Annotated in this window: 32 protein-coding genes and 2 pseudogenes; 14 read left to right on the top strand and 20 right to left on the bottom strand. The window is 38.0% G+C overall.

Translation table 11 applies throughout. The features are described 5' to 3' along the window. Positions 1-248 precede the first annotated feature (248 nt). The 12 genes from ACFIM1_RS05670 to ACFIM1_RS05615 form a co-directional block, all read right to left on the bottom strand. A complete protein-coding gene (locus tag ACFIM1_RS05670; RefSeq protein WP_375608582.1) occupies positions 249-1007 on the bottom strand; it encodes a type IV secretion system protein in 759 nt (252 codons plus the stop codon). Further along, a complete protein-coding gene (locus ACFIM1_RS05665; protein WP_375609440.1) occupies positions 1004-3475 on the bottom strand; it encodes a VirB4 family type IV secretion/conjugal transfer ATPase in 2472 nt (823 codons plus the stop codon). The genes ACFIM1_RS05670 and ACFIM1_RS05665 overlap by 4 nt, the downstream gene beginning before the upstream one ends. A gap of 2 nt (positions 3476-3477) precedes the next feature. Further along, a complete protein-coding gene (locus tag ACFIM1_RS05660; protein ID WP_375608584.1) occupies positions 3478-3786 on the bottom strand; it encodes a type IV secretion system protein VirB3 in 309 nt (102 codons plus the stop codon). 12 nt (positions 3787-3798) lie between these two features. Continuing rightward, a complete protein-coding gene (locus tag ACFIM1_RS05655; protein ID WP_375608585.1) occupies positions 3799-4110 on the bottom strand; it encodes a conjugal transfer protein in 312 nt (103 codons plus the stop codon). 137 nt (positions 4111-4247) lie between these two features. Continuing rightward, positions 4248-4559, bottom strand: coding sequence for a VirB2 family type IV secretion system major pilin TrwL (trwL, locus tag ACFIM1_RS05650; RefSeq protein WP_375608586.1), 312 nt, complete (start codon positions 4557-4559; stop codon positions 4248-4250). Positions 4560-4693: 134 nt separating this feature from the next. Then, the gene (gene trwL, locus ACFIM1_RS05645) at positions 4694-5002 is read right to left on the bottom strand and encodes a VirB2 family type IV secretion system major pilin TrwL (protein ID WP_375608587.1); all 309 of its coding nucleotides are present in this window, start codon (positions 5000-5002) and stop codon (positions 4694-4696) included. Between the two features lie 137 nt (positions 5003-5139). Then, complete coding sequence (gene trwL, locus ACFIM1_RS05640) at positions 5140-5457, bottom strand: VirB2 family type IV secretion system major pilin TrwL (RefSeq protein ID WP_375608588.1); 318 nt, start codon at positions 5455-5457, stop codon at positions 5140-5142. A gap of 136 nt (positions 5458-5593) precedes the next feature. Continuing rightward, entirely contained in the window at positions 5594-5914 is a 321-nt protein-coding gene (trwL, locus tag ACFIM1_RS05635) for a VirB2 family type IV secretion system major pilin TrwL (protein ID WP_375608589.1), read from the bottom strand. Positions 5915-6031: 117 nt separating this feature from the next. Continuing rightward, positions 6032-6343, bottom strand: a complete 312-nt coding sequence (gene trwL, locus ACFIM1_RS05630) for a VirB2 family type IV secretion system major pilin TrwL (RefSeq protein ID WP_375609439.1) — start codon at positions 6341-6343, stop codon at positions 6032-6034. A gap of 117 nt (positions 6344-6460) precedes the next feature. Then, complete coding sequence (gene trwL / locus ACFIM1_RS05625; protein WP_375609438.1) at positions 6461-6778, bottom strand: VirB2 family type IV secretion system major pilin TrwL; 318 nt, start codon at positions 6776-6778, stop codon at positions 6461-6463. Continuing rightward, the gene (korA, locus tag ACFIM1_RS05620; RefSeq protein ID WP_375609437.1) at positions 6741-7040 is read right to left on the bottom strand and encodes a KorA family transcriptional regulator; all 300 of its coding nucleotides are present in this window, start codon (positions 7038-7040) and stop codon (positions 6741-6743) included. The genes trwL (ACFIM1_RS05625) and korA overlap by 38 nt, the downstream gene beginning before the upstream one ends. A 125-nt stretch (positions 7041-7165) precedes the next feature. Beyond that, complete coding sequence (locus ACFIM1_RS05615) at positions 7166-7792, bottom strand: hypothetical protein (protein ID WP_375609436.1); 627 nt, start codon at positions 7790-7792, stop codon at positions 7166-7168. A gap of 742 nt (positions 7793-8534) precedes the next feature. Between ACFIM1_RS05615 and ACFIM1_RS05610 the strand changes: the two genes are divergently transcribed. Next, positions 8535-8822, top strand: coding sequence for an H-NS family nucleoid-associated regulatory protein (locus ACFIM1_RS05610; protein ID WP_375608594.1), 288 nt, complete (start codon positions 8535-8537; stop codon positions 8820-8822). 1993 nt (positions 8823-10815) lie between these two features. On the opposite strand, the gene ACFIM1_RS05605 is transcribed toward ACFIM1_RS05610, so the two are convergent. Continuing rightward, positions 10816-12093, bottom strand: a complete 1278-nt coding sequence (locus tag ACFIM1_RS05605; protein WP_375609435.1) for a ubiquinone biosynthesis hydroxylase — start codon at positions 12091-12093, stop codon at positions 10816-10818. A 744-nt stretch (positions 12094-12837) separates the two neighbouring features. Here ACFIM1_RS05605 and ACFIM1_RS05600 point away from each other — a divergent pair. The 8 genes and pseudogenes from ACFIM1_RS05600 to ACFIM1_RS05565 form a co-directional block, all read left to right on the top strand. Next, positions 12838-15279: a DNA translocase FtsK 4TM domain-containing protein gene (locus ACFIM1_RS05600; protein WP_375608596.1), complete on the top strand. Its 2442-nt coding sequence runs from the start codon at positions 12838-12840 to the stop codon at positions 15277-15279. Positions 15280-16132: 853 nt separating this feature from the next. Beyond that, entirely contained in the window at positions 16133-16255 is a 123-nt protein-coding gene (locus tag ACFIM1_RS05595; protein ID WP_375608597.1) for a hypothetical protein, read from the top strand. A 112-nt stretch (positions 16256-16367) separates the two neighbouring features. Further along, positions 16368-16976: an outer membrane lipoprotein carrier protein LolA gene (locus tag ACFIM1_RS05590; RefSeq protein WP_375608598.1), complete on the top strand. Its 609-nt coding sequence runs from the start codon at positions 16368-16370 to the stop codon at positions 16974-16976. Positions 16977-17009: 33 nt separating this feature from the next. Further along, positions 17010-17819 carry an exodeoxyribonuclease III gene (locus tag ACFIM1_RS05585; protein ID WP_375608599.1) on the top strand — a complete coding sequence of 270 codons (810 nt, stop codon included), beginning with the start codon at positions 17010-17012 and terminating at the stop codon, positions 17817-17819. Between the two features lie 66 nt (positions 17820-17885). Then, complete coding sequence (locus tag ACFIM1_RS05580; protein ID WP_375609434.1) at positions 17886-19364, top strand: efflux transporter outer membrane subunit; 1479 nt, start codon at positions 17886-17888, stop codon at positions 19362-19364. Beyond that, a complete protein-coding gene (locus ACFIM1_RS05575; RefSeq protein ID WP_375609433.1) occupies positions 19361-20584 on the top strand; it encodes an efflux RND transporter periplasmic adaptor subunit in 1224 nt (407 codons plus the stop codon). Before ACFIM1_RS05580 ends, ACFIM1_RS05575 begins: the two co-directional genes overlap by 4 nt. 3 nt (positions 20585-20587) lie before the next feature. Next, complete coding sequence (locus tag ACFIM1_RS05570; RefSeq protein WP_375609432.1) at positions 20588-22567, top strand: MacB family efflux pump subunit; 1980 nt, start codon at positions 20588-20590, stop codon at positions 22565-22567. A 1781-nt stretch (positions 22568-24348) separates the two neighbouring features. Then, a pseudogene (locus ACFIM1_RS05565) lies at positions 24349-24996 on the top strand (integrase arm-type DNA-binding domain-containing protein); the annotation flags it as partial. A gap of 171 nt (positions 24997-25167) precedes the next feature. Here the strand turns inward: ACFIM1_RS05565 and ACFIM1_RS05560 are convergent. The 6 genes from ACFIM1_RS05560 to ACFIM1_RS05535 form a co-directional block, all read right to left on the bottom strand. Next, positions 25168-25836 carry a YdcF family protein gene (locus ACFIM1_RS05560; protein WP_375606594.1) on the bottom strand — a complete coding sequence of 223 codons (669 nt, stop codon included), beginning with the start codon at positions 25834-25836 and terminating at the stop codon, positions 25168-25170. 3 nt (positions 25837-25839) lie between these two features. Next, positions 25840-26793, bottom strand: a complete 954-nt coding sequence (locus ACFIM1_RS05555) for a cell division protein FtsX (RefSeq protein WP_375606593.1) — start codon at positions 26791-26793, stop codon at positions 25840-25842. Continuing rightward, entirely contained in the window at positions 26786-27445 is a 660-nt protein-coding gene (gene ftsE / locus ACFIM1_RS05550; RefSeq protein ID WP_273723097.1) for a cell division ATP-binding protein FtsE, read from the bottom strand. The genes ACFIM1_RS05555 and ftsE overlap by 8 nt, the downstream gene beginning before the upstream one ends. Before the next feature lie 532 nt (positions 27446-27977). After that, positions 27978-29921: an acetate--CoA ligase gene (gene acs, locus ACFIM1_RS05545; protein WP_375606592.1), complete on the bottom strand. Its 1944-nt coding sequence runs from the start codon at positions 29919-29921 to the stop codon at positions 27978-27980. A 912-nt stretch (positions 29922-30833) separates the two neighbouring features. After that, positions 30834-31127 carry a hypothetical protein gene (locus tag ACFIM1_RS05540; protein WP_375609431.1) on the bottom strand — a complete coding sequence of 98 codons (294 nt, stop codon included), beginning with the start codon at positions 31125-31127 and terminating at the stop codon, positions 30834-30836. A 1098-nt stretch (positions 31128-32225) separates the two neighbouring features. Then, complete coding sequence (locus ACFIM1_RS05535; protein ID WP_375606590.1) at positions 32226-32915, bottom strand: YggS family pyridoxal phosphate-dependent enzyme; 690 nt, start codon at positions 32913-32915, stop codon at positions 32226-32228. Positions 32916-33080: 165 nt separating this feature from the next. On the opposite strand from ACFIM1_RS05535, the gene leuS reads away from it, so the two are divergent. Beyond that, a complete protein-coding gene (gene leuS, locus ACFIM1_RS05530; RefSeq protein ID WP_375609430.1) occupies positions 33081-35723 on the top strand; it encodes a leucine--tRNA ligase in 2643 nt (880 codons plus the stop codon). Next, positions 35710-36306 carry a hypothetical protein gene (locus tag ACFIM1_RS05525; RefSeq protein ID WP_375609429.1) on the top strand — a complete coding sequence of 199 codons (597 nt, stop codon included), beginning with the start codon at positions 35710-35712 and terminating at the stop codon, positions 36304-36306. Before leuS ends, ACFIM1_RS05525 begins: the two co-directional genes overlap by 14 nt. On the opposite strand, the gene fsa is transcribed toward ACFIM1_RS05525, so the two are convergent. After that, a complete protein-coding gene (gene fsa, locus ACFIM1_RS05520; protein WP_375609428.1) occupies positions 36303-36956 on the bottom strand; it encodes a fructose-6-phosphate aldolase in 654 nt (217 codons plus the stop codon). The genes ACFIM1_RS05525 and fsa overlap by 4 nt on opposite strands. A gap of 466 nt (positions 36957-37422) precedes the next feature. Here fsa and ACFIM1_RS05515 point away from each other — a divergent pair, with 466 nt between their 5' ends. The 3 genes and pseudogenes from ACFIM1_RS05515 to ACFIM1_RS05505 form a co-directional block, all read left to right on the top strand. Further along, complete coding sequence (locus ACFIM1_RS05515; RefSeq protein ID WP_375606586.1) at positions 37423-37758, top strand: hypothetical protein; 336 nt, start codon at positions 37423-37425, stop codon at positions 37756-37758. 1202 nt (positions 37759-38960) lie between these two features. Beyond that, positions 38961-41168, top strand: coding sequence for a primosomal protein N' (locus ACFIM1_RS05510; protein WP_375606617.1), 2208 nt, complete (start codon positions 38961-38963; stop codon positions 41166-41168). Between the two features lie 129 nt (positions 41169-41297). Next, a pseudogene (locus ACFIM1_RS05505) lies at positions 41298-41481 on the top strand (hypothetical protein); the annotation flags it as partial. Between the last annotated feature and the right edge of the window lie 935 nt (positions 41482-42416).

The following is a 42416-nucleotide window of genomic DNA, read 5'->3' as shown; positions in this document are numbered from 1 at the left end:
AGTTTTTGTTATTTTGTCAATTTCAGTGAAAAGTTGCGTGAACAGCGTGAAGTTCATGGCATTCCTCTTTAATGAATCTCATTTCTTATATGATTTTCTAAGTATTTTTCGTTGAAATTTTTTTTAGAATGGTCTTAAATCTTATAAGGCCCTTTCAGTCTATGAGAGAGAGGTAAATATATGCATTAACTTTTCTTTTTACGAGCAGAAAGGAAAAATAATATACAAAATATTGGTAATAAAACGCTTTATCTAATAAATCTTATGGTAGGCATTTTTGTATTTTTACTGTTCAAAATTCTTGCGTTATGCTTGCCTTTTTGTTGTTTGATAAGTGATTGTTCAGAGTTGCGTAAATGTGTGACCATATATAATTTTGTTGTTTCGTTTTGAATCATTGCTAGCGTTCCAATAATGTGTGATTGCAATTCAGCAATACCTTTTAAGTCTTTTGTTTTTTCGATTTCGTTTAATAGTTTTTCAATTTGTGTAAAACGATTTTTTGTTTCTTGAAAAGTTTGCAAACTTACAGCTTTATCCACGAGAGATGCATATTCAATACGTTTAGCGATAGCATCACGAGATTCTTGGAGAGAGGTAAGAATTTCTTCTTCTTTTAAGATATTTGCAAGTGATGCGGATATAGTTGAATAAGTGTTTTTATTGTAGAGTGTTTCTGGATCTTTTAGAAAAAAACTGGTATTATCCGTTTGCTCCGTTTTGAGTTTTTTTATGCCAAATTGTCGATTTTCTGTTATTGATTGGTGTGTTTTTCTTGCTTGCTCAAGCTGTTGTTTTATAAGTTGTATAATTTCTATATAATGCTGAGGCATAGAAGGCTTTTTAGATGAATGCTTTTTAGTTGCTTTTCTTGGATTTCCCCAAGACAAAGAATTCGAAATTTCTTCTGCCAAAGTTGCGGTTCCAAGGCCAAAACTCCAAGCCATCGCTAAGCTTGGTGTTCCTAACATTATTGCTAATGCTATTGAAATGACTTGTTTCTTCATGTTTCCCTCCTGTCATTTTTTATGTGCTGTAAGAAAATTGGTAACCATATTGCGGGATCATCACCAACTTCCGTGATAATGCTTTCGACCAACTCTGCGTTATCAGGCGTACCTGATAACACCAAGAGTTCGTCACTAAAGTCATGTTCGATGGTTTCTCCATCGCTTGTTACATGGAATTTACCGAGATTTAGCTCTGCAAGTGCGGATTGGTCTCCCTGCTTAATGAGGAATTGACGACTAAATTCACCAAGCCCTTTAACGAGTTCAAACTCAGTATCTGTTAATTTAAAGCCTTTTGTGTAATCTTCATAATTTGCTTTGGGATTGGCTAGAAAAATGTAAGTTGCACATTGTTGAATGAGTGTTTTGGCAATATTACTTTCCAAAGCATCGCTAGGCTCTTGTGTTGCGTAAACAAAAATACCATTTTGCTTACGGATAGTCTTTTGTTTATTTTTTGCCAAATCTTCAAAGTATGGGTCTTGCAACGGCTTCCAAAATTCATCAAAGATATACATAAACCGTTGTCCGGTAATCATGCCTTCTGTACGATAAAGTAAATACATCATCACTGGAGTACGAGTCTCTAGATTATCTAAGAATTCCGTGATATCAAAGCCATAAATTTGATGTGTTGAAAGATCAAGAGCATCATGAGGATTATCAAACAACCATCCATAATCACCACCTTCACACCATTTTAGTAAGCGAGCGTGAACAGACGGGTGTGCGTTATAATCACTCAAATGTGGATTTGGTAAAAATTGCACCAGAAAAGACAAACGACGCAGCGATTGGTCAATGTTACTACTCATAACAGACATAACGGCTTTGTTAATTTCCTCCTCATCGTGATGTGTGATTTCGCCACCAGCTTCTGCTAATTTTTTAACAAATTGTTTTAAGAAAATCAGATTCTCTTGTGTGGGAGGAAGTTGAAATGGATTAAAGCCACTTGGCTTACCTGGCTTGAATGTCAAATATTTTCCATTCATCGCTCGAATGGCAATTTCCATACCACGATCTTTATCGAAAACAACAGTTGTTGGCTTAAACTTTTGCGCTTGTGCTAATAAAAAGCCGAGCAGCACAGTTTTACCAGATCCAGATTGTCCGATAAGTGCGGTGTTACCGAGTAATCGTTTATCGGTTGAATCCTCTTCAAGTCTGGAGGCATGAAAATTGAAATAAAGCGGCGTTTTACTGGTCGTTTTAAGAATTGTGACGGCTGGTCCCCACGGGTTACCTGTGGGTTTTCCTGACATAAAATTATGAAAAGATGAAAATGATAAAAAGTTCAGTGATGTAATTGGAGCAGGACGGGGCCTCCATTTCCAATTGCCAGGAAGTTGTGCCCAATAGCCAGCCTCTATCGCTAAATCTACAGGTTTAGGTAATACCGCAACGTCTAAGAGTGCTGCACTTGCTTTGGCCATATGGTCACGAACTTGTTGAATTGTATCACCATATATGGTTAATGTACAGTGATGCTCGCCCATAACAAAATGCCCACTGACAAGCTGATTGAGTGCTTCGTCAATTTGTTCAATTTGGCTCGTTGCTACATCTCGTGCATCAATAAGATTACGCTGATGTCGTTGTAAATAGTCTTTAGCAGCATGTCGGGAGAGCACCGAAAAACTCTGCGTCAATACAAACTCGAAATCACTTTCCAGCAAAACATTCAATTGTCCTGGTTTGGTTGTTGCGTCGTATTCTTTAATTTCCAGCATTCCAAATCGACGCATTCCACTGATTGTTCGCAGTTCACCAAGAGCACCCCATTTTGAGAAAAAAGGTCGATTGATAGACATATAGTCAGAAAAACGGTCATGGCAAATTGGCATAGGGCGACATTCGCCATTGACAAGCATTCCGAGGAATTCAAGTGCAGAAGAATAAGCATGGCCATTTTTTTCATAAGTACCAAGAAGTTCTGCACCATAATGCTTTAATGATTGGCCTAAAGTACGATTAATGTCATTGAGTTCTTTGATACATAAGTCTTGTCGCATCTTTTTTTGATCAAGCGTTTCGCGCTCATGTTGAGAAAAGAACGACATAATTTTATCTGCTATTGGTTGGAAAACGATAGTCAGATACAGATCGTTAACCATCAGATTATAACCAGTAAAGCTTTGTCGATATTTTTCATCAAGCTGATAGCAAAACATTTGATCAAATGTTGAATCAGGATACTCATAAACACGACGGCGTACAATATGCGTCCAAAATGATAAATTAGCCGATGCAATACCCCGTAGAGTATTATTAAACTCTTTTGTCCATTGAAAAATATCTTCTTCTGAAGCACTTTGATGCGAGCGTCCGTCAATTTTCCAAATTGACAAATATTCCGCATTCTTCGTAGAGATAATCGTATCTGTAATATGATGTGAATAGGGAAGGAACAGGCTTACAGGTGTCTCTGATGCGAGACGTTTGCTGCTTTCAACAGCTGTCATGCTTATCTCCTTTTACTATAATTAGAGGGACTATAACTCGATGCACCCCAAAAGCTTTTATTGCGATTGCGAAACTTGGTATCGATCCATAACCACCAGATACGGAATGCTTTGTCATCGTTTTTTGTAATTTGCGCCATAACGAACCATAATGGCGGGGCTATAATCCACAAAAAGATATTTATTGTCATAGCAATAACAGCGACCCCCATAACCATAACAATAAGCGGCATCATAGGGACACCCCACATTGTTGGAACACGTGTCGCTCCCTTGAATAATGGGAATGATTTCTGTTCTTGTGATTTCATGGAATGTCCTTGTTATTGGATGTTAAATAATATGTGGCTAATATAGAAGGCTGCACCAGCAATAATGACACTGAATGCCCACCGTATGAATGTAGATCTTGCAATGATGCGAAGTATATAAATAAGCAAAAGAAATAAAAGAATGATGGCAGCAGCAATAGGAATAACCATACTTAACCCATATTGCATCCCTATAAAAATATCTAAGCTTTTTGTTTCCGTTTGAGCATATGCAGATTGAGTTATTAAGCACACAATTAAAACGATAACAATAATACTAATATTGTTGCACGTTTTTGCTTGAAGAATATTTGATTGCTTCATATCTTTTATTCCTATTTAAACTGAAGGTGTTATGAATAACATTTCCTTTTTTGCAATATGTTTATATTATTGTTGGTGCAAACCTACAATCGATAGATATGCTTAAACATTCTGTGTTTTATTAATTATGGTTGATTTCAATTAGGTTTGAATAACATTGCAACAAGTTGGGTTGCTGAGCCAGCAATGATAACGCCGATTGCCCACCGTATAAATGTATCTTTTTCGATGTAACGCCCTGCATAGCCAATTGCTAAGCACAAAAGGATGACGGCTGCAGCAACAGGAATAATGTTATTAATAAGATCGTCTCTTAGAGTCTCTAAAGCTGTTTTAGCCTTGCCTAGGTTTGCATATGCAGGATGCGTTATAAGAAAGGTACTTGTAGCTACAGAAACTGCAGCGATTCTTTTTTTACTTTTTAATTGGAAATTAATGAAGTTTTTCATGTTTTACTCTTAAATTAACGCCTTTATGAATATTTTGCATTTCTCATTACAAGAAGAATGGTATACTGTTATGTTGACAATCACTAGATATAAGTTCTTACTTTAAAAATACTTTGTATTATAACAACTTATCCTTAGCCTTTGAATAGCATTGTAACAAGTTGGGTTGCTGAACCTGCGATAACGACCCCGATTGCCCACCGTATAAATGTATCTTTTTCGATGTAACGTCCAGCATAGCCAATTGCTAAGCACAAAAGGATGACGGCAGCAGCAACAGGAATAATGTTGTCAATAAGATCTGTTTTGAGATTTGTTAAAGCATCTTTAGCATTTTTTAGTTCTGCATATGCAGGACGTGTTATAAAAAAGGCACTTGTAGCTACAGAAATTGTAGCGATTCTATTTTTGCTTTTTAAGTGAAGATTACTTATTTGTTTCATATTTTTTACTTTATCTCGAGTAAAGACGCCATGAGCACACTTTATTCTTTTCAACATGTACTATCTTAATTTCTAAGACATATATAAATTGACAAATATTTAAGAATATTATGTGTTATACTGGCACGTAGTTATTTTCATTTACCTGCGAATAAAAGCGAAGCAAGTTGCGTTGCTGAGCCAGCGATGATAACGCCAATTGCCCACCGTATAAATGTATCTTTTTCGATGTAGCGTCCCGCATAACCAATTGCTAGGCATAAAAGTATAACGGCAGCAGCGAGAGGGATAATGTTAGTTGTAAGGTCTGTTTGGAGACCTTCTAAAGCTTTTTTAGCAGTATCTAGTTTGGCTTGTGCATATACAGGATGCATTATAATAAAGGCACTTATAGCTGAAAAAAGTATGGTAATTTTATTGTTACTTTTTGATTGGAGATTAATGAATTTTTGCATGTTTTCCTCTTATTAATACTTCAAATCATATTTCACATATCCAATATAAATGAAACTGCTATTAGTTTATTTACAATTGATGAATAATTTTACTTTTCATATAAACATTTTGTATTATATATTGTTATAGTTAAATTTAACCGGCTGCACCTGTGAATAACAGTTTAGCAAGTTGGGTTGCTGAGCCGGCAATGATAACGCCGATTGCCCATCGTATAAATGTATCCTTTTCGATGTAGCGTCCTGCATAACCAATTGCTAAGCACAAAAGGATAACGGCAGCAGCAACAGGAATAATGTTTGCAATGAGGTCATCCCGTAAAGCTTCTAGCGCTGTTTTAGCTTTTCCTAAAGTTTGTTGGGCATACACAGGAGAACCCATAACGAATACAGCTATGAATGCAGAAATCGCGATAACTTTATTATTATTTTTCTGAAAGCTAATTAATCTCTTCATGTTATTTTGTCTCATTAAATTGTGGTTAGCATAAATATCTTTTTGCGGGACAAAAAATAATTTATTGCATAATAAAAATACTGAAATTTAAGTTTTTTCTTTTATAAAAGAAACATTTCATGGTTTAAATAATAAAGCGACAAGCTCACCTGCTGAACCTGCGATGATGACACCGATTGCCCACCGTACAAATGTATCTTTTTCAATATAACGCCCTGCATAACCAATTGCTAAGCCCAAAAGTATAACAGCAGCAGCGATTGGAATAATTCCAATCAATTCTGTCTTGAATTTATCTAAAGCATTTTTGGCATTTTCTAACTTTTGTGCTTGAGCACACACGGGATGTGCTAGAAAAAAAGCAACCATTATTGTCGCATTTGAGATGCTTTTATTAACTGCTCTTTGAAAGATATTTGATTGTTTCATATTTTTTACCCCAATTTAGATCACAGTTGATATGAATAGTTTATTTTTCTGATATGGTTTTTATTGATATAGATAAAATCTTTGGAATTCAGGTTTCTCTTTGAATAAAAAGATGTTTTATGGTTTTGTGAATAACATACCCACAAGCTCAACTGCTGAACCTGCGATAACGACACCGATTGCCCATCGTACAAATGTGTCTTTTTCGATGTAGCGTCCTGCATAACCAATTGCTAAGCATAATAGTATAACGGCAGCTGCGATAGGGATAATCGTTGTTAATTCTTTTTGAAATTCGCCTAAAGCCTTTTTTGCATTTCCTAAACCTTGTGCTTGGGCCCATACAGGATGAGTCATAAAGAATGCAATTAAAGTTACAGAGATCTGAGTTGTTTTATTACGAACTATTGTTTGAAGAATATTTAATTGTTTCATGTTTTTCATCCTGATTAAGATTAAAACTCCCATAAATAACCCCTCGTTCATTAAGAAACTTAAAGAGATATTTTGGATCAGCCCAAGTTCTTAGTTTTCCTCTTTGTGTAAGAAGCGTATATTTATTTGGCTTTCCGGTGATTGGATCATCGGCAACAAACGTAAAATACCATTCCTTTTCCGAGCGCATCACAATTGTAATTTCTCGTGCTGCTTTCTGATTAAATGCTATATCAACGCTGTTCTGTTCTATCATTTTCATTTTTTGCCCTCAATTAGAAGAGATTTTATCTAATCTTACTAATTAGAGCTTTAATATTTCTTTATCTACTTTTCATTGTAATATCCTATCAAAATTTTAGTTTTAATTTGTGATAACATCAATCATCACTCTAGTTGCTTTCTTAATGAAGAAGAATTCTCCGTTGCAAAAGCATCATGAGCGCTACTTGCTTTATGTGTAAATACATCTTCTAGTTCTTCTTTGGAAAGAGCTTCTGTCTTCGTTGTTTGTCTTTGTTCTCTTTCATGAATTTCTATATATTCTTGTGACGTTTGATCATCTACAAGATGAGAAGTTTTTACTTCAAAAAATGAAGAAATCTTCTGCATATAAAGGTTATTTAAATTTCCTATATTGTAGAAATTTAGCGCGGACTGTAATGTATCCTCTTTAGAGTTATATACAAATGCTGTTGGTTCATAGTGGTAGGTTAAAGCGGTTTGTTTAGCTTTAAGATTTTTGCAAAAACTAAATGTGTCAAAAAGAAAAAATGATTCCACATCTACGACACCACTTTGTTCCAAGTTTACGTCAAAATTATGTTTACTTTGTTTAAATTGTCTACTTGTTGCACTTCCTTTTTTAAATGAAAATGATTGACGGAATAATTTATTATTATCTGTTATATAAACATTATCCCGCGCTCCTTGTTCGATGAGGGCTAAAAATACTGGGCAGGGGGTATTGGATATGTATGCAGCAGCAAACATTGTGAAGTCTGAGACAATCATCAGCAATACACCTTATTATGAAAAATTTTATGGATACAAATGCCAATTCTGTGTGGTGCTTTTTGTTGCCGTCTTTTGATTTTATAAATTTGCAGAATGGGATTGTTTAACTTAGAATATTCTTTGTGATTATTGAACTGTTCTTTTCTAAGAAGATGTCTAATATATGCCAATATCCAACCAATAAGGTCAATGTGAGGGATAAAATAGGACACATTACGCCAACCAATATTATTGGACTTATGGAAAAAAGCGCTGCTTTTAAGCAAGAATGATCGTTGAGATTTTAATGAAGGGACTTGTTTTATACAATTTTTTAGGTGCAAAAATCTTTTCAAAAAACATTTATACGAAGTAAAAAGCCATTGTACTTGAGGGGGTCTCTTATTCTCATAATAAATTACACCACCATTATAGGAAGAGGGCTTGTTCTTTGTCGCATATTGCCATAGTTTATAGAATAGCGATTTATATTTACCTTTGACTACTGACTCATGAGAGTCAGAGAGGTGTGATGGTGTTTGTGCACTGTACTTACCAGTTCTCATGATTGAACTGAAAAAATATACAGTGCTGGTAATTGATATACCAATAAACAGCTTTTTGTAGTCCAAAGCACATCTCCGTCAAAGTGATATATTTATCGTAATTTTAATTTCGATAACAAATAGACGAAAATCGTCTATAATTATGTTTAAAATATGGCAAAGAGTAGTTCTTTTTTGCAAGGGGAGTAATTAAGGTGAATGATCTCAAAAATATGAATTTTGATGAACTACAAGAGATGCGTACACAAATCGATGTGGAATTGAAAAAACGGCAAGCAAAGGAAAAGCAAAATGCGCGGCGAAAAATTCTTGAAATTGCTAATGCTCATGGAATTGATATCGCTGATCTTGTAAATAAAGAGCGTCATTATCGAAATCCTAATAACCAATGGGAGTTATGGAATGGGCGGGGACGTAGACCTAAGTGGATTAAAGAGTGGTTGGAAAATGGGTATACACTTGATGAACTAGAAGTAACATAACACATGTGTAATATTACAAGATAAGGGAATACTAAAAATATGAATGCAAGAAGTATGCTCTTTTTGATCATTTGATATACAAAGATAATAAACGGATGTAGAGTATTGAGTGATCGAATAAGACGATAGGGAGCATGAACCAATGTATTTAAATGAAAAAGGTATTGTTGTAATAAATTGGCATCATCATTAAGCTTGCCAGCTTAAAATGCTGTAATTTTACTCTTAACATTTAATGGAATCACGTCCCTCATATAAAATAGAACGCTATTGTGCTGCACATGTGCGTGCTTTTTTAAGAGATATGTCTTAAAGCTCGTTACACCTATTTCATGATGGAGCTCGTGTGGGATATAAGGATAAAGCGCTACCAGGAAGGATATAAAATTTAATAGAGCATTCTCATCTTTACACTTAATAAAAGAAAAAGCTGGCAGCATCTATACTGCGTCAGCTCTTGGATATTATGACATTTTTTGGTGTTGTGAGAACTCTGTGTGCGAGAGCTCTTAGCACTTAGGAGAGTGAGGTTTTTTACGCTTTTTTTCGTGTTTTCACTCCCACGTTATTCCTGCTTATGACGTGTCAGAGTGTGATTTTGGTTACTTCAATATATCGAGATTTGAAATGAGAGGGGTTAACAATATTTGGGGTTTCTTATTCAAGTTGAAAACGATAAATGATCCTTATAAATCAATGCATTGATTTTAAGAGGAGCATTTTACCTCCTTTTTTATAGTTTTACTGACGTTGCTTTTTTTAGTCTGTGCACATAAATGGGTTTTATTGATTCCTTACAAAAAGGATTGAAATAAGAAAATTGATTGCGTCAGGATTCTAATCCAATACGTAAAATGATAATTTTATCAATCAATATGTTGTTAAATTAATATCCTTATATTTTTGAAATAGGTTTTGTAGAACAAGAGCTTTATGTTTTTCATAGATTTTGTTTAGTCTTTTTTTGTAAGACTATATATGTGAGACATTCACTTTATTTATTATTCGTATAGTAGATGTGAGTAAGTGTGTTGAAAATGGAAATTTTCTATGGCTAGTATGGGTTTTAATAGAATTTTATGACATATTTCTAAGTGTTTGTGATTAAAATTCATTGATATGCATGTATGTATCAGGAATAAAGAGTGCATTGAAAATGAAAAGATTGAGCATTTTTTATTTCTATCTGTTTTCTTTTATGGTGCAAAAATAGGGGTAATATGCAAGTTTACAATTATATGTGATGATATAGAGTGCGGAATACTTGGTTGTATATCAGAGTTTTTGAAATTGTGGCATTTCCATATAAATTGAAGGATTTGTCGTAAAATAGAACGAAACGGGATGCATTTGTGTTGCCAATTTACATGCTTTTTAAAAGAAATATTTTCAATGTAACTAAGCTCATTTTATGACACTGCTCGTGAATAATATAACGTATAAGTTCTCCTATGATCATATAAAATCTATCGTGCACCACCATCTTTATTTTAGTAATAGGATGTAAGGTGGTACCGTTACACACTTTGCCAATTTCCATGTTACGGATAGCTTTTTGCACTTGAGAGTGTTCATGAAAGGCGTTTTATTGCTTTCTTTAAATTGTTTTATCTATACGCCAATTCCGCTTGTGATATGCAAAAGACATAATTTTGATTATTTCAATATATACAGATTTGAAATTAAGAGTATTTTACAATCTTCAGAGTTTTCATTCAATATGAGAACAATGAGTTATTATTATAAATAATAAATGTTATGTGCTAAAAAGCTTTGTTTATTTTGTTATGCTGTGAAAGAGCGTCCTTTGAGGTGTGATGATACAACCTCCTTGAAATATTAAATGTTTTTTTCAGTGTGTTATGAATATTCTTAAAGGATGACTTGTTTGTCGAGTCTTAATGTTTAAATAAAATGCGTGAGGGAGAGGTCAAGGGAAACATTCGATAAAAACCCGTACTGTAAACAGATCAAGTCGAGAGGGAATTTTTTCTTAAAGTGGGAAGCCGTGTAGAAGACGTGGGGCATTTGGAGTGAGTCCGGCAGCTTCTTGAATGAAGTATTTTTTTATTTTTGGCGCTTGATTAATGATTCCAAGGCCGGTATCGCGGAGTATCCGTAAAAGAAGGCTATCATTAGAAAAGAGTTTATTAAGCCAATCATTGCTTAAAGCCATACGGACAATTTCAAAACGTCTCCAGCTTTGATAGCGTTCTAAAGCTGTGAGAGAGCCAATGTCAAGACCTAGTCGTGCTGTTTCAATAATCACTTCAGCCAGCGCAGCGCTATCGCGTAATCCTAAATTGAGTCCTTGTCCTGCAATGGGGTGGATGGTATGGGCGGCATCGCCAACGAGAGCAAAACGTGGTTTAACGCATTGACGTGTTAAAGAAAGGCTCAAAGCAAAAGCTTGACGTTCGCCATTCCAAGATAGTTTTCCTAATCGATGGCCGATGCGTCTTTCGAGTTCTGTTTCAAAAATAAGTGCATCCGCTTTGAGATAATATTGCGCAGTTTTATGGTCTTCATTCCACACAATAGCGGATCGGTTGCCTTTGAGAGGGAGAAGAGCGAAAGGGCCAGCAGGTAAAAAATGTTGAATTGCTTGACCATAATGGGGTTTTTCATGTTCAATTGTGCAGATAATTGCTGTTTGTTTGTAGGGATGAGAAAAGTTTCTAAGACCTGCTTTTTTGCGTAATTTCGAATGGGCTCCGTCGGCTGCAATAAGCAATTTTGTTTGCCAAACCTCTTCATTATTTAGAGTGACGGTTATGTGTTGGTCTTCTTGATGAAAATCAATGACACGCGTGTTTGCAATAACAGGGATATTGAGATCTTTAGCACGTTTTTTTAAAGTGTTGATGAGTTCTCTATGTTCTACCATAGCAGCAAAGGGTTCATTGGGGGTGATATCGCCTTCAAAGGTTAAAAGAGTGGGTTTGACAGGGTCATTTGTCCCTGTATCTGTGATGATCATTGAACGAATGGGTTGCGCATAGGGCTCTATAGGTTCCCAACATTGTAATTGTTTTAACATACGAATAGAAGCAGCAGCAAGGGCAATGGTTCGTATGTTAGAAGCAGGGGTATCTCCTTGAGGAGCAGCATCAACGATTTTTATTTTCAGATTAGGGGCTGTTTGCTTGAGTGCTATCGCTAGGGCTAAACCGACAGCCGCCCCTCCTGCAATGAGCAGATCACATTGTTTAGTTTTATGAGATTTAATTTTTTTATTGGGTTGTACATCTTTATTGCGATTAGAACACACAATTCTTCTTCCATTGTTTATAGTTTGCTTTCTTTTAAAAAGAATATCTTTTTACATTGCCTAAAATATCTTAACTTTTACTTTTCTCTCTGCTTTACAAAAACGAGATTTCTTTTTAGCGCCAATCTGATGACAGATTGGTTTTTCAGAGTTTTTCTGCTTAATTATTTATGTGATTCATCTTACAGATTTATCGGATAAGCTTTTTTAAATATCTTCTTCAATTCTTTTTACACTTGGTTGATAAAAAAGAAAACTAAAAATAAACAAAGATGGTCGTGTATTTTTTTAAGTTGTGTGAGTTACTTCAGTATGCTTGTCCTGAAGGGGGACATTTCGTTAGTATGATAGATAAAAATAGATAAAAAATTGTGGTCATTCGTGATGGTTAAAACAGTATTCATATTTCGCCGTTATCATGATGTAGCGTAAAAAATATTATTTGTTTAAGAAGGTGCCTATAGCACCCATGTAACACTTTACACATGAGGTGTTTTTGGGTTGATCGTGTGATAAATATTCAGGGAGAGCTTTTTTTGCGCCTTATGAAGGATTATCTCTTAGGGTGGTGGTATATGAATGATATGAAGTGGTTAGAAGGTAGAACGCACTAGATAAGAAGTCGGATTGTTTACAGGCTATTTGTTTACAAATTGGTACAGAGTTTAAGCTTCATCCTTTTTTAAGAGAGAGAGGGAGTTATAACTCTTTAAAATATAAAAGTTTTGTATTTGGAATTGATAGATGCACCGAAGTTCTTCTCCTTATGATTCATTAGAAGTGCGAAATTCTCAAGGTTCGCGTCTTATTGAGATGTTTTTACGTCAGATAGGAGTATTTATTGGGCTCGGGCTTTTGGGCTTTATTATTTTTTGTGTGTTTGCTTTGGCGACGTGGAATGTTGCGGACCCATCTTTAACTCATGCAAGTACAAATGAGGTTACAAACCTTATGGGGTGGATGGGGGCAATTTTTTCAGATTTTATTATGCAGTTTTTTGGCTTGGCAAGTCTTTCTGTTTTGTTGCCACCGTTATTTTGGTCTTTTCTCTTGTTGGCGCAAAAGAATATCTACAATTTGACTTTGCGCTTTTTTTTATGGGTGCTATCAACGATTTGTTTTTTAATTGCTTTTGCTCTTATGTCACCTATTACTTCTTTTACTTATTGGCCATTGCCAATGGGATTGGGAGGGGTTTTAGGAGATAAAGTTTTAAGTGTTGCTTCTTCAGTCTTTCCTCTTTTTCTTTCTCCTCCTTACACGGTGTTTTTCAGTGTTGTTTTTATTCTTTTAGGTTTTTTCACCGCTGCTTTTGCTGGTAATGTAATATGGCGGCGTCGAACAAAGAAAAGAAAAGAAAAAAACATTCCAAAAGACGAAATCATTAATCCAGTCTTTGAGTTGGAAGAAGATACGGAATATGCCACAGAGGAGGATCGTGAAAATCATGGTTTTTTTGCGACAACTTGTGGCGCTCTTTTGCATCTTTTTTATTTTTTACAAGCGCGTTTTTTTCGTTTATTCTGTTTCAAAAGGCGTTTTCAGAGTAAAGGGCAAGGAAAGCCATTTGATCGGATTGAGCCAACTTTTTTAGGTGAAAAAGTAAAGCGTGAGGAAAATCAAAATAAAGCTTATGTTTCTCCTGTTAAAAATCGAAAGTCTTTAACAGGTTCTTCAAATGGTGGCTTTGTTCTTCCACTTGTAGATTATCTTTCGGTTCCACCACCGTCTGTTAGGGATGCAAAACTTTCACCTGCTTCTTTAAAAGCAAATTCTCAGGAACTTGAAGGGGTTTTGTTAGATTTTGGGGTCAAAGGGAAAATTATAGATGCCTGTCCTGGACCGGTGGTTACTTTATATGAATTTGAACCGGCTGCTGGCATTAAGTCTTCTCGTATCATCAGTCTAGCAGATGATATTGCGCGCTCGATGCGCGCGATTTCTGCTCGTGTTGCTGTAGTTCCAGGGCGCAATGTGATTGGAATAGAATTGCCCAATGCAAAGCGTGAGATGGTTTATTTAAGAGAAATTGTGCAAGCGCAGGAGTTTATTGAAAGCAAAGCAAAATTGGGGCTTGCTTTGGGTAAGACAATTGGGGGAGAAGCTGTTATTGCGGATTTAGCAAAAATGCCTCATCTTTTGGTTGCTGGTACAACAGGATCAGGAAAGTCTGTTGCTATCAATACAATGATTTTATCTCTGCTTTATCGGATGACACCTGAGCAATGTCGTCTCATTATGGTGGATCCAAAAATGCTTGAACTTTCGGTTTATGATGGCATTCCTCATTTATTAACACCGGTGGTGACAGATCCTAAAAAAGCCGTCATTGCTTTAAAGTGGGCTGTTCGTGAAATGGAAGAGCGCTATAGTAAAATGTCAAAACTTGGCGTTCGCAATATCGATGGGTTTAATGCACGTCTCAAGGAGTCAGAAGGTCAAGGAGAGACAATGGTGCGTACAATTCAAGTTGGATTTGATCATGAAACTGGTGAGCCTCTTTATGAAACGGAAACGCTTGATTTTAGTCCTATGCCCTATATTGTTGTCATTATTGATGAAATGGCTGATTTGATGATGGTTGCTGGTAAAGATATTGAAGGAGCGGTTCAACGCTTAGCACAAATGGCGCGCGCTGCTGGTATCCATGTGATTATGGCAACACAGCGTCCTTCTGTTGATGTTATTACTGGGACGATTAAAGCCAATTTTCCTACACGCATTTCTTTTTCAGTGAGTTCAAAAATTGATAGCCGAACAATTCTAGGCGAACAGGGGGCCGAACAACTCTTGGGGCAGGGAGATATGCTCTTCATGATGGGAGGAGGACGTATTCAGCGTGTGCATGGACCTTTTGTTGCGGATGATGAAGTGGAGCAGGTTGTTGCACATCTCAAAGCGCAAGCACGACCTGATTATTTGGAAACAATTACGCAAGAAGTTGAAGAGGATGGTGCTGATGTTTCTTTGGCTTCTCCTTCAGAAGATGATCCCTATAGTCAAGCTGTTGCTATTGTTCTTCGTGACCGTAAGGCTTCTATTTCTTATATTCAACGCCGTTTAGGCATTGGTTATAACCGTGCTGCAACATTGATTGAGAGAATGGAAGAAGAAGGGATTATTAGTCCAGCAAATCATGCAGGGAAACGAGAAATTTTAGTCCCTGCTGAAGAAGAACGCTTTTGAAAAATCTTGATAATTGTTTTTTAATAATATCTTATAAAAATAGGTAGCTATCCTACTCTGCCGTAAAAAGTTGATATCATCATACATTGTTCCAGTCCTTGGTATTTGAGGCAATTCATAAGAAGTATTTTTATTCTTTAGCTTATATAATTTTTATCCATATGTCGGCCTTGCTTGTGATATGTAAGCCAATGATTCAATATGAGATAAGTATATGGTGAGAAAATCTTACGGTATTTGACATTATGATTCACGGTGAAAAATGATAATTTACCATTATAAATCAAGGTATAGATGTGAAATAATGTCATGTGAGGTGCTGTAGTATAAAAGTATGCAAGGCTTGATATATTAAGTGTTTTTTTAAGGCTGTATTGAATATTTAAGGTAGGGGTTATCAGCTTTATGTAAGGTGAAGCATATGGGGTGAGAAGCCAAGGGGAACCTACTAAAATCCAAACTGTTTATAGATCTGATCGGGTGGGGACTTTTATTCTTTTTGGTGAAGTCAAACAACCTTTTTGTTTCTGAAAAGAGTTTTCAGATTCGCAAAGTACTATGTTTAGTTTTTCATCGGTTCGTGTATTGACTATAATCTATGTTGTTTCAAAGATTATGGGTGGGGAAAATATATTATGCGTTTAGCAAATTAGCAGAAACGTAGGAATGTGAGTACTTGTGGGAGCTTCAAAGGCAGATTGTTTCTTTGGAAACAATACCGCAAACGGTTAAAGAATATAAGACGGATGTTTTGGGGGGGCTTCTTCTTGAGCAGATGATTATTGTCAAGCTGTTGCTGTTGTTCTTTGTGATGATTAGGCTTCAAATGCTTATATTCAACACTGTTTAGGCATTGCTTATAATTCGTGCGGCGACATTGATTGAGAAAATGGAAGAAGAAGGCGTCATTGGTTCAGCAAATTATGCGGGAAAACGGGAATTTTGTGGGGGGACTTTTGGAGAAGAATACTTTTAAAAATCTTTTGATAGTTTTTTCAAATAATATCTTTATCTTATAAAGCAGGGTATTTATTCATCATTTGTTGTTTATGATAAAGCCAATTAAGTATTGCTTGGGAGCATTTTTTATGAAAACGTCTTTTTTGTCGCAAAGAAGAGTCTTTGGGTTTGTGGGGATTATTGTCTTTTGGTGTTTAACTTTTCCTGCTTTTTCGCAAGCCTCTAATAAAGTGGCAAAGGCGCAGAATGTTGTGAACCATTTTGCGGCAATCAAAACAATGACAGGTGATTTTATTCAATTTAGTCCAAAGGGAAAGATGTCTCAAGGAACGTTTTATCTAGAGCGTCCAGGGAAAATTCGTTTTATTTACAAGAAAATGCCTTTACAGATTATTGCAGATGGTCAATTTGTGGGCATTAACAATCGGGCTTTGAATACTTGGAACTTTTCACAACTTTCGCAAACGCCAATGAAATTTCTGTTGGATGATAAAATTGACGTATCTTCTGGGCGTTTGTTGGCCTTTCGCGAAGATCCTGGGGCCGTGACGATTGTTTTGCGTGATCAAACGATTGGGGTAGGGCAAATAAGGATGGTTTTTGATTCTCAAGGTTCTGCTTTGCGGCAGTGGACAATTGTTGACCAACAAAATTTGGAAACTACTGTGCAGATTATGAATGTGCAGACAGGCGTTCGATTCGCTAATGGAATGTTTAAACTTCCTTCGCAGAAATGAAGAAATAGTGTCACGTTATTGAGATTAAAACAGATGTTTTTTCGTATTGCGACTTGGAATATTAACTCTATTCGTTTGCGTCTTGCACAGGTTTTTCAGTATTTGGAACTCTTTCCTGCAGATGTATTGTGTCTACAGGAAACAAAATGTCCAGATGCTTTATTTCCAGTGAGAGACTTTGAGGCAGCAGGATATAAGCATATCGCACTGAGTGGACAAAAATCTTATAACGGGGTGGCTATTGTTTCTCGTTTACCTTTTAAAAAGGTAGAAAAGCGTTTTTTTTGTCAAAATCAAGATTGCCGCTATATTTCAGTAATTGTGGAAGTCCATGGGAGAATCTTGCGGATTCATAATTTTTATGTTCCTGCTGGGGGAGATATTCCTGACGCTGATGTGAATGAAAAATTTCGTCATAAGCTTGATTTTTTAAAGGAAATGTCTCTTATCCGCGCAGATCAGGAAAAGGGGATATCTTCTCTTTTGCTGGGCGATTTGAATATTGCTCCTTTGGCAGAGGATGTTTGGTCTCATCAACAATTGTTGAAGGTTGTAAGCCATACCCCCATTGAAACCGAGCGTTTACAGGATTTGTGTTGTCAAGGTGGGTGGGTTGATCTTATGCGGTTGCATATTCCTGTTCCTACTAAACTTTACACATGGTGGAGTTATCGTGCACGCGATTGGGCGCTTACGGATCACGGGCGGCGGCTTGATCATATTTGGTCCTCTCCAGATTTAGCGCCTTTTGTGGTGGATCTTGCGACTTTTCGTGATGCACGCGGATGGGAACGTCCTTCAGATCATATTCCTGTGCAAACTGTATTTGATTTTACAAGTTAATTTTGAAATAAGAGGTAAATAAAGTATTAATATAAATAATGATTCTGAAAAAATGCGGGAGACTAGATGCATATCAGAAATCTCAAATGGGGCGCTTCTTGGGGATTGCTTTTTTGTGTCTTGCTTTGTTTTCTTTTGCCAGGATGTATGGTTGGTCCAAATTATCATAAGACATCTTTTCGTGTTCCAGCTCAATGGGGACAGAAATTTGCCCAGATATCTGGGCATTCAATTGCCCTTGCTGGATGGTGGCGACGGTTAAATGATCCAGTTTTAAATGCGTTAATGGATGAGGCTATTTCTGGGAATAATGATGTTGCAGTTGCTAAAGCCCGAGTTCGTGAGGCACGGGCGAGTTTAGGGCAAGCATTGGGATCTTTGTTGCCAAGTGCGTCAAATACAATTTCAGGAACCCGTAGCGGATCTGAACAATCTGGTGCATTGAGCCAATATCGTAGTGGATTTGATGCGAGTTGGGAGCTGGATTTTTTTGGTGGGCATAAGCGAGGCGTTGAAGCAGCACGATATGGTCTTGAAGCGGTGGTGGAAGATATGCGCGCTACCATGGTCATATTGTTAGGAGAGGTGGCAACAAATTATGTTCAAATACGCGGTTGGCAACAAAAGTTGTTGATTGTGCGGCAAATTGCTGCAACACAGCGCAAAACATATGAATTGATGTGTGCTAAATTAGCAGCAGGTGATATTTCTGAACTTGATGTTTCAAATGCAAAAGCGCAAATGGCCAATACAGAAGCCGATATATCTCAGATGGAAGCCAATGTGGCAATGAGTATGCATCGCCTTTCCGTTTTGACTGGTCATGTCCCTACGGCTTTGAAGGGACTTTTGCAAAACAATGCCAAACAAGTGAAAATTCCACAACCACAATGGCCAATATCAGCAGGAATTCCAGCAGATATTTTATTGTCGCGTCCAGATTTACGACGGGCAGAGCGCCAATATGCGCAAGCAACAGCCCGCATTGGTCAGCGTGAGGCAGAACGTTATCCATCCCTCACTTTAACGGGGAATATTTCAACAGCAGCAACAGCAATGGACCAATTATGGAAAAGTTCAACCATTGGCTGGTCTTTTGGACCTGGTCTTCGTTTCCCTTTCTTTAATGGAGGACAGATTGTTGCCTCTATTGCGATGGCGCGGGCACAGCGTGATCAGGCTTTTATTACTTATCGGGCGGCTGTATTGAGTGCTTTAGAAGATGTGGAAAACGCGCTTGTGAGATTAACAAAAGAACATCAGCGCCTTGAAAAGCTTGTCATTGCAAATAAAGCTTTTTTGCATTCTTTACAACTTTCACGAAGCCTTTTTGAAAATGGAAATATCAGCTTCCTTGAATTGTTAAATGCTGATCGTTCCTATTATTCTGCGCAAATGGCACTTAAAGATAGCCGTATTGCTTTAGCTACCCAATATATTGCTCTGATGAAAGCATTGGGGGGGGGATGGGATGGAGTCGTTGATGTGTCACGTCCGGAAGTTGTTGATGGTACATCCCATTCGCTTGTAAAGGTAGGGCAATGAAAAAAAATTTCATCAAAGATTTCATTAGAAAACACAAAAAACTTTCGTTATTTCTTATTTCTCTCTTCATTATCATCATTTTATTGTGGCTACGCTCTGTTTTTTTTGGAACATCCACACCAATATATATGACAGCTGTGGTGAAGCGTGGTGATATCGAGGAAAGTGTTTTGGCTTCTGGACTTGTGCGTCCTTATCGGTTGGTGGCGGTTGGGGCACGTGCTACGGGGAGGGTGGTTTCCATGCGCGTTCTTCCAGGCAGTGTTGTCAAAGAAGGAGATCTGTTGGCAGAAATTGATCCTACAGATCAAGAAAATGATCTGAAAAGAAAAAAAGCAGCTTTATCTCATTACTATGCGAATTTAGTGGAACAAGAAGCTTATCTTGCTCTTGCTCAGAAAAATTTAGCGCGGCAGAAAAAAATGATAGAATCGCGTGCAATTTCAAAAGCTAATCTTGATGATGCAGCAACACAAGTGAAAATACGCGAAGCGCAAATTGCTCAACTGCAACAGCAGATTGTACAAGCCAAAATTGATGTGGAGAGTGCAGAGGTTAATCTCGGTTATACGCGAATAACTGCTCCTTCGGCGGGAACCGTTTTGGCAACGGTTGTTGAAGAAGGACAGAATGTTAATGCTGTTCAGTCTGCGCCTACAATTGTTATTCTAGGCGATTTATCAAAGATGACAGTCAAAGCGCAAATTTCGGAAGCTGATATTCTTAAAGTTCATGCCGGACAACCTCTTTATTTTACGGTATTGGGCAATTCACACCGTCGTTATGAGGGCACTTTGGAAAGAGTCGAGCCGGCTCCTGAATCCATTCGTGCTGATGTGAGTATTAATCCTGGCGCAGGAGGATCTAGCTCTCTTGTGTCATCGGCAATTTATTATAATGGGGTTGTGCATGTTGATAATAAAGACAATTTTTTGCGAACCTATATGACCGCTCAAGTTCATATTATTCTAGGACGTGCTCAGAATGTTTTGTTGGTTCCAAGTGATGCTTTGCGTGATGAAACAAAAGAACACAAAGCATGGGTTTCACTTTTGGTGGGAAAAAATAAAGTGGTGGCAAAACAAGTGACTGTGGGGCTTAATAACAAAGTGATGGCAGAAATTGTTTCAGGGCTTCAGGAGGGGGATGTGGTTATTACCGGTTCACGCGATGGTGTGATGCCAGAAATCCCTTATGAACAGAACGAAGATGAGAATTAAGCTATGAAAGCAGAAAAAGCAGATGCTGTTTTCGTTTTAGAAAATATTGTGCGCAAATTCCCTGCGGGTGAAACATTTGTTACTGTTTTGAAAGAGATTAATCTAACCATTAAACGTGGTGAAATGGTGGCGATTGTAGGGGCTTCCGGTTCTGGAAAGTCCACATTGATGAATATTTTAGGCTGTCTTGATCGACCAAGTTCTGGTCGTTATTGGATTTCAGGAAAAGAAATAGCTTCTCTTTCTGCTGATGAATTATCAGCTTTGCGGCGCAATCATTTTGGATTTATTTTTCAACGCTATCATTTGTTGAATGAACTCACCGCTCTTGGAAATGTTGAAATTCCAGCTATTTATGCGGGCTGTGCTCCAGATGTGAGAAAAAAACGTGCTCAGGACTTGTTAACACGCTTAGGCATGGGAGAGCGAGTTAATCATCGTCCTAATCAGCTTTCAGGAGGACAGCAACAGCGGGTGTCTATTGCGCGAGCATTGATGAATAATGCGGAGGTTATTCTCGCTGATGAGCCAACAGGTGCTTTAGATAAACATAGTGGTCAAGAGGTGTTGCGTATTTTGGATGAGCTTCATCAAGAAGGGCGCACCATTATTATTGTAACGCATGATATGCAGGTGGCTGAAAAAGCAGATCGTATTATCGAAATCAGTGATGGGGAAATTATTTCAGATACTGTATCAAAGGGTAAAAAAACAAAGGTTGCGTCTTATATTCAGGAAAAACAAAATTTGAAAGATCAAAAAACATTAGGTTTTTTTCGTTCTTTTGTTGAACGTTTTCGTGAAACATTTGTTATGGCTTTGTTAGCTATGAATGCCCATCGTATGCGGACTTTTTTAACAATGCTCGGGGTGATTATCGGTATTGGAGCAATTATTGCCATGGTGGCTTTGGGGACTGGCACGCGGGAAAAAATACTGGAAAATTTTAAAAGTTTGGGCTCCAATACCTTGACTATCTTTCCTGGGAAAAGTTTTTCTGATCCACAATCAGAGAAGATAACCAGTCTTGTTGAAGCGGATGCAGAAGCTCTTTCTGGCTTGCCCTATGTTTCTGGTGTAACGCCTCAGATTTCAGCAAGTTCTACGATTCGTTTTGGTTCCGTTGAAGCTAATGCTGTAATTGCTGGGGTGGGAGAACAATTTTTTCAAACACAAGGGCTTAGAGCTGTTGAAGGACAATTGTTTGATCAAAAAAGTGTGAGTGAAAGGGCTGTTGATCTCGTTATTGAAAAGGAAGCCGTTTCTGTTCTTTTTCCTCATAGCCATGAGAGTCCACTTGGAAAAGTGGTGCATGTGGGAAAGGTTCCTGCACGTATTGTGGGGGTGGTCGATCCGCAAAATAATGGAGGTAACTCAAATACGTTGCAGATCTATTTGCCCTATACAACCGTGCAAACTCGTTTTCTTGGGACCACGCAGGTTCGTGCCATTATGGTTAAGATTACTGATGAGATTGATTCACATTTAGCAGAGACTATGGTGCGACGTTTTCTCATTATGCGCCATGGAGGGGAAGATTTTTTTATTAGAAATTCCGAATTTTTTCGTGAACGTATCATGGAGAGTACGCATATTTTAACGCTTTTAGTGTCTTCAATTGCAGCAATTTCATTGATTGTAGGGGGGATTGGCGTGATGAATATTATGTTGGTCACGGTTTCTGAGCGGATCAATGAAATTGGGGTGCGTATGGCTGTTGGTGCACGGCAGAGTGATATTTTGCAACAATTTCTCATTGAAGCAATTTTAGTGTGTATGATTGGAGGCGGTTTAGGAATCCTCTTTGGATTTTCTATTGGAGGCTTATTTTGGCTCTTTAAGGCACCTATCCACTTGGTTTATACAATTGATTCAATTATTGTATCTCTTACTTTTTCGACACTTATTGGGATATGTTTTGGCTTTTCGCCAGCGCGACAAGCTTCACGGCTTGATCCTGTTGTTGCACTCTCGCGTGATTAAGCGGTTATCAATTTAAGATATATTGGTTGTTATATCAACTTGAACGAAACATTTATGAAGCAAAATATGGATGGGAAAAGTTTAGCATTATTTGCTGCTTTCTCCTAAAAAATGCTGTATTTGTTAAGTGGAATCCTACTAGACCATGAAGTTTATAGCACAACGCATCATGTGAGATGTGGTGGTATAGGGTGTGTAAGCTTCCTTGAGGTATTAAATGTTTTGGGAATACTTTGTGAATATTCTTCAACTTTTCTTATCGCACCTTTGCAAGTGAATCCCATTAAGCAGAAAGCTAAGCGGAATCCGCTAGAATTGAGACTGTTTACAGACTGGATTTCTTTAAGAATCCCTGTCTTTTCAGATGTGTAAAGGAAGCTAAATGAAATATAATGCGCGCTGACTTTTAAGATTTAATCTAAAGAAGCGGGGGGAAGTGAAGTGTATATCTTTTAACAAACAAAAGAACAAAAAAGCAAGTCAAGACAAAAACAGCTTAAAATCCACCCCTCCAAAAAAACAACTGGTATACGAGGCGTGTTAATCTATAGAGTTTCCCTTTTGTTTATTCGTAGACTGGTTCTTTTTTTCACACATTGTATGGCAATAGAAGGAACGTTCGTATGAGTAACCTTTGGTTTGGGATTCTTTATAGCTTTATGCGATGGAGATATAGGTTCCTGCGAAGCTTTAGATTTGTATGGAGTATGCGATAAACACACCTATGGGTTTATGTTGCTGGGAAGCTAAAACTATATTGCTTATTATGTGTATTGGCATAGCTTATTATTGGTTTTATGATAGATTTTAATTGCGTTTAGCTTCAGGCGACAAGCTTTTAACTTTTTAAATAGAGAAACATCAAAAAGCAGTTCAAAAAAATAAAAATAATGAAACAAACCTCCACATTCTCGTGAATGGTACGCATTGCCTTATGTTTTTGTTCTTCACGTTCTTTAAAGGGGGTGTGTTTTCTTATGGTAAAAAGAATGCTGCAAACAGAATATACTTTATGTTGCACATTTATGCACTTATGTTAAAGAAACATCTCTTGGTGCGTTCAAAGTTCATTTCATGGTGCGCGTGTATTAAAAAGAGAGTTTTCGTTGAGAGGAAGTTCCCTAGACTGCTATAAGGTCTATTTATCCCCTCCCTCTTTAGGCTTCATGAAGTAATAAGCCAGCACCGTTACACTATTTGCCAGACTCCAATGGTAATACTGCTTAGCACTTGGGATAATTGATAAGAGGTATATTTTACATTCTTAAGTGATAAGGGCTGTTGCGATATTTCGGATATGGGTAAAGTGTATGGCTTCTTGTATTTTTTATGAAACATAAAGATGGTGGTATAAATAGATCTTATAGTGGTCTGGGGAGGATTCATTTACGAGGGCTTTTATCCTATTGGGATATCATATACAAATCAGAGCTGCGAGATAAGTTTTGGATGTGAGAGATGTTTCTTTAAAACAAGTACGTGAATGTGCCAGTATATTGAGGCATTCTACTTTGCTTTTATATTCTCAAGCTAAGGATAGTCCATATATCCCCATCAACCTGATCTTTATGGATATGACACAAAGGATATGTACAAACCACTTAAGACAAAGCATTAATTTATAATGATAATTTAGCGTTATTCAATTTGAATTAGAAAACCTAATACCGTAAAATTCTCTCATTTCAAACCTGCTTATCTTGAATCAATCAAAATTACTTGCTTGCACGTCACAAGCGGGTAGGCTATGTGGGTAAAAAATGTATAAGAAAAAATTAAAAATGGCTCTTATGAACTGTCTTAAGTGCCAAGAGTTGTTGCAACACCTACGGGCTGGCAAAGTGGTGATGGTGCCGGCTTGCTTCTTCACAAATGTACAGATGGAGGTGCACAATGGATTTACCGTTATACCATCCATGGTTGCTGTCGTGAAATGAACTTGGGGGCGTTAAGAATGTCTCTTTAAACAAGCCCGTGCAACTGTAACTGGGTGGCGCTCTGTTCTTCGCGAAGGTCGTAACCCAATTAAAGAACGTGACAAACAAAAACGTGAGGCAATAAGCAATCTCCATTATTTAAAAGATATTGCTTTAGATACTTTTAAAAATTGTAAAGCTGAATTAAAAGGAGATGGTAAAGATGGAAACTGGTTTTCACTTTGAAATTTCACATTTTACCCAAATTAGGCTGTTTGTCTTTTTCAGGAGATTATACAAACAGAGATACGCAATACCCTTGCTCCTATTTGGCATACAAAAGTTGATACAGTGCGTAACGCACTGAAACGTCTTAATATTTGTCTCAAACATGCTGCTGCCTTGGGGTTGGATGTCGATTTAAAAACAACAGAAAAAGCACGTGCTCTCTTAGGTAAACAACGCCATAAAACCTTCAATAGATCGGCTATGGATTGGAGAGATGTGCCGGCTATAAGATATTTTGCGAAGTATCAATCCTAACACAATAGGCTTTGCGCTTGCTTTGCCTTGAGGGGCAGGGCTTTTCTATAATCTTATGGAGGAAACCCGTGTGGAAGTGAAAAGACAAAACGCTATGAAGCGGCCAGAAGGTGACAAGGTTTAAAGTCACAAGAATAAAGGTCAGAAGGCGGTTCTGATATAGACTTGCAGTGTTTTAATATATTGGAATATGAGAATGCGGGCTTGCCTGATCTGTTGTATTGTGCTTTCAGCTTTGCTCTTCTTCACAGGATAAGCAATGAAATGGATATCAGGCATGAGATATTTAAGTTCACGCATCGAGCGCCACACATGGTAATCATGGGTGACGATATAAAGGGTTTTATAGTGATGCTTTTTGATCCAAGCGGCGCTTTCTTCGGCGTTTCCTCTGGTGTTAATCGCTTGATGCCCAATGTCAATACAACAGGAGATAAGCCGTGGGGTAATATGCATGTTATGCATGAAACTCTTCAGGTTGGTTGTGGTGTTTACACCACTGATGAGGAGTCGTGAACCAAGCCCCTTTTGTAAGAGATGAAGTCCTGTCTCTATTCGGTTTTCTCCGCCTGTAAGCACGATAATGGCATCCGCTTTGGGGAGAGGCGTTGGGGGGACAAGTCGTTCGGTTTTTTCAGAAAAAATAATAAAACCGCCCCAGAAAATGAAAACAGTGATTGCAAGAGTAAGGGTTGTTGGTGGAAAATAGCGAAATAAAAGCCATGGAGACCAACTATTATAGTGGGGCCGTTTTGGAAGAGGACGTTCTAAATTGTTTTGCGTCAATGAGTTGAAAGTGTTGTGAGTCATAAATTAAAATAAACCGTTTTCACATTGATCGATTTTTTTCAGTTGCGCTAAAATAGTCATGCGATTTGTAAGGGTGGTGAGAAAAGAAACGAAAATAATAAGCAGAGTGATTTTGCCATAAGGAACGGAACTTATGGAAATATGTCCTAATAAAGCCGTTATTTGGCTGGCTTCTGCTCTTCCCAAGTTATAATTTGTCCAGAGACAAAAGGCTGAAAACAGAAAGATGCTTGTGAAACCACCATATAAAGCACCGCGCAGTGCCGTTTTAAAAAAATGCCAATCAAATTGACGCGCAATGAAAAGGGTTTCAGTGCCAAGAAAATATAGCACATTAATAATATGGGTATTTTCTGCCAATGCATTGCGGGTGGCAAAAATGATGGTGAGGATTAGAGAGCCTAGAACCAATGCTAAAATTGAAAAACCGATAAAAACCGTGGTGTATGCCATGGTCGCAAAACGATGGACCCAAACACGGTGATCATCAAATTGACCGCCTGGAATTTGAGTTTTAATGGCATGATTGATGGCAGCAAAATTGATTTTTTCATCTCTTTTCAGAGTCACAATGATGAGGCGGGGAAGGGGAAGTTCATTGATATTGAAGCCTGTTCCAAGCCATGGCTCTAGTAATTTTTCTGTAGCTTTTTGGTCAACAATTTTTGCATCTTGTACACCAGAAAATGTTTTAACCAATTGTACGGCATCACGGAGTGCTTTGTTGATATCAACATTGTCAACGGGGCGTATTTGTATTGTTGCTTCATAGCTAATCTGATTACTCCAATTTTGGGCGGCATGTTGGACTAAATCAACACCGATTAAGGTGAGACTTGAGAGAAATGTCATAATTGCAATCACTGCAACCAGCGCTTTTCCAGAAATATTGCTACTGGGAATAATCGCTGTTGTGTTTTTTTTATTACTTGTAAAAATGGGGAAAGACTTATTCATGAATCGTCATCCGTCCATTATGGAGAAGCATACGCCGTGCTGCAACTTGTTCCATTAAGGCAATATCATGGGTGGCAATGATAACAGCTGTTCCAAAACGATTTAATTCAATAAACAAACGGAGTAGGCGTTTTGCCAAGGGGGGATCGACATTTCCTGTTGGTTCATCCGCAAGGAGGATTTCAGGCTGGTCAATGAGCGCGCGTGCAATGGCTACCCTTTGTTTTTCTCCGCCGGAAAGAACCGGTGGTAAAACATGAATGTGATCTCCCAGACCTACCCAACAGAGAAGATCTTCCACTTCACTGCGATAGGTTGCTTCTTCTTGTCCTTTTATGCGTAAAGGCAAGGAAACATTTTCATAAGTGGTCATGTGATCAAGGAGACGAAAATCTTGAAAAACTACACCGATACGTTGTCGTAGCGCAGGGAGCTCTTGTCGTTTGAGCAATGCTGTGTCTGTTCCAAAGAGATCAATATGACCGCGGGTGGGTTTGAGTGCCAAAAACATAAGACGCATCAGCGACGTTTTCCCTGCTCCAGAGGCACCTGTGAGAAATTGAAATGATCCAGGAGGAATATGAAAGCTAATATCACGAAGGACCTCAGGGCCCATTCCATAGCGTAGGCCGACATTTTCAAAATGAATCACTTTTTATTATTACTCCTGATTTTATATTGCATCATTTATTCTAAGAACTCTTACTTTCATTGCTTTAGATTTTTGTTGTAAGCTTGCTTATTTTAGATTTCATGGTTTTCAATATTTTTTATACACCCTCGTTATAGATAAATATTTTTGCTCAAGAATATTATCACTTATACTTTCTTTTTTTAGCTTTGTTTATGATTTTAGCAGGAATTTCAAAGTGATTCTAGCATAAACATCAGAACTATTTTTCCTTCTTACTCAGAGGCTTTTTTGCACTGAGTGGACATTGGGTGATTTTAAAAAGCTATATTGCTCTTTTTATCTTACTTTCTTATTCTTGTTCGTATCCCAATCCTCAGGTTTTGGCTTAAATTATTTCTTACCTCTCATGAAGAAAAGCGTTTGTTGTTAGAATGATTGAGCTTTTCATGAATTGTTTTGTTTTTTATTATCCTCGGTGGTTTTCGTAATAATGCTGAGATAATTTTAGCAAAAAACAAAAACCACCGTATGTTGTATTTCGTCGTGTTTTTTAGTTTTGTCGGTTGGCAATCAGATCTTCAACAACTTGTGGTTCGGCAAGGGTTGAAATATCTCCGAGAGTATCAAAATCGTTTTCAGCGATTTTTCGTAAAATACGTCTCATAATTTTCCCTGATCGTGTTTTGGGAAGCTGCGGAGCAAACTGAATTTTATCCAATATGGCAATAGAACCTATTTCTTGTCTCACATGCTTGATAAGGTCTTTTTGCAATTCTTCACTTGGCGCTGTTCCTTCCATGAGGGTCACAAAACTATAAATTCCTTGTCCTTTAATGGGATGCGGGTAACCCACAATAGCTGCTTCTGATACAGAGGGATGAGAAACAAGGGCTGATTCAATTTCAGCGGTTCCTAACCTGTGCCCCGAGACATTGAGTATGTCATCAACCCGTCCTGTGATCCAATAATAGCCGTCACTATCGCGCTTACAGCTATCGCCTGAAAAATATTTTCCTTTATAGGAGGAAAAATAAGTTTGAATAAAGCGTTCATGATTCTTATAAAGTGTGCGCATTTGTCCGGGCCATGAATCACTGATACAAAGATTGCCTTCTGCTTCACCTTCTAAAACATTGCCTTGGGCATCAACAATTTGGGGTTGAACACCAAAGAAAGGACGTGTGGCCGATCCTGCTTTGAGGGGGGTTGCACCGGGCAGGGGCGTGATCATATGCCCCCCTGTTTCTGTTTGCCACCATGTATCGAGAATCGGACAACGGTCATTTCCAATTATATGATAAAACCATTCCCATGCTTCTGGGTTAATAGGTTCTCCTACTGTGCCTAAAAGACGCAACGATGTTCTGTCTGAGTGTTCAACAAACGAATTTCCTGCTCCCATTAAGGCGCGGATAGCTGTTGGTGCGGTATAGAGTGTATTGACTTGATGCTTGTCGACAATTTCCCAGAATCTGCCTTTGTCAGGAAAGGTTGGTGTGCCTTCAAACATTAAAGTGGTCGCACCATTGCATAAAGGTCCATAAACCAAATAAGAATGACCGGTTATCCAACCAATATCAGCTGTGCACCAGTAAACTTCATCGGGGTGGTAATCAAAAACATATTGGTGAGTTATCGAGGCAAAAATAAGATAGCCTGCTGTGGTATGCAAAACACCTTTGGGTTTGCCGGTTGAGCCTGAAGTATAAAGAATAAAAAGTGGATCTTCAGCATTCATGGGTTCTGCTGGACAGTCTCTTTGGGTATGAGCTATCTCTTCGTGGTACCAAAAATCACGCCCCTCTACCCATTGAATGGGGCCACAAGTTCGCCGTATAACCATGACTTGGTCCACATGCACATTTTGGCGCGCGGCTATCTCAATGGCATGGTCAACGTTGTCTTTTAAGTTAATCCGTTTGCCGCCACGCAAGCCGTGATCAGCGGTAATCATAAAGGTTGATTCACAGTCAACAAGGCGTCCTGCTATTGCTTCAGCAGAAAAGCCTGCAAAAATAACCGAATGAATGGCTCCAATGCGGGCGCAGGCAAGCATGGCATAGGCTGCTTCGGGTATCATGGGGAGATAAATGGTTACTTTATCGCCTTTCTTAATGCCACGACTTTTCAAAAGATTAGCAAAACGACAAACGTGTTCATAAAGTTCGTTATAGGTTATTTTTTTATCATGATAAGGATTATCCCCTTCCCAAATGAGCGCGATTTTGTCTCCATGGGTTTTCAGGTGGCGATCAATGCAATTATAAGCTACATTTGTTATCCCATCTTCATACCATTGAATCGATACATCTCCGTTAAAAGAAGTGTTTTTTACTTTTGTAAAAGCTTTAAACCATTCAATGCGTTGACCATGTTTTGCCCAGAAGCTTTCTGGATCATCGATGCTTTCTCGATACCATTGTTGATAAGTTTCCTCATCGAGTAAAGTATTTTTTTTGATCTCTTCTGATATTGGATAAATTTTTTCGGTCATGTTTCCCTCATTTTATTGTTTAGAAAAATCTGCCTCTGTATTTTTGTATGGTTATATTTTGGCAGAGTTTTCCCAAAAGCTTTTCATTATGAGGTTAGACTAAATGACAAAGATTAGAATAGTCAATTTTTAAATCTGATACGTTTGTCTTTAAGAGAGTATTTTATGCTTTTAGGATATTCAAATATGGCAAAGGCTATTGCGGTATAGAGCTTTTTATAAAAGCATAAAGATATTAAAAACATACCCCTATAAAGGAGAGGGAATGAGAATGCTTTTTAAAAGAATAAATTTACTAAATATTAATATAAACCAAAATATCTACGCAAAAAATTAGAAATAAAGAACATAATAAATGACGATAATGCCATTATAATAGACAATCTCCAACCTACGCCATTGAATATTTTAAAAGAAATGGCAATTATAGGAGTAATTATAATTAACATGCAAAACATTCTTATAATTTCATAGTGAATATCCATTATAACAAAATCCTAGTTATAGTATGTGATATCAATAGATACCTCTGAAAATTATTTTTTCAGTGTACTTGGAACTCATCCAATAAATATTAATATAAACCGAAATATCTACACAAACTATCAAGAATAAAAAATACAATAACTGACAATGAGGCTATTTTTATAGATAGTTTCCAACTGTAGCCACCAATTTTTTTTAAACCAATAGCATATATAGGGATAACGACAATGAGAATGCAAAACAGTCTTATGATTTCATAAAGAATATTCATTATAACAAAATCCTGATTATAAGAGGTGATCCGCAATAGATATCCCTGAAAAATATTTTATCCATAGATGTAGATATTTAACTTTGGTATATTCTTTCAAGTATACTTACAAAACTATTAATTTCAGAGATATCTTTGTCGCTATTCTCTATAAATTAGAACCAACACTCACGACCTTTTTCTATAAAGCCCCAAGCAGCACCTCCTATGTATCTCAATGACAAAGCTCCCATTCCACCTGTAAATGCACCTACTGGTCCCCCAGTTATACCACCTTGAATTGCACCAACTACTCCTGCCGGAAATCCTACTTCGCTGCCACGTGCATTCATGTGAGACATAAAAGCACCAGGACTACATGCATTTCCATGAGTAGGTCTTGAATTGTGCGAATGACCAAAAGAAGGCTTTGTCGCCATATGACCGAATGTGTTGAATGAACCAAACATATTAATTCTCCTTAATTATCTAGGTCTAAAACAGTATCAAAATGATACATTTCAAATGGCTATCACACACTTTAGATTAGTATCAAATATAAATTTTAAAAATGTAAATAAAAATAATGTATAAATAATATCTATAATATGTATACATGAAATCTTCTTCTTAAGAAGATAATAATATTATTTACAATATTTTAAAATATAAGAAATATTCCCTGTTTTTCCTTAATTAAAGTTTAAAATCAGAAAAATTGCGCATATAAAAAGTTGAAGTTTTTCTATTTGTTTACGAGAAATATAAAGAGATATCGTTATTGAAATCTGCTTTGTTGCTATTGTTTTTCTTGCATGTATTATGCGCACATGCGTGGGATTCGTTCTTTTATTTTTCAGGCGGATATTGACTGTATTTTACGCTTTGTAGAGCATAGAAAGTCTCTATGCTATCGTTGACCTTATAGATTGCTATCATGTTGTTTAGCGCGGTTCTTGGTGCTCTATTGGGTATTTGAGATGTTTATTTTGCTCAAGTGGCTTACATGAAAGAGTTGTGTTACTGTATTATGCAGCCATAAGCTTTTTTTATCTACTTTACACCATTGGCATATGGGGAAATTGTGTGCGCGTGTTGGGGAAGTTAAGAGAATTCGTGGTTTTTAATGGAGATCATTGCGATGATCTTATTAAATATTCTTTTGTAATTATTTATTTCGCGACAGTTTTTTCATTCATGCGCAACGCCCCTCTTATCATTTTGCCTTTATATAAGGATTTATTTTTTACGTTGCTTTTGCTGGAGAGGCGGTCAGAGGGGAGTAAAGTAGAGCTAATGTGCGAGAATATGAGAGCCAAATTGTAACGCTATCTTGAAGCTATTGTATGTGTTGTGGATGTGCCGGTAAGAAATTTGAGAAGACCAGCTTTTTTGCTTATTTTGCTAACAGGATGAAAGAGGGACTGGAATCTTTTTTGCTAGAATTGCTCTTTTATTGATATTGAAGGAAATATTTTTTCTCATTTCTGCTGTTTTGGGCTTGTTCGTAGAATTTTCAATGGGAATTTATATGAAGGGGGAATGAATTTATATGAGAGGGAATTGCTTTACACAGGGCGTTTTCCAAATAAAGCAGAGCCAATGCGAAGGACGTTAGAGTCAAACTGTAGAGCGGTTTTGAAGTCACTGGACATACCCATGGAAAGCTTTGGAAGACCTGCTTGTTTTGCTAATTTTGCTAAGAGCGCGAAATAGGGGCCGGGGTTTTCATCGACAGGGGGAATGCCCATAAGTCCGATGATATCAAGTCCATAGTTGTTTTTGCATTGGTTGACAAAAGATATAGCTTCTTGTGGTGCGATACCACTTTTTTGCGGTTCTAAGCCAATGTTAACCTGAACATAGCAGGGAAGATGCCTTTTTTGCTTTTGCATTTCCTCCATCAAAACTTTGGCTATTTTTGCACGATCAACCGTTTGAATGACATCAAAAATCTTTACAGCTTCAGCAGCTTTATTGGACTGTAGGGGGCCGATGAGATGAAGTTTAATATTTTCAAATTGTTGACGTAAAGCAGGCCATTTTTGTGCTGCTTCTTGTACACGGTTTTCTGCAAACAAAGATTGTCCTGCTTGCAAAAGGGGTCGTATATCAATAGCAGAAACAGTTTTTGAAACAGCGATAAGTTCAATTTCTTCTACAGGGCGTTGTAACTCTTGGCATATTGCTGCAATATCTTTTTGAAGGTTTTGCCATGATTCAATGGAAGGGGCATCAAGGGGAGTTTGTATCTTCATATGTTTGTGCTTTATCGTTGTTGTTCAAGAGTTGGTCGTTTTTTTTAAAGTTTTATAAAATACTTAGGGAAATATTTCACGAAAATGTTGACGATGAGGTTAATCCATGATCAAGCATAATAAAACAAGTTTTTGGTTCTGTTTTATTAAAAGAGTATAATGGGAATGACGATTGAGCATTATAAGATAGGTGAACGCTATAATCCACGTGCGAGAGAAAAAAAATGGCAAGAAATTTGGGATGAAAAGAAAATTTTTCAGACTGTCCAAGAAGATGCTCGTGAAAAATATTATGTTTTAGAGATGTTTCCTTACCCTTCTGGCCGTATTCACATGGGGCATGTGCGCAATTATGCCATGGGAGATGTGGTTGCACGCTATAAACGCGCAAAGGGGTTTAATGTGCTTCATCCCATGGGGTGGGACGCTTTTGGGATGCCGGCTGAAAATGCTGCTATGCAAAATAAAGTGCATCCTAAAACTTGGACTTATCAAAATATTGCGGTCATGCGCGGGCAATTAAAACAATTAGGGCTCTCACTCGATTGGGCGCGTGAATTTGCAACTTGTGATGTGGAATATTACCACCGCCAACAAATGTTGTTCCTTGATTTATATCAAAAGGGGTTGGTAGCACGTAAAGTGGCTAAGGTGAATTGGGACCCTGTTGATCATACTGTTTTGGCCAATGAACAGGTTGTTGATGGACGGGGATGGCGTTCTGGTGCGTTGGTGGAACAACGTGAGTTGACCCAGTGGTTTTTCAAAATTAGCGACTTTAGTGAAGATCTCTTGGCTGGGCTTGAAGAGCTGAACCAATGGCCTGAAAAAGTTCGCACCATGCAAAAAAATTGGATTGGAAAATCACAAGGTTTGCTGATTCGTTGGGCTTTAAAGTCGACAGGTGATGCTGGTGATGTTTGTGAAAAATTTGATGAGGTTGTTTGTTATTCAACGCGCCCTGATACACTTTTTGGTGCTTCCTTTTTAGCGCTGTCTGTTGATCATCCTATTGCACAAGCTTTGGCAAAAAAAGACAAAGCGTTGAGTGATTTTATTGAAAATTGTCGGTGTGGTGGAACGACAACGGCAGCTCTTGAAACAGCTGAAAAACAAGGGTTTCTCACGCCCCTTTTGGCTGTTCATCCTTTCGATTCAACGGTGCATATTCCCGTTTATATCGCTAATTTTGTGCTTATGGACTATGGAACAGGGGTTGTTTTTGGTTGTCCTGCTCATGATCAGAGAGATTTCGATTTTGCGTGTAAATATGACCTTCCAATAAAACCGGTGGTTTTGCCTTTAGGAGTTGAGAAAGAAGATTTTGTCACACCTGAAGCGCCTTATGTTGGTGATGGGGTGATGATTAATTCTAGATTTTTGGATGGTTTAACACCCCAACAAGCCTTTGAAGAAGCAGCCAAAAGGCTTGAGAAACAAATGTTCAATGGGCAACCGCAAGGGAAGAAAACAGTGCAATTTCGTTTGCGTGATTGGGGGATTTCACGGCAACGTTATTGGGGGTGCCCCATTCCCATGATCCATTGTACAACTTGTGGGGTTGTTCCTGTTCCGCGTGCTGATTTGCCGGTTGTATTACCTGATGATATTACTTTTGATCAACCAGGAAATCCTCTTGCGCGGCATGAAACATGGCAGAATGTTGCTTGCCCGATCTGTGGTCAACCTGCCAAACGTGAAACCGATACCATGGATACATTTGTTGACTCTTCTTGGTATTATGCACGCTTTACGGCTCCTTTTGCATCAGAACCGGTTGACAAACACGCAACCGCTGAATGGTTGCCTGTGCAACAATATATTGGTGGAATTGAGCACGCGATTTTGCATCTTCTTTATGCGCGCTTTTTTATGCGTGCCATGAAATTGTTAGGTTATGTGACGGTTGATGAGCCTTTTAAGGGGCTTTTTACGCAAGGGATGGTGGTGCATGAAACCTATAGGGATGAACAGGGTTGGGTTTCTCCAGCAGAAATTTCGATTGTTGAAAAAGATGGAAAGCGTCAGGCTTATAAATTAACCGATCAAAGTGAAGTGACGATTGGTTTGATTGAGAAGATGTCTAAATCAAAAAAGAATGTTGTTGATCCTGACGATATTATTGCATCTTATGGTGCTGATACTGTGCGCTGGTTTGTGTTGTCAGATTCTCCCCCCGAGCGGGATGTTATCTGGACAGAATCTGGTGTTGAAGGGGCTCATCGCTTTGTCCAGCGTGTTTGGCGCCATGTGGCTTTGAGTGCTTCTGTTTTAAAGGATATATCCCCTTGTGCAGGGCATCAGGGAGCGGCTTTGGAACTCTCAAAAGCAGCCCATCGTACGCTCTATGCTGTAGAAGATGATTTGGAAAAATTCGCTTTTAATCGGGCTATTGCACGCCTTTATGAATTCTTGAATATTATGGCACCGTTGTTAAATAGGATAGAAAGTGTTGACGATGAAATGAAAGCTTCTTTACGTCAAGCTATGGATTTTTTTCTTGCCATGATTGCACCAATGATGCCTCATTTAGCAGAGGAATGTCATGCGGCTTTAGGGGAAGAGACTTTAATGTCTACGCTTGCTTGGCCTGTTTATGATCCTGCATTAATCGTTGAAGAAAGCTATACTTTGCCGGTGCAAATTAATGGTAAAAAACGTGGTGAGGTGACTGTTGCAGCAACAGCGAGTGAGACGATGATTAAAGAAGCGGTTTTAGCTTTAGATTTCGTACAGGCGCAGCTGATTGAAAAGCCCGTGAAAAAAATCATTGTTGTTCCAAAAAGGATTGTGAATGTCGTTCTTTAAAAGTTTTCTGCTTGTCGTTTTAGCTGGTGTATTCACACTGTTGTGTGGATGCAAAGTTGAGCCGCTTTACCGTCAGGAGTCGCAGAGTTCAATGGCGATGAATTCTGCTTCTTATGGGAATTCTTCTTCTGGGCAAGCTTCTTTGGGGCTTGCGCAAAAGCTCGCCTCTATTGTTGTGGAAGAACCTTCAGATCGTTTTGGTCAAATGGTGCGCAATCATTTACTGTTTCTTTTGTATGGGAATGGGGGTAAATCTTCTCTACCGGCTTATCGATTAGCATTGCAGACATCCGTATTTACAAGAGAATCGATGCAGATAGAGGTTGATTATGATAGAAAGAGAGAGGGACGACCTTCTGTTGGAACTGTTATGAGCAGAGCTTCTTATACTTTGCAGGATATGAAAAATATGCCTGTTGCAAAAGGAACAGCAATGATGAATGCATCTTTTGAACGCCTTCGTCAAGAATATGCAACGATGCAAGCAGAAGAAGATGCAAAAAAACGTGTCGCGGAAGAGTTGGCTGAACAGATCTTTTTGTTACTTTCAAAAGATCTTTCCAATAAAACTTCTAGCCATTAAACAATATTTTGTCCTGTTTTTTTCCAGTCGTCGAGGAATATTTGCAACCCTTTATCGGTGAGAGGATGTTTGACCAGGGCTTTTAAGACTGTTGGTGGAACTGTTGCAACGTTAGCACCGCTTAGTGCTGCTTCTTTGACATGATTAACGGTGCGGATTGAAGCGGCTAAGATTTGTGTTTCAAAGTTATAGTTATCATAAATTGTGCGTATTTCATGAAGCAGTTCACTTCCATTATTTCCGCAATCATCAAGTCTCCCAATAAAAGGTGAAACGAATGTCGCGCCTGCTTTTGCTGCTAATAAGGCTTGATTGGCAGAAAAACAAAGGGTGAGATTTGTTTTTAGTCCTGCTGCTGTGAGGGCTTTACAGGCTTTTAATCCATCAAGTGTTAAAGGAAGCTTGATACAAATATTGTCGGCAATCTTTGCTAAAACAGCCGCTTCTTTCATCATGTCTTCAAATTGAGTTGCTGCAACTTCAGCAGAAACAGGTCCGCTAACGAGAGCACAAATTTCTTTTGTAACATCAAGAATATTGCGTCCTGATTTTAGGATAAGAGAGGGATTGGTGGTAACACCATCAACAAGGCTTAAATTCTGTAACTCTTGAATTTCTTCGATATTGGCGCTATCCACAAAAAACTTCATATCTAACCTCTTCTTTTTAGCTTTTATCCTATTTTTTGTTATGCGCTATTGTTGACGGCAAAAGCAAGAGAAAGAATTAATATCTGTGTAAAGAACAAGAATGCTATGATGTTAATCATATACTCGTTTTCGGTAAAGAAATACGATTTATCGTTTTCACACCCATTTCATAGCGTTGCTCGTAATAAGGTATAGAATTCATTGCGTACCAACATTTTTGTGTAGCGGTATTTTTATACTTATGAAAATAGGCTAGCATTATCACACACTTCGCTCATTTCTTATTTGCGATTGCTCTTTATATTTGAGTGTGCATCATAAGATATCTTCGGTACGTTTAACCTTATTTTTGATGAAAGCGAATGGATTCATTGTGTCGTAATAAAACACCATTGAAGAAGGCATGTAAAATTTTACGCATTAAGTATTTTATATGGTCAACATATTGATTTATAATGATAAATAATTGTTTAACTTGAATTATAACGCCAAAGACAGAAAGATTTTCTCATCACGTATTTTGCTTTATATTGAATCAATTAAAATCACTTGTTTGCACGTCATAAGAGGGGCAGGAATGTGGGGAATAAGTATTTCAGAAAGTACTCAAGATGCTTCTTATGAATTGTTTCAAGTGCTAAGGGGGGGCAACATTCATGAGCTGGCAAGGTATGTGATGGTGCTGGTTTACTCCTTTGTGAAGCGTAAAGATGGTGGTGATCAGTGGATTTATCATTATACCATTCATGGTTTGCGTTGCGAAAAGGGCGTGGATTTGTATGAGAGTTTGATAAATATTTAGAGAAAGGAGCTGTATCTTATAAATTAGCTTACTTTAGGAGGGAGATATGAATCACATAAAGAGGTTGTAAGTCCGTTTAGGAAGCAGGATTATTTACAAAACATTATGTACAGGACATTATTTATAGATCGGCGAGGTTAAAAATCTTCATTTTTGAAATGTGGCGAGGACCCTCAATGACTTATGATCATTGGAAGTTCCATAAGATGATGAGAAAAATGGGCTAAAATAGCGTTTAATGTCTTAGAAATTTCATTGGAAAGATCTTTTGACAATAAAAATCTGTATAAACAATTTTTTAACCCTATACTTTTGTACTGCATTGCATTGATTCATAAAGATAATTCACTTTTTGTATGTTGAATGAGAACGCCGAATATCGTAGATTCTCTCATTCTAAACCTGTTTGATGTTGAATCAATAAAAATCATTTTCTTGCAGGTGACAAACGGGAAAAGCCGTGGAGAGTGAAACTGTCCAAGAAAGAAGAGAAAATACCTTTTATGAATCATTTTAAGTGCCAAGGGGCTTGTTGGCAACATCCACGAGCTGGCAAGGTGTGTGTTGGTACCGGCTTATTGCTTGTATTGTTGTTGCGTAGTTTCAACTAGGTTGAAAAATGTACGCATTGTTTCCACGCTTTGGCATGAAGCAAGACAAATATTGCCAAGACAAATATTGCGATGGTTTTGCGCACTATTATCCCACCGGCACTCAAAAACATGGCGTACTCTCTCATTAATAAAGATTTACAAATGTTCCTCGATGGGTTTGAAATGAGAAAAATTTATCGTATTGAGGGGTTTTCATTCAACATACAAAAAGTGAATTATCTTTATGAATCAGTTTATTGAGGATTAAATTGAAACATGAGGCGCAAAAAAAATAAAAGTTTTTGTGTTAAGAATAAGTTGCACTATGGGATAGTGTTGTGGAGGGGGATACTTACGATATCATGTTGAATGTTTATAGTGATGGGCTTTATTTGCACTGGAGAATGGCGCTGTTTTTTTTGCTATAGAGGATGAGATTGGTTTTTTGTTGGTGCTTTGATGATGGGATGAGTGTTTAAAAGAATTTTTGTGAGAAAAGTGCTGTGATAGGAGGGAAAGATTGAATCCCGCAATGAATTTTAATTAAGAGTATTTAAAGATAACGTATAGACCTGTTGGTGCTAGAGGGGTTGTAGATTGGTTAAAAAGATGAATTCAAACATGATGGAGGAAAAGATTGTATCCGTATTGGTTCCTCTTCCTGTTGCTCACCCTTATAGTTATAAAGTTCCATCTTCTATGGAGGTAAACGTTGGGTCTTTTGTTCGGGTTCCGGTGATGGGGCGTGAACTTTGCGGTTTTGTTGTGGACGTTGAAGAAAAGAGAGCCGATGGGCAAGGGGCTGCACCTGTGGCGCGTGAAAAATTACGCTTTCTTCTTCATGTTTTTGATTGCCCCCCATTAAAGGCAGAAATGATCACATTTTTGCGTTTTGTTAGTCGCTATACAATGGCACCTTTTGGTCTTGTTGCACGATTGGTTTTGTCTGTACCGGCTGCTTTAGAGCCGGAAGCGCAGATGCTGGGTTTGCGATATTGTGGTGGCAATGTAGAACGTCTCACACCAGCGCGATCACGGATTTTGGAATTGGTGCGTGATGAGAAGATATGGACACGTTCTGGTCTGGCACATGCGGCTGGAACTTCGGTTTCTGTTGTTGAAGGTTTAAAAGCTCTAGGAGTTTTCGAAGATGTTATGGTTCCTGCTCCTGACCTTGTGGAAATGCCTGATCCTGATTTTTGTCCTCCTCAGTTGCAGGGAGCGCAAAATGAAGCAGCAACAGTATTGCGGGAAGGTGTTTTATCTTCTCAGTTTCAAGTTTTTTTGCTTGATGGTGTGACTGGATCTGGAAAGACAGAAGTTTATTTTGAGGCGGTTTCTCAAGCCTTCAAAGGCGATAAGCAGGTTTTAATTTTATTGCCGGAAATTGCTTTAACTCAGCAGTTTTTAGATCGTTTTTATGCGCGCTTTGGCGCTGCGGCAGCAGAATGGCATTCTGATTTGACGCCACGTCGTAGAGAACGCGTCTGGCGGCAAGTCGCAGAAGGGCGGGTGCGTGTTGTGGCTGGGGCTCGTTCGGCGCTTTTTCTTCCCTTTCCTAAGCTTGGCTTAATTGTTGTCGATGAAGAACATGATAGCGCTTATAAACAAGAAGAGCGCATTTTTTATCATGCGCGTGATATGGCAGTTGCTCGGGGCTCTTTTGAGCATTTTCCTGTTATTTTATCCTCAGCCACACCGTCGATTGAAAGCCAAGCCAATGTTTTAAAGGGGCGTTATCAAAAGGTGCATTTACCATCCCGTTTTAAAGAAGTCGCACTTCCACAGTTGCGGGTGGTTGATATGCGTCAAGGAGGGGTGCAAAAGGGGCGCTTTATTTCCTTTGCTCTTGAAAGAGCTTTAAAACAAACGCTTGATAAGGGTGAACAAGCTCTTCTTTTTCTTAATCGCCGTGGTTATGCACCTTTAACTTTATGCCGAATTTGCGGACATCGTTTTCATTGTAACGATTGTTCAAGTTGGTTGGTAGAACATCGCGCGCAAGGGCAACTGAAATGTCATCATTGTGGATATCATGAACCACTTCCTGAAGCCTGTCCTGAATGCGGAACCTTAGATCATCTTGTGGCTTGCGGACCGGGTGTGGAAAGAATTGCCGAAGAAACACAGATGCTTTTTCCTCAAGCGCGATCATTGATCCTTTCAACAGATCTTAAAGGGGGAATTGGGCAGTTGCGAAGCGAATTGCAAGCTATTGCCAATGGCGATGTGGACATTATTATTGGAACACAGCTGGTCGCTAAAGGACATCATTTTCCCAAGCTCTCTCTGGTTGGTGTTATTGATGCTGATCTTGGTCTTGCCAATGGCGATTTACGCGCAAGTGAACGTACCTATCAGCTGCTTTCTCAAGTTACCGGAAGAGCAGGGCGTGTGGGATTGAAGAGTTTAGGATTATTGCAAACCTATCAACCAGATCATCCGGTCATCAAAGCCTTACTTGCATGCCAGCCAGAAGATTTTTACACACGTGAGATTGCAGCACGTCAGCATTATCATTTGCCCCCCTATGGGCGGCTTGCCTCTTTGATTGTGTCGGCACAACAGCGCCAAGCAGCAGAACATTATGCGCGCGCATTGCGTCAAGCAGCACCACGGGAAAAAAATATCTCTGTTATGGGACCAGCAGAAGCGCCTTTGGCTTTGGTTCGGGGGCGTTATCGTTTTCGGCTTTTGCTGAAAGGACAGCGCTCTTTTGATATACAAGGGTTTATACGTGTAATGCTTAGTAGTATACCCAAAATGCCCAGTTCCGTTCGGGTTCAAATTGATATTGATCCGCAAAGCTTTTTCTAAAACCAGTATCGCATAAAGCGAAGGTCTTTTTGCTTAAGGTGCTTTACTTGAACTCTTCTTATTATTCAGAATAAGCATCCAAGCAGCAAAATATGATATATGTACATTGCATTAAGCAGCGCCACGGGAAAAAATATCTCTGTTATGGGACCAGCAGAAGCGCCTTTGGCTCTGGTTCGGGGGCGTTATCGTTTTCAGTTTTTGCTGCTTTTTTTATTTTAGGGGCAATATTCTTTGGATAAGGGGGCAATGCTTAGCGGTATACTCCAAAATGCTCAGTTCTATTCTGGTTCAAATTGATATCGATCCATAAAGCTTTTTCTAAAGTCTGCGCAATATTAAAATGAAGGGTGTGGATTTAAGAAGATCGTGTTTTTGATGTTGTTTGACAGTCAAATCTCATACAGTAGCATGTAACAGAAAATAAAATGTTTTTGTACTGTACGAGTCGTTTTGATGTTATACCCAATTAGAGTGAAAAATATTATATCTGCTTTATTTATCTTTGATGAGAACACAGATTCATTTTGGAGCGTAAGGGTAAAAATGAGCGTCTATCGTTACCATCTTTTTATTTGATTTTATTGTTTTTAAAAGCGTTCATAGCAATATTTTTTATCATGGAGCTGTTCCAGTTCTTCACGCTTTTATTACCCTCATTTTTTAATGGGGTTGCGTTTTTCATGCAAAGCAGAGCAACCAAAACAGAATATTATTGTATTGTTACATTTCTTGTTTAAGTAAATGTTTCTCAGTACGCTCGAATTCATTTTACGATGTTATCCGTGAATAATATAATGTAAGGGCTTTCATGAATGCAGAAGCCGTTAGGGAGTACCACCTTTATTTTATAAAGTACCGGTTGGCACCATTATATTATTTTAGCTCTTAGTCTTACAAAAGCTCTTGGTCCTTGAGAGCGTTTATAAGAGATGTTTTTTCTTTAATCATTTTATCCATCTTCCTTACTTGTAATGGAGCAAGAGAATGATTTTGATCAAAGGATTTGAAATGAGAGAATCTTACGATGTTGGGGTCAGTATGAAGAAAGAAGCATTATCATTATAAATCAATGCATTGTATATTTAAGTTGTATATTTAAAAAGTGTTTTTAAAAGGAAATAATTTGGTGAAATGTTTTCAGAAGCGTGGGTATTTGAAGAAAAAAGATCAAATTTTTCTTAATTTTAAGAGGGATATCCGTTATTTTTTCTTGCTTATGAGTTTGAAATAACACATTTTTTCAGT

Origin of the sequence: Bartonella sp. AC158YNML, from assembly GCF_042196725.1 — a bacterium.
GTDB lineage: Bacteria > Pseudomonadota > Alphaproteobacteria > Rhizobiales > Rhizobiaceae > Bartonella.
Note: the sequence above shows the minus strand (reverse complement) of the source record. Positions and strands in the feature narration are given on the sequence as shown.

Coding starts and splice junctions, on each gene's coding strand:
- trwL (WP_375609438.1), bottom strand. CDS start 6,778: ATGAAACAATTAAATATTCTTCAAACAATAGTTCGTAATAAAACAACT.
- trwL (WP_375608589.1), bottom strand. CDS start 5,914: ATGAAGAGATTAATTAGCTTTCAGAAAAATAATAATAAAGTTATCGCG.
- ACFIM1_RS05670 (WP_375608582.1), bottom strand. CDS start 1,007: ATGAAGAAACAAGTCATTTCAATAGCATTAGCAATAATGTTAGGAACA.
- ACFIM1_RS05525 (WP_375609429.1), top strand. CDS start 35,710: ATGTCGTTCTTTAAAAGTTTTCTGCTTGTCGTTTTAGCTGGTGTATTC.
- ACFIM1_RS05580 (WP_375609434.1), top strand. CDS start 17,886: ATGCATATCAGAAATCTCAAATGGGGCGCTTCTTGGGGATTGCTTTTT.
- trwL (WP_375608588.1), bottom strand. CDS start 5,457: ATGCAAAAATTCATTAATCTCCAATCAAAAAGTAACAATAAAATTACC.
- ACFIM1_RS05600 (WP_375608596.1), top strand. CDS start 12,838: ATGCACCGAAGTTCTTCTCCTTATGATTCATTAGAAGTGCGAAATTCT.
- trwL (WP_375608586.1), bottom strand. CDS start 4,559: ATGAAAAACTTCATTAATTTCCAATTAAAAAGTAAAAAAAGAATCGCT.
- ACFIM1_RS05585 (WP_375608599.1), top strand. CDS start 17,010: ATGTTTTTTCGTATTGCGACTTGGAATATTAACTCTATTCGTTTGCGT.
- ACFIM1_RS05510 (WP_375606617.1), top strand. CDS start 38,961: ATGAATTCAAACATGATGGAGGAAAAGATTGTATCCGTATTGGTTCCT.
- ACFIM1_RS05615 (WP_375609436.1), bottom strand. CDS start 7,792: ATGATTGTCTCAGACTTCACAATGTTTGCTGCTGCATACATATCCAAT.
- trwL (WP_375608587.1), bottom strand. CDS start 5,002: ATGAAACAAATAAGTAATCTTCACTTAAAAAGCAAAAATAGAATCGCT.
- fsa (WP_375609428.1), bottom strand. CDS start 36,956: ATGAAGTTTTTTGTGGATAGCGCCAATATCGAAGAAATTCAAGAGTTA.
- korA (WP_375609437.1), bottom strand. CDS start 7,040: ATGAAAATGATAGAACAGAACAGCGTTGATATAGCATTTAATCAGAAA.
- trwL (WP_375609439.1), bottom strand. CDS start 6,343: ATGAAACAATCAAATATCTTTCAAAGAGCAGTTAATAAAAGCATCTCA.
- ACFIM1_RS05570 (WP_375609432.1), top strand. CDS start 20,588: ATGAAAGCAGAAAAAGCAGATGCTGTTTTCGTTTTAGAAAATATTGTG.
- ACFIM1_RS05555 (WP_375606593.1), bottom strand. CDS start 26,793: ATGAATAAGTCTTTCCCCATTTTTACAAGTAATAAAAAAAACACAACA.
- ACFIM1_RS05540 (WP_375609431.1), bottom strand. CDS start 31,127: ATGTTTGGTTCATTCAACACATTCGGTCATATGGCGACAAAGCCTTCT.
- acs (WP_375606592.1), bottom strand. CDS start 29,921: ATGACCGAAAAAATTTATCCAATATCAGAAGAGATCAAAAAAAATACT.
- ACFIM1_RS05660 (WP_375608584.1), bottom strand. CDS start 3,786: ATGAAATCACAAGAACAGAAATCATTCCCATTATTCAAGGGAGCGACA.
- ACFIM1_RS05665 (WP_375609440.1), bottom strand. CDS start 3,475: ATGACAGCTGTTGAAAGCAGCAAACGTCTCGCATCAGAGACACCTGTA.
- ACFIM1_RS05575 (WP_375609433.1), top strand. CDS start 19,361: ATGAAAAAAAATTTCATCAAAGATTTCATTAGAAAACACAAAAAACTT.
- ACFIM1_RS05655 (WP_375608585.1), bottom strand. CDS start 4,110: ATGAAGCAATCAAATATTCTTCAAGCAAAAACGTGCAACAATATTAGT.
- ACFIM1_RS05560 (WP_375606594.1), bottom strand. CDS start 25,836: ATGACTCACAACACTTTCAACTCATTGACGCAAAACAATTTAGAACGT.
- ACFIM1_RS05535 (WP_375606590.1), bottom strand. CDS start 32,915: ATGAAGATACAAACTCCCCTTGATGCCCCTTCCATTGAATCATGGCAA.
- leuS (WP_375609430.1), top strand. CDS start 33,081: ATGACGATTGAGCATTATAAGATAGGTGAACGCTATAATCCACGTGCG.
- ACFIM1_RS05590 (WP_375608598.1), top strand. CDS start 16,368: ATGAAAACGTCTTTTTTGTCGCAAAGAAGAGTCTTTGGGTTTGTGGGG.